This window comes from Bradyrhizobium liaoningense, assembly GCF_018130785.1.
Lineage (GTDB): Bacteria > Pseudomonadota > Alphaproteobacteria > Rhizobiales > Xanthobacteraceae > Bradyrhizobium > Bradyrhizobium liaoningense_A.
Genome location: NZ_JAFCJT010000008.1, coordinates 112,446 through 167,322 on the forward strand (window position 1 = coordinate 112,446; position 54,877 = coordinate 167,322).

Annotated in this window: 56 protein-coding genes and 1 tRNA gene (2 of these 57 only partly in view); 28 read left to right on the forward strand and 29 right to left on the reverse strand. The window is 64.9% G+C overall.

What is annotated here, in order from left to right; translation table 11 throughout:
- The 3 genes from JQ627_RS19110 to JQ627_RS19120 form a co-directional block, all read right to left on the reverse strand.
- A protein-coding gene (locus JQ627_RS19110; RefSeq protein WP_212485806.1) for an FMN-binding glutamate synthase family protein crosses the window boundary here: on the reverse strand, window positions 1–971 show its 5' portion. The gene continues 655 nt to the left of window position 1, outside the view; 971 of the gene's 1,626 nt are visible here — the first part of the coding sequence; the start codon lies at window positions 969–971; its stop codon lies off the left edge, out of view.
- A 202-nt stretch (window positions 972–1,173) separates the two neighbouring features.
- Window positions 1,174–2,043 (reverse strand): patatin-like phospholipase family protein, encoded by an 870-nt coding sequence (locus JQ627_RS19115; protein WP_312015783.1) that lies wholly within the window; start codon window positions 2,041–2,043, stop codon window positions 1,174–1,176.
- Between the two features lie 366 nt (window positions 2,044–2,409).
- Window positions 2,410–3,183, reverse strand: a complete 774-nt coding sequence (locus JQ627_RS19120) for a ferredoxin--NADP reductase (RefSeq protein WP_212485700.1) — start codon at window positions 3,181–3,183, stop codon at window positions 2,410–2,412.
- A 387-nt stretch (window positions 3,184–3,570) separates the two neighbouring features.
- Between JQ627_RS19120 and JQ627_RS19125 the strand changes: the two genes are divergently transcribed.
- Window positions 3,571–4,503, forward strand: coding sequence for a RimK family alpha-L-glutamate ligase (locus tag JQ627_RS19125; RefSeq protein ID WP_212485701.1), 933 nt, complete (start codon window positions 3,571–3,573; stop codon window positions 4,501–4,503).
- 182 nt (window positions 4,504–4,685) lie between these two features.
- Here JQ627_RS19125 and JQ627_RS19130 read toward each other — a convergent pair whose 3' ends face one another.
- Together JQ627_RS19130 and JQ627_RS19135 are read right to left on the reverse strand one after the other, a co-directional pair.
- Window positions 4,686–5,606, reverse strand: coding sequence for an amino acid ABC transporter substrate-binding protein (locus JQ627_RS19130; RefSeq protein ID WP_212485702.1), 921 nt, complete (start codon window positions 5,604–5,606; stop codon window positions 4,686–4,688).
- Between the two features lie 12 nt (window positions 5,607–5,618).
- Window positions 5,619–6,914, reverse strand: a complete 1,296-nt coding sequence (locus tag JQ627_RS19135) for a dicarboxylate/amino acid:cation symporter (protein ID WP_028148319.1) — start codon at window positions 6,912–6,914, stop codon at window positions 5,619–5,621.
- 210 nt (window positions 6,915–7,124) lie between these two features.
- Between JQ627_RS19135 and JQ627_RS19140 the strand changes: the two genes are divergently transcribed.
- The 5 genes from JQ627_RS19140 (at window position 7,125) to JQ627_RS19160 (ending at window position 12,476) form a co-directional block, all read left to right on the forward strand.
- Window positions 7,125–8,126, forward strand: a complete 1,002-nt coding sequence (locus tag JQ627_RS19140; protein WP_212485703.1) for an NADP-dependent oxidoreductase — start codon at window positions 7,125–7,127, stop codon at window positions 8,124–8,126.
- A 260-nt stretch (window positions 8,127–8,386) separates the two neighbouring features.
- Window positions 8,387–9,196 carry a cysteine rich repeat-containing protein gene (locus JQ627_RS19145; RefSeq protein ID WP_212485704.1) on the forward strand — a complete coding sequence of 270 codons (810 nt, stop codon included), beginning with the start codon at window positions 8,387–8,389 and terminating at the stop codon, window positions 9,194–9,196.
- A 126-nt stretch (window positions 9,197–9,322) separates the two neighbouring features.
- Entirely contained in the window at window positions 9,323–9,538 is a 216-nt protein-coding gene (locus tag JQ627_RS19150) for a hypothetical protein (protein ID WP_212485705.1), read from the forward strand.
- A gap of 188 nt (window positions 9,539–9,726) precedes the next feature.
- Window positions 9,727–10,866 carry an FAD-dependent monooxygenase gene (locus JQ627_RS19155; protein WP_212485706.1) on the forward strand — a complete coding sequence of 380 codons (1,140 nt, stop codon included), beginning with the start codon at window positions 9,727–9,729 and terminating at the stop codon, window positions 10,864–10,866.
- Window positions 10,863–12,476 (forward strand): benzoate-CoA ligase family protein, encoded by a 1,614-nt coding sequence (locus JQ627_RS19160; RefSeq protein WP_212485707.1) that lies wholly within the window; start codon window positions 10,863–10,865, stop codon window positions 12,474–12,476. The genes JQ627_RS19155 and JQ627_RS19160 overlap by 4 nt, the downstream gene beginning before the upstream one ends.
- Before the next feature lie 138 nt (window positions 12,477–12,614).
- Here JQ627_RS19160 and JQ627_RS19165 read toward each other — a convergent pair whose 3' ends face one another.
- Together JQ627_RS19165 and maiA are read right to left on the reverse strand one after the other, a co-directional pair.
- Window positions 12,615–13,127, reverse strand: a complete 513-nt coding sequence (locus JQ627_RS19165) for a MarR family winged helix-turn-helix transcriptional regulator (RefSeq protein ID WP_212485708.1) — start codon at window positions 13,125–13,127, stop codon at window positions 12,615–12,617.
- Entirely contained in the window at window positions 13,117–13,749 is a 633-nt protein-coding gene (gene maiA / locus JQ627_RS19170) for a maleylacetoacetate isomerase (protein WP_212485709.1), read from the reverse strand. Before maiA ends, JQ627_RS19165 begins: the two co-directional genes overlap by 11 nt.
- A gap of 92 nt (window positions 13,750–13,841) precedes the next feature.
- Between maiA and gtdA the strand changes: the two genes are divergently transcribed.
- A complete protein-coding gene (gene gtdA, locus JQ627_RS19175) occupies window positions 13,842–14,882 on the forward strand; it encodes a gentisate 1,2-dioxygenase (RefSeq protein WP_212485710.1) in 1,041 nt (346 codons plus the stop codon).
- Between the two features lie 121 nt (window positions 14,883–15,003).
- Here the strand turns inward: gtdA and JQ627_RS19180 are convergent, their stop codons facing one another.
- The 4 genes from JQ627_RS19180 to JQ627_RS19195 form a co-directional block, all read right to left on the reverse strand.
- A complete protein-coding gene (locus JQ627_RS19180; protein ID WP_212485711.1) occupies window positions 15,004–15,828 on the reverse strand; it encodes an ABC transporter permease in 825 nt (274 codons plus the stop codon).
- Window positions 15,821–16,594, reverse strand: coding sequence for an ABC transporter ATP-binding protein (locus JQ627_RS19185; RefSeq protein WP_212485807.1), 774 nt, complete (start codon window positions 16,592–16,594; stop codon window positions 15,821–15,823). Before JQ627_RS19185 ends, JQ627_RS19180 begins: the two co-directional genes overlap by 8 nt.
- A gap of 172 nt (window positions 16,595–16,766) precedes the next feature.
- Window positions 16,767–17,771, reverse strand: coding sequence for an ABC transporter substrate-binding protein (locus tag JQ627_RS19190; protein WP_212485712.1), 1,005 nt, complete (start codon window positions 17,769–17,771; stop codon window positions 16,767–16,769).
- 45 nt (window positions 17,772–17,816) lie between these two features.
- The gene (locus JQ627_RS19195) at window positions 17,817–19,184 is read right to left on the reverse strand and encodes an FAD-dependent oxidoreductase (protein WP_212485713.1); all 1,368 of its coding nucleotides are present in this window, start codon (window positions 19,182–19,184) and stop codon (window positions 17,817–17,819) included.
- Between the two features lie 113 nt (window positions 19,185–19,297).
- On the opposite strand from JQ627_RS19195, the gene JQ627_RS19200 reads away from it, so the two are divergent.
- Both JQ627_RS19200 and JQ627_RS19205 read left to right on the forward strand, forming a co-directional pair.
- The gene (locus JQ627_RS19200) at window positions 19,298–20,182 is read left to right on the forward strand and encodes a LysR family transcriptional regulator (protein ID WP_212485714.1); all 885 of its coding nucleotides are present in this window, start codon (window positions 19,298–19,300) and stop codon (window positions 20,180–20,182) included.
- A 67-nt stretch (window positions 20,183–20,249) separates the two neighbouring features.
- Window positions 20,250–20,522, forward strand: coding sequence for a hypothetical protein (locus JQ627_RS19205; protein ID WP_212485715.1), 273 nt, complete (start codon window positions 20,250–20,252; stop codon window positions 20,520–20,522).
- 3 nt (window positions 20,523–20,525) lie between these two features.
- Here JQ627_RS19205 and JQ627_RS19210 read toward each other — a convergent pair whose 3' ends face one another.
- A complete protein-coding gene (locus JQ627_RS19210) occupies window positions 20,526–21,329 on the reverse strand; it encodes an enoyl-CoA hydratase-related protein (protein ID WP_212485716.1) in 804 nt (267 codons plus the stop codon).
- A 168-nt stretch (window positions 21,330–21,497) separates the two neighbouring features.
- Between JQ627_RS19210 and JQ627_RS19215 the strand changes: the two genes are divergently transcribed.
- Window positions 21,498–22,472 (forward strand): ketopantoate reductase family protein, encoded by a 975-nt coding sequence (locus tag JQ627_RS19215; protein ID WP_212485717.1) that lies wholly within the window; start codon window positions 21,498–21,500, stop codon window positions 22,470–22,472.
- Between the two features lie 3 nt (window positions 22,473–22,475).
- Here the strand turns inward: JQ627_RS19215 and JQ627_RS19220 are convergent, their stop codons facing one another.
- On the reverse strand, window positions 22,476–23,153 hold the full coding sequence (locus tag JQ627_RS19220) for an alpha/beta family hydrolase (protein ID WP_212485718.1): 678 nt from the start codon (window positions 23,151–23,153) through the stop codon (window positions 22,476–22,478).
- A gap of 126 nt (window positions 23,154–23,279) precedes the next feature.
- On the opposite strand from JQ627_RS19220, the gene JQ627_RS19225 reads away from it, so the two are divergent.
- Entirely contained in the window at window positions 23,280–24,425 is a 1,146-nt protein-coding gene (locus JQ627_RS19225) for an acyl-CoA dehydrogenase family protein (protein ID WP_212485808.1), read from the forward strand.
- A gap of 5 nt (window positions 24,426–24,430) precedes the next feature.
- Here JQ627_RS19225 and JQ627_RS19230 read toward each other — a convergent pair whose 3' ends face one another.
- The 3 genes from JQ627_RS19230 to JQ627_RS19240 form a co-directional block, all read right to left on the reverse strand.
- Window positions 24,431–24,751, reverse strand: a complete 321-nt coding sequence (locus tag JQ627_RS19230; protein ID WP_249143187.1) for a LysR substrate-binding domain-containing protein — start codon at window positions 24,749–24,751, stop codon at window positions 24,431–24,433.
- 132 nt (window positions 24,752–24,883) lie between these two features.
- Entirely contained in the window at window positions 24,884–26,023 is a 1,140-nt protein-coding gene (locus JQ627_RS19235) for an amidohydrolase/deacetylase family metallohydrolase (protein ID WP_212485719.1), read from the reverse strand.
- 126 nt (window positions 26,024–26,149) lie between these two features.
- Window positions 26,150–26,226: transfer RNA gene (locus JQ627_RS19240), tRNA-Arg, on the reverse strand.
- A 142-nt stretch (window positions 26,227–26,368) separates the two neighbouring features.
- Here JQ627_RS19240 and JQ627_RS19245 point away from each other — a divergent pair.
- Together JQ627_RS19245 and JQ627_RS19250 are read left to right on the forward strand one after the other, a co-directional pair.
- Window positions 26,369–26,722, forward strand: coding sequence for a glyoxalase/bleomycin resistance/extradiol dioxygenase family protein (locus JQ627_RS19245; protein WP_212485720.1), 354 nt, complete (start codon window positions 26,369–26,371; stop codon window positions 26,720–26,722).
- A 106-nt stretch (window positions 26,723–26,828) separates the two neighbouring features.
- Complete coding sequence (locus JQ627_RS19250; RefSeq protein ID WP_014490344.1) at window positions 26,829–27,122, forward strand: GYD domain-containing protein; 294 nt, start codon at window positions 26,829–26,831, stop codon at window positions 27,120–27,122.
- Window positions 27,123–27,191: 69 nt separating this feature from the next.
- On the opposite strand, the gene JQ627_RS19255 is transcribed toward JQ627_RS19250, so the two are convergent.
- The 5 genes from JQ627_RS19255 to JQ627_RS19275 form a co-directional block, all read right to left on the reverse strand.
- Window positions 27,192–28,148, reverse strand: a complete 957-nt coding sequence (locus JQ627_RS19255) for a tripartite tricarboxylate transporter substrate-binding protein (RefSeq protein ID WP_212485721.1) — start codon at window positions 28,146–28,148, stop codon at window positions 27,192–27,194.
- A 48-nt stretch (window positions 28,149–28,196) separates the two neighbouring features.
- Window positions 28,197–28,568: a cupin domain-containing protein gene (locus JQ627_RS19260; protein ID WP_212485722.1), complete on the reverse strand. Its 372-nt coding sequence runs from the start codon at window positions 28,566–28,568 to the stop codon at window positions 28,197–28,199.
- Between the two features lie 27 nt (window positions 28,569–28,595).
- Window positions 28,596–29,234 (reverse strand): RraA family protein, encoded by a 639-nt coding sequence (locus tag JQ627_RS19265; RefSeq protein WP_085399166.1) that lies wholly within the window; start codon window positions 29,232–29,234, stop codon window positions 28,596–28,598.
- Window positions 29,235–29,257: 23 nt separating this feature from the next.
- A complete protein-coding gene (locus JQ627_RS19270; protein ID WP_212485723.1) occupies window positions 29,258–30,775 on the reverse strand; it encodes an AMP-binding protein in 1,518 nt (505 codons plus the stop codon).
- Between the two features lie 122 nt (window positions 30,776–30,897).
- Window positions 30,898–31,926 carry an alpha/beta hydrolase gene (locus JQ627_RS19275; protein ID WP_212485724.1) on the reverse strand — a complete coding sequence of 343 codons (1,029 nt, stop codon included), beginning with the start codon at window positions 31,924–31,926 and terminating at the stop codon, window positions 30,898–30,900.
- Between the two features lie 209 nt (window positions 31,927–32,135).
- On the opposite strand from JQ627_RS19275, the gene JQ627_RS19280 reads away from it, so the two are divergent.
- On the forward strand, window positions 32,136–32,801 hold the full coding sequence (locus tag JQ627_RS19280) for a hypothetical protein (protein WP_212485725.1): 666 nt from the start codon (window positions 32,136–32,138) through the stop codon (window positions 32,799–32,801).
- Between the two features lie 64 nt (window positions 32,802–32,865).
- On the opposite strand, the gene JQ627_RS19285 is transcribed toward JQ627_RS19280, so the two are convergent.
- Both JQ627_RS19285 and JQ627_RS19290 read right to left on the reverse strand, forming a co-directional pair.
- Window positions 32,866–33,081 carry a hypothetical protein gene (locus JQ627_RS19285; RefSeq protein ID WP_212485726.1) on the reverse strand — a complete coding sequence of 72 codons (216 nt, stop codon included), beginning with the start codon at window positions 33,079–33,081 and terminating at the stop codon, window positions 32,866–32,868.
- A 29-nt stretch (window positions 33,082–33,110) separates the two neighbouring features.
- The gene (locus JQ627_RS19290; RefSeq protein WP_212485727.1) at window positions 33,111–34,118 is read right to left on the reverse strand and encodes a 2-dehydropantoate 2-reductase; all 1,008 of its coding nucleotides are present in this window, start codon (window positions 34,116–34,118) and stop codon (window positions 33,111–33,113) included.
- 164 nt (window positions 34,119–34,282) lie between these two features.
- Here JQ627_RS19290 and JQ627_RS19295 point away from each other — a divergent pair, with 164 nt between their 5' ends.
- Window positions 34,283–34,885, forward strand: coding sequence for a YidB family protein (locus JQ627_RS19295; RefSeq protein ID WP_212485728.1), 603 nt, complete (start codon window positions 34,283–34,285; stop codon window positions 34,883–34,885).
- A 28-nt stretch (window positions 34,886–34,913) separates the two neighbouring features.
- Entirely contained in the window at window positions 34,914–35,186 is a 273-nt protein-coding gene (locus JQ627_RS19300; RefSeq protein ID WP_083636342.1) for a GlsB/YeaQ/YmgE family stress response membrane protein, read from the forward strand.
- Window positions 35,187–35,312: 126 nt separating this feature from the next.
- Here the strand turns inward: JQ627_RS19300 and JQ627_RS19305 are convergent, their stop codons facing one another.
- On the reverse strand, window positions 35,313–36,098 hold the full coding sequence (locus tag JQ627_RS19305; RefSeq protein WP_212485729.1) for an SDR family NAD(P)-dependent oxidoreductase: 786 nt from the start codon (window positions 36,096–36,098) through the stop codon (window positions 35,313–35,315).
- A 237-nt stretch (window positions 36,099–36,335) separates the two neighbouring features.
- Here JQ627_RS19305 and JQ627_RS19310 point away from each other — a divergent pair, with 237 nt between their 5' ends.
- From JQ627_RS19310 to JQ627_RS19320, 3 genes are read left to right on the forward strand one after another with little or no spacing between them, the layout of a single operon-like run.
- On the forward strand, window positions 36,336–37,397 hold the full coding sequence (locus JQ627_RS19310; RefSeq protein WP_212485730.1) for an acyl-CoA dehydrogenase family protein: 1,062 nt from the start codon (window positions 36,336–36,338) through the stop codon (window positions 37,395–37,397).
- 18 nt (window positions 37,398–37,415) lie between these two features.
- A complete protein-coding gene (locus JQ627_RS19315) occupies window positions 37,416–38,576 on the forward strand; it encodes an acyl-CoA dehydrogenase family protein (protein ID WP_008133127.1) in 1,161 nt (386 codons plus the stop codon).
- Between the two features lie 17 nt (window positions 38,577–38,593).
- Complete coding sequence (locus tag JQ627_RS19320; protein ID WP_212485731.1) at window positions 38,594–39,406, forward strand: enoyl-CoA hydratase/isomerase family protein; 813 nt, start codon at window positions 38,594–38,596, stop codon at window positions 39,404–39,406.
- A 231-nt stretch (window positions 39,407–39,637) separates the two neighbouring features.
- Here the strand turns inward: JQ627_RS19320 and JQ627_RS19325 are convergent, their stop codons facing one another.
- The 3 genes from JQ627_RS19325 to JQ627_RS19335 all read right to left on the reverse strand — a co-directional run bounded on the left by JQ627_RS19325 (window position 39,638) and on the right by JQ627_RS19335 (window position 42,523).
- On the reverse strand, window positions 39,638–40,387 hold the full coding sequence (locus tag JQ627_RS19325; RefSeq protein WP_212485732.1) for a hypothetical protein: 750 nt from the start codon (window positions 40,385–40,387) through the stop codon (window positions 39,638–39,640).
- Window positions 40,388–40,389: 2 nt separating this feature from the next.
- Window positions 40,390–41,178: an enoyl-CoA hydratase gene (locus JQ627_RS19330; protein ID WP_212485733.1), complete on the reverse strand. Its 789-nt coding sequence runs from the start codon at window positions 41,176–41,178 to the stop codon at window positions 40,390–40,392.
- A gap of 136 nt (window positions 41,179–41,314) precedes the next feature.
- Window positions 41,315–42,523, reverse strand: coding sequence for an ABC transporter substrate-binding protein (locus JQ627_RS19335; RefSeq protein WP_212485734.1), 1,209 nt, complete (start codon window positions 42,521–42,523; stop codon window positions 41,315–41,317).
- A gap of 250 nt (window positions 42,524–42,773) precedes the next feature.
- On the opposite strand from JQ627_RS19335, the gene JQ627_RS19340 reads away from it, so the two are divergent.
- Window positions 42,774–43,625 (forward strand): thermonuclease family protein, encoded by an 852-nt coding sequence (locus tag JQ627_RS19340; RefSeq protein ID WP_212485735.1) that lies wholly within the window; start codon window positions 42,774–42,776, stop codon window positions 43,623–43,625.
- Between the two features lie 134 nt (window positions 43,626–43,759).
- On the forward strand, window positions 43,760–45,151 hold the full coding sequence (locus tag JQ627_RS19345; RefSeq protein ID WP_249143199.1) for a M48 family metalloprotease: 1,392 nt from the start codon (window positions 43,760–43,762) through the stop codon (window positions 45,149–45,151).
- 213 nt (window positions 45,152–45,364) lie between these two features.
- On the opposite strand, the gene JQ627_RS19350 is transcribed toward JQ627_RS19345, so the two are convergent.
- Complete coding sequence (locus tag JQ627_RS19350) at window positions 45,365–46,693, reverse strand: MFS transporter (protein WP_212485737.1); 1,329 nt, start codon at window positions 46,691–46,693, stop codon at window positions 45,365–45,367.
- Between the two features lie 182 nt (window positions 46,694–46,875).
- Here JQ627_RS19350 and cyoA point away from each other — a divergent pair, with 182 nt between their 5' ends.
- From cyoA to JQ627_RS19385, 7 genes are read left to right on the forward strand one after another with little or no spacing between them, the layout of a single operon-like run.
- Window positions 46,876–48,036 carry a ubiquinol oxidase subunit II gene (gene cyoA / locus JQ627_RS19355; protein WP_212485738.1) on the forward strand — a complete coding sequence of 387 codons (1,161 nt, stop codon included), beginning with the start codon at window positions 46,876–46,878 and terminating at the stop codon, window positions 48,034–48,036.
- 11 nt (window positions 48,037–48,047) lie between these two features.
- Window positions 48,048–50,045: a cytochrome o ubiquinol oxidase subunit I gene (cyoB, locus tag JQ627_RS19360; RefSeq protein WP_212485739.1), complete on the forward strand. Its 1,998-nt coding sequence runs from the start codon at window positions 48,048–48,050 to the stop codon at window positions 50,043–50,045.
- Window positions 50,046–50,675, forward strand: a complete 630-nt coding sequence (gene cyoC / locus JQ627_RS19365) for a cytochrome o ubiquinol oxidase subunit III (RefSeq protein ID WP_212485740.1) — start codon at window positions 50,046–50,048, stop codon at window positions 50,673–50,675.
- On the forward strand, window positions 50,672–51,052 hold the full coding sequence (gene cyoD / locus JQ627_RS19370) for a cytochrome o ubiquinol oxidase subunit IV (protein ID WP_212485741.1): 381 nt from the start codon (window positions 50,672–50,674) through the stop codon (window positions 51,050–51,052). Before cyoC ends, cyoD begins: the two co-directional genes overlap by 4 nt.
- Window positions 51,049–51,900: an SURF1 family protein gene (locus JQ627_RS19375; protein WP_212485742.1), complete on the forward strand. Its 852-nt coding sequence runs from the start codon at window positions 51,049–51,051 to the stop codon at window positions 51,898–51,900. The genes cyoD and JQ627_RS19375 overlap by 4 nt, the downstream gene beginning before the upstream one ends.
- Window positions 51,872–53,251 carry an ATP-binding protein gene (locus tag JQ627_RS19380; RefSeq protein ID WP_212485743.1) on the forward strand — a complete coding sequence of 460 codons (1,380 nt, stop codon included), beginning with the start codon at window positions 51,872–51,874 and terminating at the stop codon, window positions 53,249–53,251. Before JQ627_RS19375 ends, JQ627_RS19380 begins: the two co-directional genes overlap by 29 nt.
- Window positions 53,241–53,774, forward strand: a complete 534-nt coding sequence (locus JQ627_RS19385; RefSeq protein ID WP_212485744.1) for a response regulator transcription factor — start codon at window positions 53,241–53,243, stop codon at window positions 53,772–53,774. Before JQ627_RS19380 ends, JQ627_RS19385 begins: the two co-directional genes overlap by 11 nt.
- A gap of 65 nt (window positions 53,775–53,839) precedes the next feature.
- Here JQ627_RS19385 and JQ627_RS19390 read toward each other — a convergent pair whose 3' ends face one another.
- Window positions 53,840–54,877: the 3' portion of a 5-methyltetrahydropteroyltriglutamate--homocysteine S-methyltransferase gene (locus JQ627_RS19390; protein WP_212485745.1), read on the reverse strand. It continues 81 nt past the right edge of the window; 1,038 of the gene's 1,119 nt are visible here — the last part of the coding sequence; its start codon lies beyond the right edge, outside the window; it ends in the stop codon at window positions 53,840–53,842.

The window sequence follows — 54,877 nt, forward strand, 5'->3', positions numbered from 1 at the left end:
TGGCCGATGCATAGCTTGAAGCCGGCCGGCTTGCCGCCGGAGAGCTTTCGCATCTCGGCGATGAACTGCATCATGCCGACGGGCGTCGAGAAGGCGCGGTGCGAGGCCGGCGAGATGCAGTCCTCGCCCATCGAGACGCCGCGGATCTTTGAAATCTCTTCCGACACTTTCGCCGCCGGCAGCACGCCGCCATGGCCGGGCTTGGCGCCCTGGCTGATCTTGAGCTCGACCATCTTGATCTGGTCCTGGCTCGCGACGCGCGCGAACGCTTCAGGGTCGAAGGTGCCGTCGAGGTGACGGCAGCCGAAATAGCCGGAGCCGATCTCCCAGATGATGTCGCCGCCCATCTCCTTGTGATAGGGACTGAAGCCGCCCTCGCCGGTGTCATGCGCAAAGCCGCCCTTCTTGGCGCCGGCATTCAGCGCGCGCACTGCGTTCGGGCTGAGCGCGCCAAAACTCATCGCGGAGATGTTGAACACCGACGCCGAATAGGGCTTCGCGCAATCGGGGCCGCCGATGGTGATGCGGAATTTCTCCTCGGCATGCGTCTTCGGCGAGACCGAGTGGTGCATCCACTCGTAGCCCTCGCGATAGACGTCCTCCTGGGTGCCGAACGGCCGCTTGTCGAGCTCCATCTTGGCGCGCTGGTAGACCAGCGAACGGGTGTCGCGCGAGAACGGCATGCCGTCCTTCTCGCTCTCGAAGAAATACTGCCGCATCTCGGGGCGGATCTCCTCGAGCAGAAAACGGATATGCGCCGAGATCGGATAGTTGCGCAGCACCGCATGGCTCTTCTGCATGATGTCGCGGACACCGAGCAGCGTCAGCGCGCCAAAGATCAGGATCGGGATCAGCAGGATGTCGAAGATCTTGCGGTCGGCGATGCCGATGCCGATCAGCAGCGCGGTGACGACCGCGCAGATGGTCAGCACGATGAAGCGCGGCGAGAACGGCAGCAGCAGGATTTCCATCAGCCCTTCGGACGAAGCTTGCGTCTTGTTATCGTTGGCCACCACTACATCCCTCTCGTCAGTCTGACGGGGCATGATACGCCCGCGCCACGTCCATGGATATGACGCGGCCCCGCCTTGAGGCTAGCGAATCCCGATGCTGCAAATCAATCCATCCGGCGGCGTGCTTTTGCAGTGCAATAGATTCAAATGGAATGACAAATCAATGACCATGAGGCTGCGCCTCGTGCGGAATGACGCCGTGCTGCTCGAGGCCGCCTCGCGCCAACCACGCATCGGTGCTCGCGATCGCGCGCTCGATATGGTCGTCGGTACGCGAGAAATCGTACGGCGATCCCACCAGCGGACAGAGCGGCGGCACCACGACATATTCGATGTCGGACGCGAGCCCCTCGAGCTCCGCCACCAATTGCCGCGCGATCAGCAGCGTCAGCGCATGCAGGGCATTGGCAACCGCGCCCACCGGCGGATCCTTCACCGCGCAGGCGTGCCCGGTCGGCAGCACGATCAGCCGTTTTGCGCCTTTCCGGATCGCGACCCGGACCGGGGTGTTCGAGGAGATCGCACCGTCGGCGAGGAACCGATTGCGGTAGTAGACCGGCGAGAACGCGCCGGGGATCGCAGTGGACGCCAGGATCGCGTCCACCGTCGCGCCCTCCGACAACACCACGCTCTCCCCGGAGACGAAATCGGTGGTGACGATGTGCACCGGAAGCGCAGCATCCTCGAGGTTGCGATAGGGGATGTGGTCCTCGACCAGCTTGCGGATGCCGTCATGGGGAATCAGGAAATCGCGCCGCCACATGAATCCGGCGAGGCTCTTCCAGGTGACCGGGAAGACATCATGACGCTTCAGGCCGCGCCAGACCGCTTCAAGCCCGAGCACGCCCTTGAGCGAGGGGTCGCCGGCATAATAGGCGCCGTTGATCGCGCCGACGCTGGAGCCGACCACGAGATCGGCGACGACGCCGTGCCTCGCCAGTGAATGCATCATCCCGACCTGGATCGCCCCGAAGCTGCCGCCGCCCGCAAGCACGAAGGCGGTCGGTTTCGGTGGACCATGGTCGATCACGGACAAGATTCGCGCAGCTCCCCCAGCTCTCGCATCGCAACATCGCGGCGAGGTTTTGGCGCGAGCTTATAACAAGGGGCGCGCGCGACGCGCCAATAACAAAGTCGGGGGAGGATGGTGAGGGGGTGGTGTTAGCGAGTGTGAGGCGAGATGGCAGCCACACTCACCGCCGTCATCCCCGCCTAGTGCGCAATTGCGCACGGGGGGCGGGGATCCATAGCCACAGGGAGGAATTATTGCGCGAGCTGATAGCCACGAGTCTTCGCCAAACCACGTCCTGTGGTTATGGGTCCCGGGCTCGCGCTTCGCGCGCCCCGGGACGACACCGATGTTGCGGCTAAAGGCGTCGCTCGGAAAACGAGCGGCTTACCGCTCGACGAACGCCTTCTCGATCACGAAATGGCCGGGCTTGTTGCCGGAGCCCTCGATGAAATCGCGGCCTTCGAACATCACCTTCAGCTCTTCCAGCATCGCCGGGCTGCCGCACATCATGATGCGGTCGGTTGCGATGTCGAGCGGGCCCTGTCCGATATCGTTGAAGATCTGCTCGGAGTTGATGAGATCGGTGATGCGGCCGCGGTTCTTGAACGGCTCGCGGGTCACGGTCGGATAGTAGATGAGCTTGTCTGCCAGCAGCTCGCCGAACAGCTCGTCCTCGCGCAAATTCGCGACGAGCCTCTCGCCATAGGCGAGCTCGGAGACCTGGCGGCAGCCGTGCACCAGCACGATGCTCTCGAACTGGTCGTAGACCTCGGGGTCCTTGATCAGGCTGGCGAAGGGCGCAAGGCCGGTGCCGGTCGAGAGCAGCATCAGCCGCTTGCCGGGGATGAGGTTGTCGGTGATCAGCGTGCCGGTGGCCTTGCGGCCGACCAGGATGGTGTCGCCTTCCTTGATCTTCTGGAGGCGCGAGGTGAGCGGGCCGTCCTGGACCTTGATCGAGAAGAACTCGAGCTCTTCCTCGTGGTTGGCGCTCGCCATGCTGTAGGCGCGCAGCAGCGGTCGGCCCTCGACCTCGAGGCCGATCATCGCGAACTGGCCGTTCTGGAACCGGAAGCCGGTATCGCGCGTGGCGCGGAAGCTGAACAGCGTGTCGGTCCAGTGCTGGACGGAAAGAACCTTCTCTCGGTAAAACGCGCTCATGATTTTCGATATTCCGAATAATTGCGGTTTTAGGGCAAAAGCATTGCCCGGCCCCTGAAAGCGGGGCGGACACCATTGCCATGGCGGAGGATTTCGCGTGTGAGATCTACGCCATTGAGACCAATAATCAACCTCGTTCCAGGTGCAATTGGTGCCGGTCAAACCGGCATTTGCGGCGGAAATGGTCACATCATTAATGAATCTGCTGCCGCGCACGCGCGACGGGCAATTTCTTTTCCCTCCAGGGCCTGATTGCAGCACTTAATTTCCGTCGCGCTCGCGAGAATTTCATTAAGAATAGCTCTGATTTCCACCCCGGCTTGGCGCCGTTCCCCGCATTTTTGCGGCTTTTGGCGACAGAAACGGTTGAAACACACGATTGAACACATGGCGGCAAGCGGCGAGCGGATCTTCGTCCAGGCGATCAGGCGCTATTGCGCGAACCATGGCATCGCGCTCGATGTCCGCGCGGGCGGCTGGCTGCTCGCGATGCGCGGGCGCGCGAAGCGCCACTTCGCGTTCGGCTACGACATCGGCCTCAACAGCGCCATCGCGCACCGCCTCGCCAACGACAAATCGGCCACTGCCGAGGTGCTGGCGCTTGAGGGCGTGCCATGCGTTCCCCATCACCTCTTCCTCAACCCGAGCATGGGCGCGCACGTCGCCGGCGCCAATTGGCGCGAGACAATGCTGGGCTCGCTCGCGCAGAATCCGCAAGGCGTGGTGGTGAAGCCGAACGAAGGAACATCGGGCCGCGCGGTGTTCAGGGTAACGAACAGCGCCGAGCTCGATCGCGCCGTGACCGAGGTGTTTGCGGCGAGCCTCGGTCTCGTGATCGCGCCCTATGTCGAGATCGAGGACGAGGTCCGCGTCATCCTGCTCGATGGTCAGCCGATGCTCGTCTACCGCAAGGAGCGCCCGCAGGTCGTCGGCGACGGTGTGCACACATTGCGCGAGTTGGCGACCGCGGCGGGACATGACGGGCGGCTCTCCGAGCTAGGTGCGCGCGAGGTGAACGCCATTGTCCCGAAGGGCGCGCAGCGCATCCTGAACTGGCGGCACAATCTCGACGCAGGAGCGCGGCCGGTGCTCATGGAGGACGGCGAGGTCCGAGCGGCCTGCGCAAAACTCGCCATCGACGCCGCCGACGCCATCGGCATCACCTTCGCATCGATCGACGTCATCAGGGTCGCGGGCGAGTGGCGGGTGCTCGAAATCAATTCCGGCGTGATGATGGAAGCGCTGGCGAGGCTGCATCCGGAGCTGGTGCAGGCGACATATGACGCGGCGCTGGATCGGGTGTTTGGGGCATATCGTTGATCGAACTCTTGCGACAAAGTGCGCTGCGTCCCCTCTCCCCTTGTGGGAGAGGGTGGCTCGCCGCGTAGCGGCGAGACGGGTGAGGGGTCTCTCTCCTCAACGTAGATTTAACGTGAGGATAGAGACCCCTCATCCGGCGCTTCGCGCCACCTTCTCCCACAAGGGGAGAAGGAAGTAAGCGCTCAATTATTCGCGCTGGCGGAATCGTCCATCGACTTGAAGGCTTCCTCCAGTTGCAGGGAGATCGGCACGTTCAGGCGTTCGCCGGTGGGCAGCCGTGCGATGAACCATTTGTTGTAGAGCGGGATGAGGTCCTGATTGGAGCCGAGCTTGCGGAAGGTGCGGTCGACCACCGCTGTCAACTGAGGCTCACCCTTCCTGAACATGATGCCGTAGGGGTCATAGGACAGGTAATCGCCGGTGACGCGGAACTTGTCCTGCGCCTTGTGGCGCGCGATCAGGCCGGAGAGCAGGATGTCGTCGGTCGCGAACGCATCGGCCTTGCCGTCGACGAGCGTCTGATACGACTGCTCGTGATCCGGCGAGGTGACGATGTTCAGCCCGAGCGAGGACTTCTTGTCGGCCGCCTGGATCGCCTGCTCGTTGGTGGTGCCCTTCGTCACCACCACGGTCTTGCCCTTCAGATCGGTCAACGACTGGACCTTTGACGCCTTCGGCACCATCAGCTTGGTGCCGGCGACGAACATCAGCGGGGAGAAGGCGACGCGCTTGCCGCGCTCGGCATTGGCGGTGGTCGAGCCGCATTCCAGGTCGATCTTGTTCTGCAGCACGGCGTCGATGCGGTCGTCCGAGGTAACCTTGACGTAGTCGATCCTCAGATCGGGATCGTCGACCTCGACGCCGATCTCCTCGACGATGGCCTCGCAGAGCTCGAGGCTGTAGCCGATCGGGCGGCCCGACTGGTCGAGGAAGGAGAATGGCGGCGAGCTCTCGCGATAGCCGAGCCGCACGGTATGCCTGTTCTTGATGGCCGACAGCGTCGGGCTAAGCCCTTCGCTGCCGCCGGTCTGAGCGGAGGCGCCGGTTGCCAGCAGGCACGCCGCCAGCAACAGGCCGCCCGATATCGCCGTTGAAAGGCGCATGACGCACTCCCGTCAATGGCCGGCCATCGCGGGCAGTTCGCCCGGAACCATGTCCGGCGTCGCCGCTTCGCCGGGTCCGAGCTCGTGCTCGGGCCCGAGCTCACCTTCCCACTTCGCGACCACGGCAGTCGCGAGCGAATTGCCGATGACATTGGTGGCGCTGCGTCCCATGTCGAGGAACGTGTCGATGCCCATGATCATCAGCAGGCCTGCCTCGGGGATGCCGAACTGCGACAGCGTCGAGGCGATTACCACGAGGGACGCACGCGGCACGCCGGCCACGCCCTTGGAGGTGATCATCAACGTCGCGAGCATCGCCAGCTGCGTCGCGAGCGACATCTCGATGTGGTATGTCTGCGCGATGAAGATGCTCGCGAATGTGCAGTACATCATCGTGCCGTCGAGATTGAAGGAGTAACCGAGCGGCAGCACGAAGCTCGAGATCCGCGACGACGCGCCGAACTTGGTCAGCCCCTCCAGCGTTTTCGGATAGGCCGCCTCCGAGCTCGCGGTGGAGAACGCAATCATCAGGGGCTCGCGGATCAATCTCAAGAGATGGCTGTAGCGCGGCCCGATCACGATGAAGCCGACGACCATCAGGATGCCCCACAGGATCGCAAGCGCGAGATAGAAGCCGCCCATGAAGACGACGAGCTTCCACAGCACGCCGAGGCCGTTCTTGGCGACGGTGGCCGTGATGGCCGCCCACACCGCCAACGGCGCGAACAGCATCACGTAGCTCGTCACCTTGAGCATGATGTGAGCGACGTCGTCGATCATCGCCAGGATCGGCTTCGACCGCTCCGGCATCGAGCCCATCGCCACCGAGAAGAACACGGCGAAGATCACGATCTGCAGGATCTCGTTCTGCGCCATGGCGTCGGCGATCGAGGTCGGGATCAGATGGGTCAGGAATTTTTCGATCGAGAAGGCCGAGACCGGCAAGCCGGTCGATTGCCCCGCCTGCGGCAGCGTGCCGGGGAAGTTCGCGCCGGGCTGGAGCAGATTGACCATGACGAGGCCGAGCAGCAGCGACACGAAGGACGCGCTGACGAACCAGCCCATGGTCTTGGCGAAGATGCGCCCGAGTCGCGAGCCGCTGCCCATATGCGCGATACCGCCGACCAGGGTCGCGAACACCAGCGGCGCGATGATCATCTTGATCAGGCGCAGGAACATCATGGCGATCAGGTTGATGGAGGAAGCCCATTCGGCTCTGGTGTCGGGCAGGAAGTTGAAGATCGCTGCCCCCATGACGATGCCCAGCACCATCGCGGCCAGAATGTATTGCGTAAACCTGTTCGACATCGCTTACCCCCAACTACACCGGCGCTTCATGATGTCGCAGATATGACGACGACGCAACACGCTTGGCGTGCGCGTGCGGTGGCCGGATGTTCCCGTTGCGAAACGGGTCGGCGCGATCTAGCCTTCATGCAGCGCACAACGAATGCGGCCTGCACGTTTTCTTTGCGGCGACTGCATCAATAATCGACAAGCAAACAAAGAGGAATCGCCATGAGCAGCAGCATCAATCGCCAGATTCTTCTGGTCGAAAAGCCCAGCGGCAAGCTCGGTGCCGAGCACTTCAAGATGGTCGAGGGTGCGATGCCGGAGCCGAAGGACGGCGAGGCCTTGCTGCGGGTGCGTTACATCTCGCTCGACGCGGCCAATCGCGCCTGGATGCACGGCGCGACTTATCGTTCGGCCGTCGAAGCCAACAGCGTGATGGCCGGCGGCGGCATCGCCGAGGTCGTCAGCTCGAAGGCGCCGGGGCTTGCGCCGGGCGACATCGTGTTCGGCGACACCGGCTGGCAGGAGTTTGCCGCCGTGCCGGCAAAGCATCTCACCAAGATGCCGAAGCTCGAACCGCTCACGCATCTGCTCAGCGTGTTCGGCATCGCCGGCCTCACCGCCTATTTCGGCCTGCTCGAGGTCGGCAAGCCCAAGGGGGGCGAGACGGTCGTCGTCTCGGCCGCCGCAGGCTCGGTCGGCTCGATCGTCGGGCAGATCGCCAAGATCAAAGGATGTCACGTGATCGGCATTGCCGGCGGCGCAGACAAGTGCACCTGGCTGACCTCCGAGCTCGGCTTCGACGCGGCCGTCGACTACAAGGACGGCGCGGTGTTCAAGGCCCTGCGCGCGGCCGCACCAAAAGGCATCGACGTCTATTTCGACAATGTCGGCGGCGACATTCTGGAAGCCTGCCTGCCGCAGATGAACAATTACGGCCGCATCGCCTGCTGCGGTGCGATCTCGCAATATGACGGCGCGCCTGCCGCGCACGGCCCGCGCGGCGTGCCCGGCCTGATCGTGGTGAAGCGGCTCGTCATGCAGGGCTTCATCGTGATGGACTACATGAAGGAGAGCCAGCGCGCGCTCGCCGACCTCCAGGGCTGGGTCACATCCGGCAAGCTGAAGGTGCAGGAAGACATCATCGACGGACTGGAGAACACGCCGAAGGCGCTGATCGGATTGCTTGCGGGAGAGAATCGCGGCAAGCGCATGGTCAAGCTCTGACGAGATATTGCTCAAGCATGATCTCCGCGCGAACGCATTCCGCGTTTGTCGCGAGGGAAAATCGCTGCGCACTTTGCGCCAACGCGGCCCTTCGGGTTCGGATCATGCTCTAGTTGCGTCGCAATTGCGCCCGCATAATTGACTTGCGGTAGAGGTCAAAGCAGCCAAAGATACCCCTCGCGAGGCATCACTCGCGACGATTGCGATTGCATTACATTTAAGAATCGTCGGCGTTACCGACAGGGCAGGAAATCACTCAGATGTTCAACACGTTGAAACATGCATCAACGCGCGCGGCATTGTTGGCGGCAGCGCTCTTCGCAACTGCAACAGGCGCATTCGCCCAAGCTCCGACCGAGGCTCAGAAGAGCGCCATCCGCTCCGCATGCCGCTCGGACTTCATGGCGCACTGCTCGAGCGTCACGCCCGGCGGCGTGGAAGCGTATCAATGTCTCCAGAAGAACATGTCCAGCCTGTCATCGGGATGCCAGACCGCGGTTCGCGCGGTCGAGCCCGCTGCGGCACCGAAGACTGAAGCTGCGCCAACCAAGTCTGAACCGGCAAAGACCGAAGCAACTCCCGCTGCCGGGCCGAAGCCGGCCGCCGCCGCGGCTCCGAAAGCCGCAGCGGCAAAGCAGCCGAGCGGCGCGCAGATTGCTGCGGTCAAGAGCGCGTGCCGCGCCGATTATCCCAAGGTGTGCGCCAGCGTGCCGCCGGGCGGCGCCCCCGCCCTCGAATGCCTGGAGAAGAACAAGGCCAAGGTTTCGCCGGCCTGCGAGAAGGCCGTGACTGCCGCGGCCGATGGCGGCAGCGCAGCAGCAACGGCGGCGCCCGCGGGCGCAGCGACAGCGGCAGCGGCACCGGCGGCCGCGCCAGCCGTGATCGTTCTGCGCCCGCTGCGGCCGCGCGAAGAGCTGTTCATCGTCCGCTCCGCCTGCGGCGCCGACGTCCGCACGCTGTGCGCCGGCGTTGCGCCCGGTGGCGGCCGCATCGTGCAATGCATCTCCAGCAATGCCGCATCGCTGTCGCCCGCGTGCAAGGACGTGCTGGCGCCATTCGCGGCGCGATAGGCGGCACGATCGCGCGCCAAAAGGCGCGACCCGACCGGCAGCGCGCGCAATGAATTCTCGCGCACCTGCCGCGACAAATCCTTTGCAAGCATCCGATTTCGATCACGACAAGTCCGGGAGGAAGACATGCGTTCGCTTCTGCTCATCGCTTCCGCGCTCCTCGCCTTCGGCGCGAGCATGACCTTTGAGGCCACCGATGCCAACGCGGTGGTGTGCGCCCGCGGCGTCTACCGTGCCGGCTGTGCCGGGCCAAATGCGGCCGTCGTGGTCCGCAAGCCGGTTCCAGTGGTCCGCTGTACCAGGGTGCTGGTGAACGGCGTCTACGTGAAGCGCTGCGTTTGACCCCGGATGGCCAAGCCCGCACGGTTTGGCTATGCTTCGCAACGTCACTGCTCCGGATGCGTGCCAGACGCCTGTCCGGAAGTCACCTTCGATGCGCCTCGCCTTCGATAATTCCGCTGGCGTGGACGGCCGGAGCACATTAGTCTACCCCTAGATAGTAAGTATACTGTCAATCAGGGAGGCAGACGTTGCGGATCGCCGTGATTGGCGGGGGGCCCGGTGGGCTCTACTTCGCCTATCTCTGGAAGAAGCGTCACCCCGAGGATCAAGTCGACCTGTTCGAACAGAACCCGGCCGACGCGACCTGGGGCTTTGGTGTCGTATTCTCCGATCAGGCCCTGGAATTCCTGCGCGCCGACGACCCCGAAACGGTCGATGCGATCGCTCCGCATATGGAGAACTGGGAGAACATCACGCTCAACCTTCACGGCGACAGCGTCGCCATCGACGGCGTCGGCTTCTCCTCGATCGGCAGGCTGGAGCTGTTGCAGTTTCTGCAGCAGCGCGCGCTCGACGCCGGCGTCACGCCGCGCTTCGATACGCAGATTCTCGCCATCGACCAGCTCAACGGCCACGACCTGATCGTCGCCGCCGACGGGCTGAATTCGCTGGTGCGGCGCGCCTATGAGGGCGATTTCGGGACGTCGCTGTCCTACTCTTCCAACAAGTTCGTCTGGTACGGCACCTCGAAGCGCTTCGACACGCTGTCGCAGACCTTCGTGAGGACCGACCGCGGCGCCTTCAATGCCCATCACTACCGCTACTCCCCGACCATGAGCACCTTCCTGGTCGAGTGCGACCACGCGACATGGCAGGCCTATGGCTTCGCCTACAAGGATGCCGAGCAGTCCAAGGGCGTCTGCGAGGAGGTCTTTGCCGACACGCTGGGCGGCCACTGTCTGGTCTCCAACAAGTCGGTCTGGCGCAACTTTCCCTGGGTCTGGAACGAGCACTGGTCGTTCAAGAACATGGTGCTCATCGGCGACGCCCTGCACTCGGCGCATTTCTCCATCGGCTCGGGGACGCGGCTCGCGATCGAGGACGCCATTGCGCTGGTCAAGGCGCTGGAATCGGATGCGCATCTTTCGACCGCGCTGCACCGTTACCAGGCCGCGCGAAAACCGGTGGTGCAGAAGCTCGTCGATGCCGCGCGCACCTCGGCCTCCTGGTACGAGAACTTTGCCCACCACATGCAGCTCGGCCTGATGGACTTCGCCTACAGCTACATCACCCGCTCCGGCCGCATCGACGACCCCCGGCTGCGCGCGATGTCGCCCGCCTTCATGATGCGCTACGAGGCCGAGAAGAACGGCGGAGATGCCGCATGAGCAGCGGGATCCGCGACCAGGTGCCCGCCGACGGCCCGGGCGCACGCGAAATCGGCTTTGCCATTCCGCAAACATACAATGCCAGCCGCGTGCTGTTCGACCAGCTTGCCAAGGGCCGCGGCGACAAGCCCGCCCTGATCGGGCCCGCAGGGACGCGCAGCTATGCCGAGCTTTGCGCGGACGCTTGCCGCTGGGGCAACGGGTTCGCGTCGCTCGGCCTGAAGCGCGGCGACCGCGTGCTGCTGTTCCTCGACGATACTCCGGCCTATCCGGCCGCATTCTTCGGCGCGGTGCGCGCCGGCTTCGTTCCGCTCCTGATCAACACGCTGACACCGCCGGACCTTCTGCAATTCTATCTCGCCGATTCCGGAGCGGCGGTTGCGGTGGCGGATGCCGAATTCGCGACGCGCTTCGATGCGGAGGCCTGCAAGGCGACCGGCCTGCGCACGCTGATCGTCGTCAACGGGCAAGCGCGCGACCACGCCGCGCCTGCGGCGATCGCGGCGCCGGGCTGGCTCGCGCAGTTCCCGGCCGAGCTCGCGGAAACGGATACCCATCGCGACGAGATGGCGTTCTGGATGTACTCCTCCGGCTCGACCGGCCGGCCCAAGGGCATCGTGCATCTCCAGCACGACATGGCCTACAGCGATGCCGCCTTTGCGCAGAATGTGTTGAAGCTGACGCCCGGCGACATCTGCTTCTCGGTGCCGAAGATATTCTTCGCCTACGGTTTCGGCAACTCCGTCACCTTCCCGTTCTCCGCGGGTGCCGCAACGCTGCTCCTGCCGGGCCAGCCCAGGCCCGCGGCGATCTTCGCCGCGATCGGACAATACAAGCCGACGGTCTTCTTCGGCCTGCCGACGCTGTACACCTCACTGACAAAGGCCGAAGGCGCCGACACGGCGGATTTCGCGTCGCTGCGGATGTCGCTCTCGGCGGCCGAGGTGCTCTCGGCCGAAGTCTTCAACGGCTGGAAGACGCTCACCGGCCTCGAGATCGTCGAAGGCCTCGGCTCGACCGAGGTGCTGCACATCTATCTCTCCAACCGCCCCGAGCAGAAGAAGCTGGGCGCCGCCGGCCTGCGCGTGCCCGGCTACGAGGTCGCGCTGCGCGACAAGGACGGCCGCGACGTCGCCGACGACGAGGAAGGCATCCTGTGGGTGCGCGGCGATTCCAACACGCCGCTGTACTGGAACCGGCCGGACAAATCCGCCGAGACTATCCGCGAGGGCGGTTGGATCTACACCGGCGACCGTTTCGTCCGCGATGCCGACGGCTTCCACTTCTTCCGCGGCCGTGCCGACGACCTCATCAAGATCTCCGGCCAATGGGTCTACCCGCTCGAGGTCGAGCTGTGCCTCGCCGACCACCCCGACATCCGCGAATGCGCCGTGTTCGCCGCCGAGCTGCCGGACCGGCGCATGACGCTGAAGGCGGTGGTGGTGATGAACAACCGGGCGACCGATCAGAATGAGGCGACGCGGCGGCTGCAGGATTACGTCAAGGGCAAGCTGCTGCCGTACAAATATCCGCGCGAGGTGATTTTCATCGACGAGCTGCCGAAGACGGGAACGGGGAAGATTGACCGGCAGGCGTTGTTGCGGATGTGACCACCGCTGTCATCGCCCGGCCTGACCGGGCGATCCAGTATTCCAGAGGTGGTTGTGATTGAACCGAGGAGCCGCGGCGTACTGGATTCCCCGCTTTCGCGGGGAATGACGCCGTTGGTGCTGCAAGAGCAGGCCCCCTCACCCACCCTTCCCCAGATGCTCCAGCGCGTCCTCGGCGCGCAGCGGCACCCGCGACGCCTCGTTGTTGAGATCGACGAGCTGCACCAGGAGCCCCATCAGCGCCTTGCGGTCGGCGGGTTTCAGCGGCTCCAGCATCCGCGCCTGGGCGCGCTCGACAGCCGGGATGATCTCGCGCAGGATCGCGGCGCCTGATTTCGTCAGATAGAGCAGCTTGATGCGCTTGTCTTCGGGCGCCGGCTTGCGCTCGATAAAATCCTTGGCCTGCAGCCGCTCGATCACGCTGCCGAGCGTGGAGCGGTCGAAGGCGATCACCGCCGACAGCCGTGTCGCGTCGATGCCGGGATGGGTGTGGATCGCGATCAGCGCCGCATATTGCACCGGCGTGAGATCGAACGCCTTGCACTCCTCCATGAAGATCGAGACTGCGATCTGCTGCATGCGCCGGAACAGATAGCCCGGCGCGGCATAGACCGCGTCGATCGTGATCGGAGGGGCGGGTTTACTCGGCATCGGGCTGCTTCTCCGGGGCCGCATTGGCGAAGGCCGGTAGCGCCTTGGCGGCGGCTTCCGCCTTGAGCAGGCGCGGATAGGCGGCGACGTCGACGCCGAAGCGGCGGGCGTTGGCGAGCTGCGGCACGAGACAGAGATCGGCGAGCGTCGGCGCATCGCCGAAGCAGAACGGCCCCGCCTCGTCCTTGATCAGCGTCTCGCACGCCGACAGTCCTTCACGATTAACCCAGGCCGCCCAGTCCTGGACCTTCTCCTCGGCGAGCCCAAGCTCGCGCAGCCGCGCCAGCACCTTCAGGTTCTGCACCGGGTGGGTGTCGCAGGCGATCGCCAGCGCGAACGCCCTCACCTTCGCGCGCCGCAGCGAATCCTTCGGCAGCAGTGGCGGATTGGGATGCGTCTCGTCGAGCCATTCGATGATGGCGACCGATTGGGTCAGTACCGCTCCCGCATCGTTCTCCAGCGTCGGCACCAGCCCTTGCGGATTGATGGCGAGATAGGCGGGTGCACATTGCTCGCCCTTGCGAAGATGATGCGGCAGGTGCGCGGCACTGATGCCCTTGAGGTTCAGCGCGATCCGCACGCGGTAGGCGGCGCTGGAGCGGAAATAGCCGTGCAGCTTCATCGGAACCCTCCCGTTTCGTTCTTGTTCGTCACGTTGACGCTACCTAGATCATCAGTATACTGTCAATCAACAAAACGAACGGGAGCCGCACCATGGAAGCCGTGACCAAGACGCCGGAACGCGAGGCGTTCTACCGGAAGATCGACGGCGAAAACCTCACCGCGCTGTGGACGGTGATGAGCGATTTGATCACGCCGGAGCCGAAGAGCGCCTGCCGCCCGCATCTCTGGAAGTTCGACGTTATCCGCGACTACATGACCGAGGCCGGCAAGCTCATCACCGCCAAGGAGGCTGAACGGCGCGTGCTGGTGCTTGAGAACCCCGGCCTGCGCGGCCAGTCGAAAATCACGACCTCGCTCTATGCCGGCGTGCAGATGGTGGTGCCCGGCGACGTCGCGCCCGCACACCGGCACAGCCAGTCGGCGCTGCGCTTCGTGCTCGAAGGCAAGGGCGCCCACACCGCGGTCGACGGCGAGCGTACCGCGATGGAGCCCGGCGACTTCATCATCACGCCGTCGATGACCTGGCACGATCATTCCAACGAGACCAGCGAGCCGATGTTCTGGCTCGACGGCCTCGACATTCCCCTGGTGCAGTTCTTCGACTGCTCATTTGCGGAAGGATCGAAGGAGGACCAGCAGACGATCACAAAGCCTGCCGGCGACAGCTTTGCCCGCTACGGCCACAATTTGCTGCCGGTCGACGGGAAGCGATCGTCCAAGACCTCGCCGATCTTCAGCTATCCCTATGCCTACACCCGCGAGGCGCTGGAGAAAGCCCGCGCGAGCCAGGAGTGGGACGCCTGCCACGGATTGAAGCTGAAATTCAGCAACCCCGAGACCGGCGAGTTCGCCATGCCGACCATCGGCACCTTCATCCAGTTGCTGCCGAAGGGTTTCAAGACCGCACGCTACCGTTCGACGGACGCGACCGTGTTCTGTCCGATCGAGGGCAAGGGACGCAGCCGCATTGGCGACGCCGTTTTCGAATGGGGCCCACGCGATCTGTTCGTGGTGCCAAGCTGGCAGTGGGTGACGCACGAGGCCGACGACGACGCCGTGCTGTTCAGCTTCTCGGATCGCCCGGTGCAGCAGAAGCTGGATCTGTTCCGGGAAGATCGCGGGAACGCGTGAGCTGCCGGTCTCGTAGGGTGGGCAAAGGCGCCCTTGCGCCGTGCCCACCACATTTCAGCGACTGATGAAAGAGATGGTGGGCACTTTCGCTTTGCCCACCCTACGGCCGCGGCGATCGTGGCTACCGCCAGTGCAGCAACCTTGTCTCTAGCCAGCCGATCACCTTCCCCACTGCCAGCCCGAACACCGACAGGATCACCACGCCGGCAAGCAGCTGATCCGTCTGCATCAGATTGCCGGCCTGGAGCACGAACGCGCCGATGCCGTATTGCGCGCCGATCATCTCGGCGCTGACGACGAGCAGCAGCGCGACCGACGCCGTGATGCGGAAGCCGGCGAGGATCGCGGGCAGCGCGCCGGGCCAGATCACCTTGCGCACGATGGTGGCAAAGGGAACGTTGAAGCTTTGCGCCATGCGGATGAGGTTGCGCGGCACCGCATCGACGCCGCTATAGACCGAGATCGCGGTCGAGAAGAACACACCTAACGCAATGGTCGCGATCTTCGGCTCTTCGCCGATGCCGAGCCAGAGAATGAGCAATGGCAGCAGCGCGATCTTCGGGATCGGGAACAGCGCCGAAATGAAGGTGATGCCGACGCTGCGCGCCAGCCGCGACAGGCCGATGGCAAAGCCGACGGCGACGCCGGCCGCGGTGCCGAGCAGCCAGCCGACGCCGATGCGCAGCAACGAGGCCGAGAGATGATGCCAGAGCGCGCCCGAGACCGCGAGTTCGTAGATCGCCCGCGCGATCGCGGCCGGCGCCGGCAGGAACAGCGGATTGACGAGCCCGGCGCTGCCGGCGGCCTGCCAGATCGCGATGACGAGGGCGAGCGCGATCCAGCCGCCGAAGCGGCTGCTGGCGGGCACGAAGCCCGCGCCACGGAAGCGGACGCGCCGGGCCGGCTCATTCTTCGCAGACCCTTCCGCCGGCGCGCGATCAAGCATGCTGGACCTCGCGCTCGGCATCGATCGCCTCGTTACGGATCAGCGACCAGATCTGGTTCTGGAGCGCCAACAGCTTTTCACGCGCGGCCGTCTCGCCGCGCGCCGCCCGCGTCATCGGCACGGTGACGACCTCGCGAATGCGGCCCGGCCGCCGCGACAGCACCACGATGCGATCGGCGAGCCGTGCGGCCTCCTCGAGATTGTGGGTGACATAGACCGCGCCCATGCCGCCATCGGCGAGCAGGTGGACGAAGTCCTCCATCAACAGCTCGCGCGTCTGCGAATCCAGCGCCGACAGCGGCTCGTCCATCAGGAGAATGGCGGGCTTGACCGCGAGCGCGCGCGAAATGCCGACTCGTTGACGCATGCCTCCGGAGAGCTGCTTTGGATATGTTGTGCGGAAGTCGGTCAGCCCGGTGCGGCGCAGGGCGTCGTCGACCAGCGCGCGGCGCTGCGCGGCCGAGAGCTGGGTATGCAGCAGCGGGAATTCGACATTCTCCTCGACCGTCGCCCAGGGCAGCAACGCGAAATCCTGGAACACGAAGGTCAGCGGATTGAGGCTGTCCGCCGGCGGCGCGCCGCGCAGCTCGGGCGCGCCCGAGGTCGGCTGCAACAGCCCGCCGAGGATCGACAGCAGCGTGCTCTTGCCGCAGCCCGACGGCCCGACGATCGCCACCACCTCGCCGGCGCTGACGGTGAACGAGACATCGTCGAGCACGGCGAGATCGCCGAAGCGATGGCTGATGTGGTTGGCGATCAGGTCCATGAGATACCTTTCACTCTCCATCCGTCATCCTGAGGTGCGAGCATTGCGATGCAAATGCATCGCGATGGGAGCCTCGAAGGATGAGCGGCCCCGCTGCATCCGGGCCGTGCATCCTTCGAGGCTCGCTGCGCGAGCACCTCAGGATGACGGGGTGAGAGAGGGACTCGCAGCATCAATCCGCCTTCACATGGTCCTTGGCGATGATCGTGTTCACATCAAAGCCCTTGTCCGCGAAGCCCTGCTCCTGGAGCCATTTGATCTGGTTGTCGACGTTCTTGACGTCGAGCTTGCCGTCGGGATCGATATAGGCGCAATTGCCGACCACCTGCTCGACCGGCAAATTGGTGTATTTTGCGATGATCTCCAGCAGCGGCCTGGTCTGCTCGTTGATCGGCGCGACGCCGTCCTTCATCGCGGCAAGGATGACGTCGTGATACTCGCGATCGGCTTTCGCGAGCACGCCGAGAAACTTTGTCACCAGCACCTTGTTGGTCAGCGTCTTCGGCGAGGCGAAAACTGCGCCGAGCTGCCACGGCGTCTCGTCGCCGACCCAACCCAAGAACTTCGCGCCGCCCTCGTCCATCAGCTTTCGCGCGGTGGAGATCGGCAGCAGCGCCGCATCCACGGTTTCGCCCTTCAGCGCGGCGGCGGCGTTCGACAGCGATTGCAGCGGCACGATCTTCACGTCCGCGAGCTTGAAGCCGTATTTGTCGGCGAGCAGCCCCAGCGAATAGTGAAAGCTCGATCCGACCTGCGTCACCGCCACACGCTTGCCCGCGAGGTCCTTCGGCGTCTTCAGCCCGGCAGCATAGGCGTTGTTGCTGGCGAAATAACCTATCAGGGGATAACCGGCCTTCTCGCGGCTCATGCCGCCGATCACTTTCAGCGTGCCTTTGCCGGCGAGATTGTAGAGACCCGCCGTGAAGGCGGTGACACCGAAATCGACGTCGCCTGAGGTCGTCGCGACCGCGATCGGCTGCGCCGCATCGAAGAACTTCAGCTCGACGTCGAGGCCGGCCTCGCGGAAATAGCCCTTGTCCTGCGCAATGAAGACGGGCGCGGACGACGACAGGCGGAGCACGCCGACCCTGGCCTTCAGCGCGTCTTCGGCCCGGGCCGTGCCCATCGCAGTGATCGCCATCAGGCCAGCTACTGCGAGCCGCGCAATCCCGATCATCCCGTTTCCTCCGTCGTCGTTCTCTCGGTCGTTCTGTTACAACCGTCACAAACCTTCAGGCACGGGCTGGTCCCGCCCGATGAAGGCGCCCTGTTGTTTCAACGTTTCCTGCAATTTTTCAACCGGGATGTCACGCGGGATCCGGTTTCCGGACAGCGCGAGCGCTGCGGCGGAACCGGCCGCCTCGCCCATCACGAAACAGGCACCGGAGACCCGCGCCGCCGACTGGCCCTCATGGGTCATTGAGGCGCAGCGGCCGGCGACCAGCAGATTGTCCACGCCCTCGGGCACCAGCATCCGGTAAGGCAGCTCGTTATAGCCGCGCGATTCCGGGATTGGCGGGAAGGTGAAGACGACGTCGCCGGGAACATGGGCCTCGATCGGCCAGCCATTGACGCCGATGGAATCCGCGAACGAGGCGCAACCAAGCACGTCCTCGCCGCTGAGCTGGTATCCGCCCCTGATGCGGCGGGTCTCGCGGATGCCGAGCTGCGGCGGCAGGTCGACGATGTAGGACTTTTCAAAGCCCGGCACGGTGCTGCGCAGGAACTCGAATGCGGCCAGCGCCTGCTTGCGGCCCTCGATCTCGCCGCGGGTGAGGTCGTCGGGCTCGACGCCGTTGATGGCATGGCCGTCCTCACGCGCCACTTGCGTGAAATTCACCCGCCATTCGATGCCTGATTTCTGCGGACGCACGATCGCGCTCTTGCGCGGGAAGGTGTGGGTGCCGGCAGCGAGCGCCTTCTCCATCAATTGCGGGATGGTCCGCCAGGCATCGCCGGCCTTCTCGGGATCGATGCCGTTGAGACGAAGCATCATCGAGGGGTACATCGGATGGCCGTGCTCGTCGCCGACCTCGAAGGGCGCTCCGGCCCAGACCGCGAGGTCGCCGTCGCCGGAGCAATCGATGAAGATCTCGGCGCGGACCGCCTGCCGTCCGGCCTTGGTCTCGACCAGCAGCGCGTCGATGCGGCTGTTATCGCCCATTACGACGCCGGCGCCGAGCGCATGGAACAGGATGTGCACTTTGTGGCTTGCGAGCAGCTCGTCAGCGGCGATCTTGTAGGCCGCGGTGTCATAGGCCTGGGCAAAGACCTTGCCGAGGATCAGATGCGGCGCATTGAGGCCGTTCAAATGATCGATCCGCGCCAGCAGCTCGGACGCCATGCCCTGCACCAGACGGTGGGCCTGACCGTAGACATTGCCATGCAGGCCGCAGAAATTGGTGACGCCCGCAGCCGTGCCCATGCCGCCGAGGAAGCCGTAGCGCTCGATCAGCAGCGTCCGCCGCCCGGCGCGCGCCGCGGAAGCCGCCGCCACGATGCCGGCGGGGCCGCCGCCGAGCACGACGACTTCATATTCGCCATAGAGCGGCACCTGTCGTGCCGGTTCTTCGATCATCATGGCCCGCATGGCGCGTCCTGCTCCCAATAATCCTTTGCTTGGAGGCGACTATGAATTAACGCGCATAAAGCTACAATCCACCAAAATACGCGATCAGCTTTCGCGAATCGAGAAAGGTCGACATGGACATCCTGGTGAACCTTCAGGCCTTCCTCGCCACCGCGGATGCGGCCGGGTTCTCCGCCGCCGCGCGAAAGCTCAATGTCTCGACCTCGGTCGTGGCCAAGCGCGTCACACAATTGGAGACGCGGATCGGCACGCCGCTGTTTCATCGCTCGACCCGGCAATTGCGCCTGACGGAAGCCGGCCAGCGCTACGTGCATCGCGCCCGCAGTGTCGTCACCGACGCCACCGACCTGCTCTCGCGCATGGGCGAGAAGGGCCACGATCTCGTCGATCACCTCCGCATCAAGGCACCGACCTCGCTCACGGTGGCGCGGCTCGCGGACGTGTTCAGCGCATTCCAGACCAAGAACCCGCGATTGAAACTCGAGATCGTGCTGATCGACCGCCCGGTCGATCCCGTCACCGAAGGCTTCGACATCGCCATCGGCGCCTTCCCGCATTCGTTCGGCGGCGTGGTCGACGAGCCGCTGTGCCCGCTGAAACGGCTGCTCTGCGCCTCACCTGCCTATTTGAGGAAGCACGGCGCGCCAAAGCATCCGCGCGACCTCGTCGAGCATCGCTGCCTCAGCTTTCTGCCGACCGGCCCCGAATGGATCTTCGATGGGCCGCGCGGGCGCATCAGCATCCAGGTCAGCCCGCTGCTCTCCTCCAACGAGGGCCATGTGCTGGCGCGCAGCGCGATCACCGGCAACGGCATCGCGCTGATCTCTCACTATCTCGTCGCGGATGCCTTGCGCGACGGTACGCTCAAGCCGGTGCTGCGCGCCTTTCCAATTCCCGAGCTGTGGGTGAAGGCCGCGATCCCCGAGCGGCGGCGCAACGCCGCCGCGGTGCAAGCGCTGCTCACTTTGCTCAAGACGTCGCTCGCGCCGTCGCTGTAGGCCGTGTCGCGCGCTTGTCACAACATGGCAGTTGCTCTCGCAACGAGGACCTGAGAGAAGGGCTCGGATGGATTCGATTATTTTGAAATTCGCTTTCGCCGCCCTGACCGCTTTCGCGATCTCAGCCACCCCCGTCTCGGCCGTGGAGCAAAGTTGCCGCTTCATCCAGGCCAAGCCCGATCGCGAAGCCTGCTACAAGCGACAGGAAGAAGAACTCGCGGCCAAGCGCAAGCCCGCCGCGCCGGCCGACGAGAGCAATACGTTGCAATCGCTCCGCCAGATGCGGCAGGACGACGACGCCGTCTATCGCAGCATCAATAACATCTGCCGCGGCTGCTGACGTTCAGCTCTTGCCGCCCCCCCAATTCGCCGCCCGCTTCTCGGCGAATGATGCCAGCCCTTCCGCCGCCTCCGCGCTCTGGCGCTTGAGCGAATGCAGGTGCACGAGCCGCGTGTAAGCGGCATCGTCCACCGCCATCCCGCCGAACGAGCTTTCCAGCGCGAGCCGCTTGGTCTCGGCCATCGCCTCCGGCCCGTTGGCGAGCAATTGCTCGACGACCTTGGCGCCGGCGGCTTCGAGATCGGCGAGCGGCACCACCTCATGCACGAGACCAATGCGCCGGGCGTCCTCGGCGCCGAAACGTTCACCTGTCAGCGCGTAGCGGCGGACCTGCCGTACACTAATGGCATCGCAAAGCTGCGGGATGATGATGGCCGCCGTCAGGCCCCAGCGCACCTCCGTGATGGAGAACAGCGCATTGTCCGCCGCGATCACGACGTCGCAGGCCGCGATCACGCCGGTGCCGCCGCCAAAGCAGCCGCCCTGCACCAGCGCGATCGTCGGGATCGGCAGCGTGTTGAGCCGCTGCACGGCCTCGAAGGTCGCACGCGACGCCGCCTCGTTGGCCTCGGCCGATTGCGGCCTTACGCCGTTGATCCATTTGAGGTCGGCGCCGGCCTGAAAATGCTTGCCATTGCCCCGGAGCACGACGACGCGAAGGTTGGACTTCCTGCCGAGATCGTCCATGGCCGCAAGCACGCCTGCGATCAATGCACCGTCATAGGCATTGTTCACTTCGGGCCGGTTCAACGTGACGGTCGCAACCCCACGCGCATCCAGGGTCCACAGGACGGGGCTGTCAGTCATCGGCGATCCTCCGGTCGTTTGTTTGCCATTTGTTTGCCCTGCACTATGACCGAGGCCGCTCGTTCCGATCCATATCTTTCCGGCGTAGGGCGGCCGCGTCCATCGCATGGCGGCTTGTGTCATGCTGCAGGCGGGCACATCCAAGGATCAGGGACGGGACATCACACCATGCGCATCTGCATTTTCGGCGCGGGCGCCGTCGGCAGCCATATTGCGGTTCGGCTGGCGCGTGCCGGCCACGAGGTCTCGTGCGTGATGCGGGGGGCGCATCTCGAGGCGGTCCGCGCCAATGGCCTCAAGCTGCGCGTCGGCGATTCCGAGGTCACCGCCAAGGTGAACGCCTCCGGCGATCCGGCCCAGCTCGGCCCGCAGGACGTTGTGATCAGCACGCTCAAAGCGACCGCACTTACGGGACTGGTCGCCAGCATAAAACCGCTGCTCCAGGACGACACCGCGATCGTCTTTGCGCAGAACGGTATTCCCTGGTGGTACGGCATCGGCCTGCCGCCGCGGCATCCGACGCCGCCTGACATTTCCTTCCTCGATCCCGGCGGGCGCTTGCGCGCATGCATCCCGAAAGAGCGGATCGTCGGCGGCGTCGTCTTCTCCTCCAACGAGGTGACCGCGCCCGGCGTGGTGCAGAACCTGACGCCGGATCGCAACCGCCTGCTGATCGGCGAATGCGACGATCGCAATTGCGAACGTATCACCAGGCTTCGCGGCGTGCTCAACGATGCGCGGCTGGAATCGCCGCCGGTGGCGGAGATCCGCGAGGCGATCTGGTCAAAGCTTCTGACCAACATGTCATTGTCGGTGCTGTGCCTGCTCACCGGCCAGACCGCGCGCGGCGTGCGCGACGACCCGGCCTTTGCCGAGGTCATTCCGCGCATGCTGAACGAGGCCAACGACATCGCGCAGCACTTCATCCCCGAGGTCAAGCGCGTGACACGCAGCGGCCCCGCCCCCAATCACAAGCCATCGCTGCTCCAGGATTACGAGCTCGGCCGCGCCATGGAGATCGACGTGCTGGTGAAGGCGCCCGCCGCCTTCGCCCGCACCGCCGGCCTGTCGACGCCGACGCTCGACCTGATCGCCGCGCTCGCGATCCAGAAGGCGCGCGACAAGGGGCTTTATTCGGCCTGAGCTTCAGGCAAGTTGGTCGATCCAGGCCGCGAGCGTGTCCAGCACCTCTGTCAGCGCCTCTTCATTCGTTCGGCCAGACTTTTTCAGCACTGCGAAGGAGTGATCGCCGCCTTCGACCTTATGCAGCGTCGCCCTCGCCCCGAGCGCATCGATCACGGGCCTGAGGAGGCCGAGATCGGCGAGCCCGTCGCGCGTGCCTTGCAGGAACAGCATGGGAATCTCGACATGGGCAAGGTGCTGGGCGCGCTCCGCCGATGGCTTCTTGTCCGCATGCAGGGGAAAGCCGAGGAAGGCGAGCCCTTTGACATCAGGTAGCGGAGTCTTCGACTGCGCCTGCGAGGTCATGCGCCCGCCGAACGATTTTCCGCCTGCGACCAGTTTCAACCCGGGACACAGCCGCGCCGCCTCCGCGACCGCCGCGCGGGTCGCTGCGTGCGCGACCGCTGGCTGGTCGGGACGGCCCTGCTTTTTCTCCATGTAAGGAAAATTGAAGCGAAACGTCGCGATGCCGCGATCGGCAAGACCCGCCGCAATCCTGTCCATGGATGCATGCCGCATGCCTGCGCCCGCACCATGCGCGAGCACGTAGCAGGCGCGGGCATTATCCGGCTGCGTCAGGATCGCCGAGACCGTGCCGATGCGCTCGATGTCGAGCTTGAGCTCTTGAGTTTTGGTCGCCACAATCAGCCATCCCGACAGATGCGTTTCCGGCCGCCTTGGTAGCGTCACCGGCGCAGCCTGAAAACACAATAATTGCCGCCACCGACCAGCCTACCAAGCTGGAAAGCCGCATTGACCGAGGTGACCATGTCCTACCGCTCCTCCTGGATGACCGAAGAGCTCGAAATCTTCCGCGACCAGTTCCGGAAATATCTCGCCAAGGATCTGGCGCCGCATGCCGAGAAGTGGCGCGAGCAGAAGATGGTCGACCGCTTCGCCTGGCGCGGGCTCGGCGAGATGGGCGCGCTGCTGGCGAGCGTGCCGGAGGAATATGGCGGCCTCGGCGCCACCTTCGCCTATGACGCCGCCGTGCTCGACGACCTCGAAAGCACGGTGCCGGAGCTGACGACCGGCGTCTCGGTGCACAGCGCCATCGTCGCGCACTACATCCTCAACTACGGCTCGGAGGAGCAGAAGAAGCGCTGGCTGCCGAAGATGGCCTCGGGCGAGATGGTTGGCGCCATCGCCATGACCGAGCCCGGCACCGGCTCGGATTTGCAAGCCGTGAAGACCACCGCGAAGAAGCAGGGCAATTCCTACGTCATCAACGGCCAGAAGACTTTCATCACCAACGGCCAGGCCGCCGATCTCGTCATCGTGGTCGCGCGCACCGGCGACGCCGGCGCCAAGGGCATTTCGCTGATCGTGGTCGAGACATCAGGCGCGGAGGGCTACAAGCGCGGGCGCAACCTCGACAAGATCGGCCTGCATGCCTCCGATACCTCCGAGCTGTTCTTCGACAACGTCACGGTGCCGCCGGAAAACCTGCTCGGCAACGAGGAAGGCCAGGGCTTCGTGCAGCTCATGCAGCAGCTACCGCAAGAGCGGCTGTCGCTCGCCGTCGGCGCCGTCGCGTCGATGGAACGCGCCGTAAAACTCACCACCGATTACACCAAGGAACGGAAGGCGTTCGGCAAACCGCTGATGGATTTCCAGAACACCGCCTTCACGCTCGCCGAGCGCAAGACCGAAGCGATGATCGCGCGCGTCTTCGTCGACTGGTGCATCGAGCGGCTGATCGCAAAAGACCTCGACACCGTCACGGCGTCGATGGCGAAATACTGGTGCTCGGACAAGCAGGTCCAGACCGCCGACGAATGCCTCCAGCTGTTCGGCGGCTATGGCTACATGCAGGAATATCCGATCTCGCGCATCTTCATCGATTCCCGCATCCAGAAGATCTATGGCGGCACCAACGAGATCATGAAGCTGTTGATCGCAAGGTCGCTGTAGCGCAGCTACTTCATCCGCCTGTCGGCCGCGACGAAGTCGATGAAGGTCCGCACCTTCGCGGAGAGGTATTTGCGGCTCGGATAGACCGCGAACAGCTTTCCCTCGAAGATGACGTGCCCGGGCATGACGTGCTCGAGCCGTCCGGCGGCGATGTCCTCGGTGACAAGCCATTTCGGCAGGAAGGCGAGACCCATGCCTTCAAGCGCAGCCATGTGCAGCAGCGTTTCGTTGCCGCTGCGCAGCACCGGATTGAGCTTGACGGTTTCGGTGCCGTGCTCGCCCGTGAAGGAGAAGCTCTCGCCCGGATAAAGCGCGTAATGCAGCAATGCCTGGCCGGCGAGGTCGGCCAGTTTGGTCGCGCGTCCCGCCGGTCGAGATAGGCGCGTGTTGCGACCATGTGGAAGGGACCCTCGGGCGCGCGCCTGCTGCAATTCTATCGCGAGCAGAGCTAGCGCTGCTTAATTCGGATGCCACCACCGGCCGCCGATGACGACGCCTTCCGAGGCGATCTTGCGATCGCCGATCAGGTGCTCGCCGACGACGTCTTCATAGTCGAACTGGCCTTGCCTGACCGAGATCAGCGTGGCGTCGCCGACGCTGCCCGGCTTGAGGCTGCCGAGTTCGGGGCGCCGCAGCGCCATCGCCGCGTTCACGGTCGAGGCCGCGACGACGTCGGACAGCGACATGCCCATGCACAGGAATTTCGACATGGTCGTGACCTGGTCGAAGGCCGGCCCGTCGATGCAGAGCTGGTGGATGTCGGAGGAAATCGTGTCCGGATAGAAGCCGTTGGCGAGCATCGCGCGCGCCGTCTTGAACGCGAACGAGCCCTTGCCGTGGCCGATGTCGAACAGCACGCCGCGCTCGCGCGCGTCCAGCACCGCACGCTTCACGGTGCCTTGCGCGGTCGCGGGCGTGTTGGGGAAGGGCCGGAACGCATGGGTCAGCACGTCGCCGGGGCGCAGGCGCGCCAGCACGTCCTCATAGCTCGGCGGCGGATGGTCGATATGCGCCATCAGGGGCATGCCGACCTCGTTCGCGACCTCGAGCGCGATGTCGAGCGGCACGATCCCCGACGTGCCCGAGGAGTGCAGCCCCACGCGCACCTTGATGCCGACGATGAGGTCGCGGTTGGCATCGGCCACCTTGGCCGCCTCGATCGGATTCATCAGCCGCAACTCCTCGCTCTCGCCGACCATGATCCGGTGTGAGAAGCCGAAGATGCCGGCATGCGAGACGTGCAGATAGGCGAGGATGCGCACCTGGCTCGGCTCGATCACATGCTTGCGGAAGCCGGCGAAATTGCCGGGGCCGGCGCTGCCGGTATCGACCGCCGTCGTGACGCCCGAAAGGCGGCAGAATTCCTCGGCGTCGATGCCGAGCGAGGTACCGCCCCAATAGACATGGGTATGCAGATCGATCAGCCCCGGCGTCACGATGAGCTGCGAGACGTCGCGCACATCGGTGCCCGGATCGGCCTTGAGCCCGGTCCCGACCGCCGCCACCTTGCCGCCGGAAAAGGCGACATCGGTCACGGCATCGAGCTTCTGGGAAGGGTCGATCACCCGCCCGCCGCGCAGGATCAAGTCGAAAGGCATCATCATCTCCGGATAGGGCAGCGAGGCGAGGCCGGCATCTAGGCCAGGCCAGGAAGGAAGCCCGTTGCTTCTAGCAATTTTTGCGCCGAGGGGCTTGGCCAACAACGACGATGGCCCATGACAAATTGGCGATCCCGGGATGACTCGAACATCCGACCTACGGTTTAGGAAACCGCCGCTCTATCCGGCTGAGCTACGGGACCGCGGAACCCGTGGGTACGGGTTCGGCCCCCTCATAGCAGAGCAGGATACGGTTCGCCAGCCGCAAGGCGGGCCGGATCATCGTCAACCTGAACAAGGCGGCTGTACAATCGCGACCAGGTCAATCTCGGCGGAGCAGCTCACATGATCGAAAGCATCAGCGCCATCACGCTCGGCACGCATGACATGGGGCGCGCCGTGCACTTCTACCGGTCGCTGGGGTTCGAGCTCCTGTATGGCGGCGAAACCGCCGCATTCACGAGCTTTCGCGCCGGCACCGGCTATCTCAACCTGACTGCGCAGCCGGAAGACAAGCGCTGGTCCTGGTGGGGCCGCGTCATCTTCTACGTGGCCGATGTCGACGAGACCTACGCGCAGGCGCGCGTTGCCGGGTGGCAGCCATCGACTACGCCGCGCGATGCCGAATGGGGTGAGCGCTACTTCCATCTCACCGACTCCGACGGCCATGAGCTCAGTTTCGCACGGCCGTTGTCATGACCGAATAAGTCGCATCTGCTGACGCTCCAACGCGCGAGTAGCGCTGTCTCAGCCGCCGTGGCAAACTCGGCACGCGTTCCTCAAGTTCTAACCAGGGAGGACGACCATGGTAACCTATGTCGTGCTGGGGAACTTCACGGATCAGGGAGTCCGCAACGTCAAGGACTCGCCGAAGCGGGCCGAAGCCTTCAAGGAGATGGCCAAAACGTTCGGCGTGACTGTGAAAGAGATCGTCTGGACGCAGGGACGATATGACGTTGTGACCGTTCTCGAGGCTCCAGATGAGGCTGCCGCGATGTCGCTCAGCCTTAGTCTCAGCGCACTCGGCAATGTCCGCACCGAAACGCTGCGCGCGTTTTCGGCGGCAGATATGACAAAGATCGTCGGCAAGATGCTCTGACGCTCAAGCCCGCGCGAGCGCACCGGACCTGCCACCGGACCCGGGATGGCAATCCCGGGCAGAGGCCTCTCATGCCTTGATATTGTTGTCCCTCACCACCTTGCCCCAATAGGCGACCTGCTTGTCGAAGAAGGTCTTGAAGGCGGCCCCGTCCTGGAGCAGCAGCGTCATCTGCTGGGTCTCCTTGAGCTGGGCGGCGGTCGCGGGCTCGCTCAGGATCTCCCTGGACGCCGTCGCCATGGCCGCGACGACATCAGGCGGCGTGCCCGCGGGCGCAAAGATGCCCCACCAGGCAAGTGTCTCGAAATCCGGAAAGCCCGCCTCGATCGCGGTTGGCGTATCCGGCAAGGCCGGCAGCCGCTCGCGGCCGAGTTGCAGGATCGGCCGCAGCATGTTGGTGCCGAGCTGGGCCGAGACCAGCGCCGCCGATCCCGCGATCAGATCGACATGGCCGCCGAGCACGTCGTTCATCGCCGGGCCGCCGCCGCGATAGGGCACGTGCATGATCTCGACGCCGGCCTTGGTGCCGAGCACCGTCATGGCGAGATGGCCGAGCGTGCCGATGCCGACGGAGGCATATTTCACCGCGCCGGGCGTCGCCTTGCAGGCAGCGACTACGTCGGCAAAGCTCTTGTAGGGACGGCCGGCGCCCGCCGCGATCACATAAGGCGCTGTGCCCACCAGCAGCACCGGCATCAGCTCGCGCTCGACATCGACCGGCGGCTTGTCGAGGATGGACGGGATCACCGCGTGGGAATCGAAAGTGACCAGGAACGTCGCGCCGTCCGGCGGGCTCTTGGCAACCTGCGCCGCGCCGAGCGCGCCGGCGGCGCCCGACTTGTTCTCGACCACGACGATGCGGTTGAGCTTTGTCTGCAGATTGGCCTGCAACAGCCGCGCCATCGCATCGGTCGAGCCGCCCGGCGGAAACGGCACCACCAGCGTGATCTTGCCGGCCTGCGCCACCGCTGGCGCGATTGCGAGAATAGCGGGCGCTGCCAGCAGCGTGCGTCGTGTGATCGTCATGGTCCCCCTCCCCTTTGGTTTTGCGCCTGGCTTTTTGCTCTTTGGCGCCTACGTCGTGCCGAAGCCCGACCCCGCTTTCTTGTATTCTGGCCGTGGTGGACTGAAGATGTCCAGCACGCGGGCCCCATCGGGGCCCGCGCGCATGGTGTGCGGCACATTGCCGGGCGTGCGCCAGAAATCGCCCTTCTTCACCGAAATTTCCTCATCACCCTGGACGCGGATGGCGGAGCCGTCGAGCAGCACGCCCCATTGCTCCTCGGGATGATGATGCAGCGTGCCTTGCGCATGCGGGGCCAGCGTCACCACCGACAGCATCGCCTGCTCGCCCGAGAAGATGCGCGTGGTGACCCCCGCCGCGAGCTCGCGAAACAGCCCGTCGCTGGTGTCGTTGATGTTGTGAAATTCGTCCTTCTGGCTCACGCCGCCCTCCCCTTCATTCTGATCTGATCAGGATTTGCCGTAGGAGCCCTGGTAGCGGCCCTCGCGGATCGCCTTCATGGTCTCCTCCTCGCGCGCGACCTGGGCGCGGACGGCTTCCAGCAGCGCCGCGGCGCCGGCGGCGGGGAACGAAACCACGCCGTCCTCGTCGCCGACGACGATGTCGCCGGGCGAGATCACGCTGCCGCCGATCGTCACGGGCACGTTGATCTCGCCGGGACCGTTCTTGTAGGGGCCGCGGTGGATCACCGCGCGAGCGTAGCAGGGAAAGTCGTCGGCCGCGAAGGCCGCGACATCGCGGATCGCGCCGTCGATGACATAGCCTTCGGCTTTGCGCCACTGCGCGATGTTCTTCATGATCTCGCCGACCAGTGCCCGCGTCTCGTCGCCACCGCCGTCGACCACGATGACGTCGCCGGGACCGACCAGTTCAAGTGCGCGGTGGATGGCGAGATTGTCGCCGGGACGCGTGCGCACGGTGAAGGCCGTCCCCACCAGCTTGCCGCCGCGATGATAGGGCTTCAGCCCCACTGCGCCCGGCAGCCGGGCGAGATTGTCTGAAATGACCGAGGTCGGCGCGCCGCGAAAACCCTCGATGATCTCGGCCGGCGGCTTCGGCACGCTGTTCGCTGCGATGGTGATCGTCATGTCTCAATCCTTCTGTATTCTTCTTATTCGGCGTGCGCCCGCGCCTTCGCCGGCCGAATCCGGAAGGCGCGCCCTTCCTTCATCCACGCCGCGCGCTCGTCGCGCAACAGTGTGCGGCGAACTTTTCCGGAATCATCGCGCGGCGGGGCGCTGACGATCTCGAAGCTCTCGGGGTGCTTGTAGCGGCTGAGCCGGTCCTTCAAGAAGTCCGCCATGCCGTCGGCGATGACCTGGCCGTCCGCGTCCGGCTCCGGCTCGACGATGGCGTGTACGCGCTGGCCCAGTTCCGGATCGGGCAATCCCACCACCACGCAGGACCGCACACCGGGAGACTCTGAGACGGCCGCCTCGACCTCGGCCGGATAGATGTTGGCGCCGCCGCGCAGCACCATGTCGGCGAGACGGTCGCCGAGATAGAGATAGCCTTCCGCGTCCAGCCGGCCGATATCGCCGAGCGACTCCCAGCCGTCCGCGCGGCGCTTCGGCTCGGCGCCGAGATAGTGATAGGTGGCGTCCTTGCCGTCATTGTTGAGGAAATAGATCTCGCCAGTCTCGCCGGGCGCGACGTCGTTGCCGTCCTCGCCGACGATGCGCAAGCGCGCCATCTCGCCGATCTTGCCGACCGAGCCCTTGTGCGTCAGCCATTCCGTGCCGGATATGATGCACGAGCCCTGCCGCTCAGTGCCGCCATAGAGCTCCCAGACCCGCTCCGGCCCGAGCCAGGCGATCCAGTTTTCCTTCAGCCAGGGCGGCATGGGAGCGGCCATGTGAAACACGGTCTGGAGGCTCGACACGTCATAAGAGTTGCGCACGCTCTCCGGCAACGCCCAGATCCGGTGCATCATGGTCGGCACGAAATTGACCCATTGCACGCGCTCGCGCGCGATCTGGCGCAGCGTCTCCTCGGCGTCGAACTTGACGAGGCCGGTGAGCTGGCCGCCGGTGAACAGCGCGTAATGCGACACGATGAACGGCGCATTGTGGTAGAGCGGACCGGGATTGAGCAGCGAGACGCCGAACGGGATGTTGAGCGGTGGCGCGGCGACCGTGTCGGTCACGGCCGGCTGATGATCGAGGATCACCTTTGGCCGGCCGGTCGAGCCGCCGCTGGTCATGGCTTTCCAGTAGCGTGCCACCGGCGGATCGAGCGGCTCGTCCGAAAAACCTTCCGGCACGAAATCCGCCGGCAGGCGGTTCGGCGCGTTCCAGTCGGCCTCGCCGCCGACCACCAGCGCCGGCTTCAGGATGTCGAGCACCGCGGCGGCTTCCCCGCGCGGCAGCCGCCACGACAGCGACGTCGGCGTCGCTCCGCACTTCCATACCGCAAACGAGGTCTCGAAGAACGCGTTGCCGTTGGGCAAGCCGATTGCGACAAAGTCGCCGGGCTTGACGCCCTTGGCCATAAACGCCCGTGCGCGCCGATTGGCGCCGCGTTCGAGCTCGTCCCAAGTCAGCGTATCCTGCCCGTGGCGGACGGCGATCGTGCCTTGCGGTTTGCGTTGAGCGTACCAGCGAGGCACGTCGGACAGGGGCAGCAGCATCAGGCGTTTCCACTTCTTCTTGGCGTCGTCTCAGGATGAGGCGTCGCGAGACGAAGTGTAACAGCCGGAGCCAACGCTTCAAGGCATCTACCTTCAAGGCATCCGCCTTCAAGACGTCCGCATCAGCGCTCCGCCCCGCAGCCCGGAATATCGAACAGCGCCGCGAGGCCGCATTTCGAGTTCAGCATCTTGTCGCCGTCATGGCCGACGCCGGCGACGTCCCAGACCCGGTGATTGGGCGTGCCGCGGTCGCGCCTGGCCATCGCATCCGCATAGGCGTGGCCGCGGGCGTAGCGAGTGGGACCTTGCGCCTCGGCCATGCAGCTCTTGTCCAGCGCGGAGTGCTTCGGATTGGTGTCGAGCGTGCCGAGCAGATAGATCACCTCGCGCTCGACATAGCGCTGCTCCAGCGCGGCCGGCGTTGCGTTCGCAAGATAGGGCGGACGCCCGTCCATGCCGTATTTCCAGTTGTTGTAGCCCGGGCAGGATGCGGCGATCGCCGGCACGGGCCGCGTGCCGCTGAAATAGGCGTAGGAGGAAGGATTGGCGACGACGTAACGAATGTCGATGTGCTGGCGTGACAGCGCCGCCTCGCCTTTGCCGGCGATGGCATAGCGTTGCGCGACCTGGCCACCGCCGGAATGGCCGGCGATGACGACCTGCTTCAGGTTCGGGAACATGCGCCGGTCCGAGAGTTTTGCGAGGATCGCATCGAGCGCCTCGAAGGAAGACACCGGATTCGGCGCCAGCGCAGCGTCTCCGCCCTCCCATCCCTCCAGCGACCAGCGCAGCATGTCCGCGGGCAGCTTGTGCGCTTCGATGTCGATCTCCGCCAGAAACTGCGGCACGATCATGAGTGCGGCCTTGCCGTCGTCCCCCGCTGCAACCTGCGCAGTATGGGCCGCCATATAATATTCGTCGGCATTGCGCAGGCGTCCGTGCAGCACGATGATGGCGCGCGAGATCGCCGGCAGCGGCAGCGACCAGTCGCTGGAGAGATAGAGCGGCAGCATCCCCTGGCCGCCGACCGAGAGCCGCGCGTCGGCAATCGCCCTCACCGGCTTGCGGTTGGGCGCTTCTTCGTCCGCTGCGAACGCATGGCAGGAAATGAACGCCAACGTGATTGCGGCGAGACGGGCCAACGCTCTCATGACCGACATTCCCCTTCGAATTCAAACCGGTAAAAGTCTAAGCGGATCATGTGCCGCGTGGCTGTGCCTCCCGCGCCACGTCAAGCAAAAAATGTCAGCATTCCAGCCATGAAATTCCCGAGTTCCACGGGTGACAAGCCGGCGATAAAGGGGCAAAAATCGGACCCGACTCGGTTCGGGTTGAGTTTTGCAAGGAATGCTCTCGTAGAATGTCGGACGTAGTTGCATCGCGTCGTGCGGCGCTTGTCGCTGCCGCAGCAGGATGTTTTCTGCTGACGCCGTTGCATGCCCATGCGCAATGGTGGAAGCGCGCGCCTGTCGATTTCGAGGAATGCGCCGACGCCGCCGAGAGGGCCGCGAACAAGACCGAGAAGACGGCTGCGCTTGCCGATTGCAATGCCAAGTTCGCCGGGCGCCGCAAGGCAGGCGGCGGCTATTCCTATTACGATTTCCTCCAGGACCGCACCTTCGACATCGCAGGGCCCAATCCGACGCCGGAGGAGCAGAAGAAGATCGACGAATCCTACACCGCCTATCTCGCCAATCAGCGCCGCAGCAATGAGGCGGCCCAGGCCGCCGCGCGCCAGCAGCGCGAGCAGCAGGAACAGCAAGCGCGGCAGCAGCAGGAACAGCAAGCGCGGCAGCAGCAGGAACAACAAGCGCGGCAGCAGCAGGTCGCACTGCGAACCGAGGTCGAGCGCGTGCCCGTCCCGGTCGAGCGGCCGAAGGTGCAGCAGTCCGCCAGCCCGCGACCGAAGAGCGCACCCTGCACCAAGGGCTCGTTCTCCTGCGAATGGCCGCGGCTATCGGAAAGCCTGAGCGATCTGAAGAAGCTGTTCACCCCGGCGCCAAGCAAGCCGGCGAAGAAGGGGTAAGCCGCGACTTCAGCCGTCGCTGCGCTCGCAATGACGAGTTGGAGGGATATTCGTGCCCCCATCCTCAGTTCGGATGCTTCTTCTTGACGCGCTTGGGTGCGGGTACCGATTGACTCCCCGGCGCCGTTGTCGTCGGCGAATTGCCCAACTGCGACCTGCTCTCCTGCAACCGCCTGTCATAGCCGGGCGAGTTCACGACCGTTGGCGGCCTTGCGTCGGCGAGCGTCGACGCGGCGCAGAGCGCGGCCAGCGCGAGCCCGATCATCAGACAACGCCTCATCGTTGCTCCTCCCGCCGCCCGGCTCGCACTCAGGCGGCTCCGCGGATCTGCTGCGGCGTCAGCCGCGGCGGACCATTGCCTGCCGCCTCGGCCTGCTTGATCAGCGCAACAATGCGGCGCATCAGCGGCACGTCGACGTTGTTCTGCTCGGCGAGTGCGATGACTGCGCCCTGGAGATAGTCGATCTCGGTCTTGCGGCCCTGCTTCAGGTCCTGCCACATCGAGGAACGCGCCTCGGGATCGATCCTCATCGTTCGCCCCAGGATCGCATTGAAGATCACATCGGGCAGCCGCAGCAGGGTCGGCGTCCACCTCAGCGGGATCGGCGTCGCCGAGACCGGCGTGATGCCGGCGGCCTTCATCGCGGTCACGCCTTCGGCCATCTGGTCGGCGAACAGTTTCCGCCAGTCGCGGTTCGCCAGTTGCGCGGCGAGCGGCATGTCGGACAGGGCGCTGAGCGCATTGTTCAAATTGATGATCAGCTTGCCCCATTGCACGCCGGTGATGTCACGGCTTGCCCGCACGGTGAGGCCGGGCACCGACAGTGCGGCGGCCGTATTCGCCTCATCCTCGCCGACGTGGATGTCGCCGGACGTCGAGCGGTGAAAACGCCCCTCGCCCATCGCGATCACGTTGAACGGCACCATGCCGGCGAGCACGCGCCGGCCGCCGAGCCGCTCGCGCAGAACCGCGACATTGCCGACGCCGTTTTGCAGGGAGACGATGACGGCGTCCTGCGGCGCGTGCTGCGCGATCTGGTCCGCGACACCGGCGGTGTCGGCGCTCTTCACCGTGACCAGCACGATGCCGGCGTTGTGGAAGATCGCGGGATCCTCCGACAGCGCGAGTTGGCCCGCGCCGAGCTTTTTCTCGGAGCCGTCGAAATCGGTCAGCCGCAGGCCGAACCGCTCGATCTCGGTCTTCACCCGCGGCCGCAACAGCAGCGCGACGCGGCGGCCTGAGGCCGCCAGCCGGCCTCCGACGAAACAGCCGATGGCGCCTGCGCCGGCCACCACGATCGGTCGATCCGCAACCACCTGACCTAGCTCCCTTGAATGACCCGCCCTCGATAGCAGAGGCAACGCCGGCTGCCCATTGGTTGCAGTGCATTCGCCTTGTAACCGTCATGAGAGCCTCATATGTTTTTGCCCCGGGGGCTGTCACCGGCGAGAACTCGCCGACGAGAACGAAGGAGAGCACCATGGGTCTACTCGACGTCCTCAACGGCATGCAGAATGGCCCCCGCGGCCCGAGCACGCCCAGCTCTGAGCAATCCTCCGGCGGCATGTCGCCAATGACCATGGCGCTGCTCGGCCTGATCGCCTGGAAGGCCTTCAAGCATCTGACGGCAGGCCAGCCCGACGCGGCGCCGGCACCACAGCAGCGCTCGCCGCTGCCGCCTCCGACGCCTGTCAATACGGGCAGCAGCGCTGTTCCCGGCGGCCCCGGTGGTAGCGGCGGCCTCAGCGACCTGCTCAAGGGCGGCCTCGGCGGCCTGCTCGCGGGCGGCGCTGCCGGCACCGTGTTGAGCGGCGGTCTCGGCGATCTCCTCAACCAGCTTCAGCAGGGCGGCCACGGCGAGGCCGCGAATTCCTGGGTCGGCAAAGGCGAGAACAAGGCGATCGCACCCGGCGATCTCGCCAGCGCCCTCGGCGCCGACCAGATCCAAAGCCTGTCCGCCCAGAGCGGCCTGTCGCGCGACGAGCTGCTCTCCGGCCTCAGTCAATATCTGCCGCAGGTGATTGATCACCTGACGCCGGATGGACGGCTGCCGACCGAGAACGAGCTTTCGGGTCGGATCTGATTTTAGTCAAAGCGAGGGGAGCACGGACATGAGCATGGGCGGACTATTGTGGATTATCGTGGTCGGCTTCATCGCCGGCCTCATCGCGCGCTGGCTCGCGCCGGGGCCGAACAACCCGAGCGGCTTCATCCTCACCACCATCCTCGGCATCGCCGGCGCGTTTCTGGCCACCTTCGTCGGCCAGGCCATCGGCCACTATAGTCCCGACCAGGGCGCCGGCTTCATCATGGCCACGATCGGCGCGGTGGTGGTGCTGTTCATCTGGCACCGCCTGGTCGCGAGCGGCGTGATAAAAGGGTAGCGGTGCGGGACGTCGGGCACGACGCTGCCCTCGCACTCCGTCATTGCGAGGAGCCCTTGCGACGAAGCAATCCAGACTGTCCGCGCGGACGCTCTCTGGATTGCTTCGCTTCGCTCGCAATGAGGATTAAGTAATCAAATGCATCCCCGCATCCATCCGCACGACCTCGCCGGTCATGTTGCTGGAGGCCGGCAGCGCCAGGAAGCAGACGAGCTGCGCGATGTCGTCAGCGGTTGATGCGACCTTGAGCGGCACCTTCGCCACCACGCTGTCGCGCACCTGCTTGGCGCCCGCCTCGCCGCGCCCCTTGGTGAACCAGGGCGTGTCGATATAGCCGGGGCACACCGTGTTGACGCGGATCAGCGGCGCCAGCGCGCGCGACAGCGACAACGTCATGGTGTTGAGCGCGCCCTTGCTCGCCGCGTATGCGATCGACGAGCCGACGCCGCTGATGCCGGCAACCGAAGACACGTTGACCACGGCGGACGGCCGCCCCGACGCCTTCGCGCCGGCCTCGAGCAGGCTGCGCGCCGCGCGCACCATCTGGAACGGGCCGATGGTGTTGACGCCGTACAAGCGCTGGAAATCTTCAGCCGACAATCCATCGAGATCGGCATGGGCAACATGCTTGGTGGTGCCGGCATTGTTGAAGAGCACGTCGAGCCGGCCCCAGCCGGCTGCCGCGGCAACGATCTTACGGCAATCCTCGTCGCGCGAGACGTCGCCCTGTGCGACCAGAACTTCCGGAGAGCCCGCCTTGCGGCACAGCTCTGCCGTGGCCTCGGCTTCCTTCTGGCTCGAGGAATAGTTGATGACGAGCCGCGCCCCGCTCCGTGCGAGAATTTCCGCGGTCGCTGCACCAAGTCCGGATGCGGACCCCGTCACGATTGCGCACAAGCCGTCTTTTGCCATCCGGATTTCCTTCCCCGTTATTGAGTTGCTGGCGCCTTGTTTAGCGAGTTTGCCGCGCCCTGCAAATCAAGCAAACTCCGCTAAGCGGAATTAGCTTATCGCCCATGCCTGCGCCGCAGGTTGACCTGCGATCAACGCTTGTCAGGGCCATGGCTTTTTCCGATCATCGGGCGCAAGAAGAGACCGCGCGCCGGCCCATCGGGCGGGACGCGCCAATGGCAAAACACGGGGAACGCTGTGGCGGAGAGTGACAATATCGTCGTCGAGACCGCGGAGAAGATCTTCGCCGATCTCGCCGATCCGCAGACCATCAACAATGACAAGAAGGATTCGTGGCAGGCGCCGCTGTGGCACGCGCTGAGCGAAGCTGGCCTGCCTTTGTCCTGGGTGCCCGACGATCTCGGCGGCTCCGGCGCCAGCCTCGCCGACGGTTTTGCGCTTCTCAATGCTGCCGGCCGCTTCGCAGTCGCGGTTCCCCTGGCCGAGACCATGCTGGCGGGCTGGCTGCTGGCGCAGGCCGGGATTTCTTCGCCGGAAGGTGAGATGACAGTGCTGCCGGCGTCTCCGAAGGATCGCATCACGCTCGATGCCGACGGCGCGCTCTCCGGTCGCGCCCGCGGCGTGCCATTTGCGAAAGCGGCAAAGCATTTTGCGGTGCTGGCGCACGGCAAGGACGGCGTCTCCATCGCGCTGGTCGATGCAAGCAAGGGCCGGATCGAATCCGGGCTCAACGTCGGCTACGATCACAGCGATACCGTGACGCTCGACAAGGTCCAGCCCGTCACCGTCAAGCCCGCGAAGGGTTTTGACCAGACCACGCTCATGCTGATGGGCGGCGTCGCGCGCAGCCTTCAGATCGCGGGCGCGCTGGAAGCGATGCTCGACATCTCCGTGCGCTATTCCAACGAGCGCGTCGCGTTCGAGAAGAAGATCTCGAAGTTCCAGGCGGTGCAGCACAATCTCGCGCGTCTCGCCGGCGAATCCGCCGCCGCACTTGCGGCCGCAACCTCCGCGGCCGACGCCATCGCGAACGCAAAGTCATTCGATGACGAGGTCTACCTCGAAGCCGCCTCGGCAAAGATCCGCTGCGCGGAGGCCGCGGAAAAAGGTGGCGCCATCGCGCATCAGGTGCACGGCGCCATCGGCTTCACCAGCGAGCACATCCTGCACCGCTTTTCGCTGCGGGCGCTGGCCTGGCGCGACGATTTCGGTTCGGAGAGCCACTGGGCCGTCGAGCTCGGCAAGCTGGTCGCAAACCGCGGCGCCGACGAATTGTGGCCGCTCGTGGCTTCGCGCTGATCAGAGGACGAGACAACAATGACCGCTGCCCTCCGTTTCGATCCGATCCGCCTGCCCGAGAAGTGCGAGCAATTGCGCAAGGAAGTGCGCGCCTTCCTCGCCGAGGAAATCGCGGCCGGCACCTTTGATCCGCACAAACCCAACCGCGAGGACACCGACGCGCCGGAATTTTCCCGCCGGGTCGGCGCCAAGGGCTGGCTGGGCATGACCTGGCCGAAGAAATATGGCGGCCAGGAGCGCTCCTTCCTCGAGCGCTACGTGGTGACCGAGGAAATGCGCGTCGCCAACGCGCCGACGCGGCGTTTCTTCGTCGCCGACCGCCAGAGCGGGCCGGTGCTGATCAAATACGCGCCCGAGCATATCAAGATGGATATCCTGCCGCGGATCTGCCGCGGCGAGATCTGCTTTGCGATCGGCATGAGCGAGCCGAACTCCGGCTCCGACCTGTTCGCGGCCAAGACGCGCGCGACCAAGACCGACGGCGGCTATCTCATCAACGGCACCAAGATCTGGACCTCGTCGGCACACATCGCCGACTACATGATCGCGATCTTCCGGACCTCGCAGCCGACCAAGGAAAACCGCCGTCACGGCCTGACCCAGTTTCTGGTCAAGATGAAGCAGCCGGGCATCCAGGTGAACCCCATCGGCCAGATCACCGGCCAGTACGAGTTCAACGAGGTCGTCTTCACCGACTTCTTCGTCCCCGACGATCACGTGCTCGGCGAAGTCGACGGCGCCTGGAAGCAGGCGACGAGCGAGCTCGCCTATGAGCGTTCCGGCCCCGAGCGTTTTCTGGAGACCTATTACGTGCTGACCGAGCTGGTGCGCGCGGTCGGCCCCAATCCGGACACCCGCAGCGCCGAGGGCATCGGCCGTCTCGTGGCGCAGCTCCACACCATGCGGCGCATGTCGGTCTCGGTTGCGGGCATGCTGCAGGCCGGCAAGGAGCCGGTGGTGGAGGCGTCCATCGTCAAGGACATCGGCACGGTCTGGGAACAGCAGCTTCCGCACCGCGTGCGCGATCTCGCCGCCTTCGTCGAGGAGACCGCGACCAACCGCGAGACGCTGGAGCGGCAGCTCGACTTCGCCATCAAGACCGCACCGAAACTCACCATCCAGGGCGGCACCACCGAGGTGCTGCGCGGCATCATCGCGCGCGGACTTGGTTTGCGCTAATTCAATCGAGGATCGTCATGAGCACCTACAAAGACATCGGCGTCGAAAAAGTTGGCCACGTCGGCACCATCGAGATCCGCCGTCCGCCGCTGAACTTCTTCGACATCTCGCTGATCAACCAGATCGCGGATGCACTCGACGAGTTCGATCGCGACATCGAGATCCGCGCATCCGTGCTGTCGGCACAAGGCAAGGCATTCTGCGCCGGCGCCAATTTTGGCGATCCGGCGCGGCAGGCGCAGGAAGCGCGCGAGGCCGAGAAGAAGGGCGACCCGGCCGACAACCTCGGCCCGATCAACCATCTCTACATCCAGGCCGTGCGCATCTTCCGCGCCAAGAAGCCGATCGTCGCGGCCGTGCAGGGCGCGGCCATCGGCGGCGGGCTCGGTCTCGCAGTGTCGGCCGACTTCCGTGTCACCTGCCCGGAAGCGCGCTTCTCCGCCAACTTCACGAAACTCGGCTTCCATCCCGGCTTCGGCCTGACGGTGACGCTGCCCGAGCTGATCGGCAAGAACAACGCCGAGCTGATGTTCTACACCAGTCGCCGCGTCACCGGCGAAGAAGCCGTCAAGTGGGGCCTCGCCAACGAGCTGGTGCCGCAGGACCAGGTGAAGGCGGGCGCGATGAAGCTCGCCGGCGAGATCGCCGAATGCTCCCCGCTCGGCCTCCTCTCCACCCGCGCCACGATGCGCGCCAACCTCGCCGACCGCGTGATGGCCGCGACCAACCACGAACTCGCCGAGCAGACGCGGTTGCGCGCGACGGAAGACTTCAAGGAAGGCGTCAAGGCCACCGAAGAGCGGCGCACGGCGAATTTTAGGGGACGGTGATCGCTGCGGCGTCTCGCCGTATTACTTTGGCGTTGCCACAGCCTTCCTGTCGTCCCTGCCAAAGCAGGGGACCCATAACCATAGGGAGGAGTTGTGGCGCGAAGCTGGTCAACACGAGCCTTCGCCAAAACCACTCCCTGTGGTTTATGGCGACGAGCGCAAGCGTTCGCGCGGAGGTCCCGGATCTGCGCTTCGCTTGTCCGGGACGACAGCGGTGTGTGAGGCAACCGCTCAAGCCACAAGCCGAAACGTCACCCCACCGAGCAAGAACTCGTTGCCCGCAACCGCAAGCCCCTTCGCCTTTGCGGAGTGCAACACGCTCGCCGGATCAGCCACCTGAAACTCCAGCGCGCTCATGATCTCGCTGGCGCCCTTCACGAAGCGGAAGGGGGCATTGGGCAGCTTCAATTCGGCATCACCGGCTGCGACGCCGATGATCTTGCCCCAATGCTCCGCCAGCCCCTGCGGATCCGGGCTCTGCATCTCAACGCCCGTCAGCGCCTGCGTCACATCCTTGCGGATGAACTTTTGCCAGTCCGGCCCCGCGGGCGGGTACGGTCCCAGAATATCGTCGCTGCCTTTGGTATGGTTGAACTCGATGAAGGCGGCGCGGCAGTCGCGGGGGTGGAGCTGCACGCCGTGATAGGGCGCGTGGTCGATCACGTTGGCGGTGCGCACGCCCATCGCATTGGCGTTGCGGCCGCGTTCGTCCGGATCGTTGCAGCAGAAGATCGCCATATAGCCGCCGCGGCCGCCGGTCTTCTCGATGAAGCGGCCGGCGGTGGTGCCGCCCTTGAACGGCGCGACCACCTCCAGCAGGATCGTGTCGACCGGGAGCAGCGCGTTCTCCAGGCCGTATTTGGCGACATTGCCATCGCGGTAGCAGACGTCGAGGCCCATGATCCCGGCGATGTCGGAGACCACAGGCGCGAGCTGCGGCGCGACGAGGCAGATCTGCCGGAGTCGCATATAGGGCGCCATCGTCATGCGCCCTTGAAGGCCGGCTTGCGCTTTTCGACAAAGGCCTTCGCGGCTTCCTTGTGATCCTCGGTGTCGCTGCAACGGGTGTGATGGATCGCCTCGCCGTCGAAGCAATCTTCCAGCGCCAGATGCTCGGCGTTGTTGATGTTGCGCTTGATGAAGCCGAGCGCGATCGATGGGCCCTGCGCCAGCGACAGCGCGAGCTCGCGCGCGGCGGCATCGATCTCGGCGTCGGGCACCACCTTCGTCACCATCCCGATCGCATGCGCCTCCTTCGCGGTCAGCACTGGCGACATCAGATAGAGTTCGCGCGCCCGCGCGCTGCCGAGCAGCTGCGTCAGGAAATAGGTTCCGCCATAATCGCCGGAGAAGCCGACCTTGGCGAAGGCGGTCGTGATCTTGCAGGATTCGCTCGCGATGCGCAGGTCGCAGGACAGCGCCATGGAAAGGCCGGCGCCGGCTGCCGCGCCGTCGAGCTGCGCCACCACGGGCTTCGGCATCTGGTGCAGGATGCGCGAGACCTCCATGCCGCGGCGCAGGTTCGCCATTTTCACTTCGAACGGCAGCGGCGCACGGCCTGCCGCCATCGACTTGACGTCACCGCCGACGCAGAACGAGCCGCCTGCGCCCTTGAACAGCACCGCGCGCACCTCGGGATCGTCGGCCGCGCGCCGCGCGGCCTCGACCAGCCCTGCGACCATGTCGGGGTTGAGCGCGTTCTTCCGCTCCGGGCGATTCATCGTGATGGTGAGCAGCCCGCCTTCGAGCTTCTGCAGGACCATGTCGTTCATGGGACGTCTCCCTTGTTGTTGTTTTGCTCGGGCCTCAGCCACACCCGTCATCGCGGGGAGCGAAGCGACGAAGCAATCCAGACCACCTCTGCGGAAACATCTCTGGATTGCTTCGCTTCGCTCGCAATGACGATCTCTATTTCTTCACCAGCGGGCAGCGCGACTGCTCCAGCGACTGGAACGCCTCGCTGCCGGGCACGGTGGCGAGCAGCTTGTAGTCGTCCCAGCGGCCCTTGGACTCCGACGGCTTCTTGACCTCGAACAGGTACATGTCGTGGATCATGCGACCGTCCTCGCGGATCTTGCCGTTCTTGGCGAAGAAGTCGTTGATCGGCGTCTCCTTCATCACCTTGATGACCGCAGCCGAGTCGGTCGTGCCCGCAGCCTTCACGGCCTTCAAATAGTGCGTGACGGACGAATAGACGCCGGCCTGCGCCGAGGTCGGCACGCGCTTGGTGCGCTCCATGAAACGCTTCGAGAACGCGCGCGTGTCGTCGTTGAGGTCCCAGTAGAAGGCTTCGGCCAGCAGCAGGCCCTGCGCGGTCTCCAGCCCGATCGAATCGATGTCGGAGACGAAGGCGAGCAGCGGCGAGACCTTCTGGCCGCCCTTGGTGATGCCGAACTCGGCCGCCTGCTTGATGGCGTTGACGGTATCGCCGCCGGCGTTGGCAAGGCCAATCACCTTGGCTTTGGACGCTTGAGCCTGGAGCAGGAACGACGAGAAATCCGAGGTGTTGAGCGGATGGCGCACGGCGCCGAGCACCTTGCCGCCGGTCTTGGTGACGACGGCGCTGGTGTCCTTCTCCAGGTCCTGGCCGAAGGCGTAGTCGGCGGTGAGGAAGAACCAGCTGTCGAGGCCGGACTTCACGGCGGCAAGACCGGTCACGTTGGCCTGGCCGTAGGTGTCGAACACGTAGTGGATGGTGTAGGGACCGCAGGCCTCGTTGGTGAGACGGATCGAGCCCGGACCGTTGAACATGATGATCTTGTTGCGCGCCTTCGCGATCTCGCCGGCGGCAAGCGCAGTGGCCGAGGCCGCGACGTCGTAGATCATCTCGACGCCCTGGTTGTCGAGCATGTCGCGGGCGATGTTGGCGGACAGGTCAGCCTTGTTGAGATGGTCGGCCGCCAGCACCTGGATCTTGCGTCCCAGCACCTCGCCGCCAAAATCTTCAACGGCCATCTTGGCCGCCATCTCGCTGCCGGGGCCGGTGATATCGGCATAGAGGCTCGACATGTCGAGGATGCCCCCGATCTTCAGCGGCGGCTTGTCCTGGGCCTGCGCGGCGGCGCTCGCACTCAGGGCAAACGCTGCGGCAAAAATGCCCGACAAAATATGCTTCATCGAAAAAGACCTCCCTTATCGCGCCGTACTCTGATGGCGGCTTGGTTATTGCTCTTGGCAATCGCTATTGCCGCAATCATGCCGCATGCGCGAGAGCGCAGCAAGCGCAGGTGCGTTACGAAGCGGCGATTGGCGCGCGCGTTTTCCGCAAAGCGGAATGGTCGGTTACGGATAATTGTTTCTCCGTCATTGCGAGCAGAGCGAAGCAATCCGGAATCTTCCGCGGCGGGACTGCTTCGCAGCGCTCGCAATGACGGAGTGTGGCGAAGCCTCTTCGCGAGACGCCACGCTTGAGTTAAGACTGGCGCTCAACGCAACCTCTCCGGGCAACGTGACGCGACTGCTTCACTTCATCGTCGCATTTCTTCTCCCCGCGGGTCACACCGCGTTCGCCACGCCGTGCCAGTTCGAGACGCAGGGCGAAGGCCGCGTCGCGACGATGGTCGACGCCCGCAGCGTGCGTCTCGATGACGGCCGCGAAGTCCGCCTCACCGGAATCGAACCGACAGCGACGACGAAACAGGCGCTGACCTCGCTGCTCGTCGGCCAGGACGTGATCCTGCGGAGCGCTGACGACACGCCGGACCGCTACGGCCGACAGGGCGCGCTGGTCTTCGTCGGCGAAAGCGATAGGTCGGTGCAAGCCATGCTCGTCGCCCAAGGTGACGCCCTCGTCTCCGCCGAGGTCGAGGACAAGGACTGCGCGGCCGCCCTGATGGCGGCGGAAGCCGAGGCGCGGCGTCAAAAAAAGGGCAATTGGGCTGACCCGTCGGCCATAAAAAACGCGGAAAGTCCGGACGATATTTTGGCGGGGATCGGGCGCTTTATGGTGGTCGAGGGCAAAGTCCTGTCGGTCCGGCAAGCTGGGGCAATGACTTACCTCAACTTCGGACGAAACTGGACACGCGGCTTTGCCGTGACTATTTCAAAGCGCACGCAACCCGCGTTCGAAAACGCCGGGATTACTCTTAAGTCCCTGGAAAATCGACGCATTCGCGTCCGGGGCTGGGTCGAGGGGAATACAGGGCCGCGCATCGATGTGCGCCTTGCGGGACAGGTCGAGTTGCTGGGCGCAAACGAGCCGACAGGGGTAAGGCCCTAAAAGGGGCCAGGCACGGGTTAAGCGACGTGGATGGGGTGCTAGAACGGCACGTATCGAGTGAACGCCGCCGCCTGCGGGCGGCGCCGGCCGCGCTATGCCTCGTGCTGGGCTCAGCCCTTGCCGGTTGCGGCGATATGGGCCGGTTCCAGACGGCAGCGGCCCCGCCCACTGTCGCGATGCCGAAGCCGAAGCCGGCGGTCGCGCAGACTCCCGCCACCGAGAAGGAGCACGAGCGCATCCTGGCGAGCTATGGCGGGACCTATGACGACCCCAGGCTCGAATCACTCGTCAGCAAGACCGTCGACCGGCTCGTCGCGGCGTCCGACCGCCCCGACCAGGGCTATAAGGTCACCATCCTCAATTCCGGCGCGGTGAACGCGTTCGCGCTGCCGAACGGCCAGCTCTATGTCACCCGCGGCCTTCTTGCGCTCGCGAGCGATACGTCGGAATTGTCCTCCGTGCTCAGCCACGAGATGGCGCATGTGCTGTCCAAGCACGCCGCGATGCGCGAGGACCAGGCGCGCCAGGCCGCGATCGTTACCCGCGTCGTCACCGACATGAGCAACGATCCCGATCTCACCGCGCTTGCGCTCGCCAAGACCAAGCTCACCATGGCGAGCTTTTCGCGCAACCAGGAGTTCGAGGCCGACGGCATTGGTGTCGGCATTTCCGCCAAGGCGCATTTCGACCCCTACGGCGCCGCGCGCTTCCTCTCGGCGATGGAGCGCAATGCGGAACTGAAGGTCGGCAAGACCTCGCTCGATCCGCGCGCGCAGGATTTCACCTCTTCGCACCCGGCCACCCCTGAGCGCGTGCAGAATGCGCAGACCATCGCACGGCAATATGCTGCGCCCGAGGGCGCCGAGCGCGACCGCGAGACCTACCTCGCCGCAATCGACAACCTCGTCTATGGCGAAGATCCCAGCGAAGGTTTTGTGCGCGGCCGGCGTTTCCTGCATCCGAAACTCGGCTTCACCTTCCAGGCGCCGGACAATTTCACGCTCGACAACACCGCGCAGGCGGTGATCGGCGTGCGCGACGGCGGCTCGCAGGCGATGCGCTTCGACGTCGTGCGGGTGCCGGCCGAACAGTCGCTCGGCGATTACCTGAATTCCGGCTGGATGGAGGGCGTCGAGAAGGCCTCCACCGAAGACATCACCATCAACGGCTTTCCGGCTGCGTCCGCCACCGCCAAGGGCGATCAGTGGCAGTTCAAGGTCTATGCGTTGCGCTTCGGCAGCGACGTCTATCGCTTCATTTTCGCGGCACGGCAAAAATCGACCGAGAGCGAGCGCAACGCGCGCGAGACCGTCAATTCATTCCGCCGCCTGACCCTCGACGAGATCCAGGCCGCGCGCCCGCTGCGCATCAAGGTCATCACCGTGCAGCCCGGCGACACCGTGGAATCGCTCTCCCACCGCATGGCCGGCGTCGATCATCCCGCCGAACGCTTCCGTGTGCTCAACGGGCTCGATCGCACCGCGCAGGTGAAGGTGCGGGATCGCGTGAAGGTCGTGGCGGATTGACGCGCGCTCAGCGCACGTCATCCCGGGGGCGCGCTTAGCGCGAAGCCGGGATCTGGAGCCACGAATTCCGCTGCAGTAGGATGGGCAAAGCGACTTGTCCGCCGCAGCTCGAAGAGCGAACGCGGAAGCGTGCCCACCATCCCGATCGCAATCATCGAAAGATGGTGGGCACGGCGCTGCGCGCCTTTGCCCACCCTACAAGCTCCGCGCCGCTCAACCGCCCGCGTCCATGTCCCCCGCCTCGCGCTGGCCGCTGAGCCAGAGTGCGAGCAGGGTCCAGAACGCGCCTGACAGCAGATACGCGCCCGAGGCGATGACGCCGAGATTGGTGGCGAGCAGCAGTGCCACCAGCGGCGCAAATCCGGCGCCGAACAGCCAGGCCATGTCCGAGGTCAGCGCCGACGCCGTGTAGCGATAGGCCTGCCTGAAGTTCGAGGCGATCGCGCCCGAGGACTGGCCGAAGGACAGGCCGAGCAGGATGAAGCCGATCACCATGTAGATGGTCTCACCGAACGCGCCGGCATCGAGCAGCTGCGGAGCGAAACCGCTGTAGATCGCGATCGCGATCGCCGATCCCATCAGCAGCGACTTGCGGCCGACGCGGTCGGCGATGACGCCGGACAGCACAATCGCGACGACGCCGAACACGGCGGCGACCATCTCGATGATCAGGAAGCGCACCGGGCTTTCGCGGGTGAACAGGAAGACCCAGGACAGCGGAAACACCGTGACCATGTGAAACAGCGCGAAGCTTGCCAGCGGCGCGAACGCACCGAGCATGATGTTGTGGCCCTCGCGGGCGACGGTCTCGGAGATGCGCGAGGGCTGCAATTCGCGGGTTTCGAACAGCGAGGCGTATTCTTCCGTCGTCACCATACGCAGGCGCGCAAACAGCGCCACGACGTTGATGGCGAAGGCGACGAAGAACGGATAGCGCCAGCCCCAGTCGAAGAAATCGTCAGCCGAGAGGTTGCCGGCGAAATAGGCGAACAGAGCGCTCGCCACGATCAACCCGAGCGGGGCGCCGAGCTGCGGCACCATCGCGTACCAGCCGCGCTTGGAAGCCGGCGCGTTCAGCGCCAGCAGCGAAGCCATGCCGTCCCAGGCGCCGCCCCAGGCCAGACCCTGCGCGATACGCGCCAGCGCCAGCAGCCAGATCGCGGCGACGCCGATGTCGTGATAGCCGGGCAGGAACGCCAGCGCCACGGTGGCGGTACCGAGCAGGAACAGAGCCGACACCAGCTTGGCCGTCTTGCCGTACTCCCGGTCCACCGTCATGAAGATGACGGTTCCGATCGGCCTGGCCACGAAGGCCAGTGCGAAGATCATGAAGGAATAGAGGGTGCCGGTCAGTTCGCTCGTGAACGGGAACACCAGGCGCGGGAACACGATCACCGAGGCGATCGCGTAAACGAAGAAGTCGAAGAATTCCGAGGTGCGGCCGATGATGACGCCGATGGCAATCTCGCCGGGACTGGCCTGGTCGTGGCCGTGCTCGCCCGAGTGGAGGTCTGCCATTGCGGGGGTCTGTGCCGTCGCCATTCGTGCGCCCTTAACGTCCTGAAAACCAAAGCCGACCGCCCGGCGGGAAGCCGGGCAATCTGGCCCTGTCTGACCCAACATTCCGCACTGCAACATTGGACAAATTGTCCAATGTCCGGATTGCTGCGCCGCAGCTACCCGTTGGCCCCGCAAAGGAAACTCATTCTCATAAGGCTCGGCCCGTGTCCCGTCTCAAGATCCTGGCGCTGCTACCCCTGGCAGTTGCGCTCAGTGGCTGCAACTACGTCGTGCTGGCGCCAGCCGGCGACATCGCTGCCCAGCAGCGCGACCTCGTCATCATCTCCACCGTCCTGATGCTCCTGATCGTCGTCCCCGTGATGGCGCTGACGGTGCTGTTCGCCTGGCGCTACCGCCAGTCCAACACCTCGGCCCGGTACGAGCCGGAATGGGATCACTCGACCAAGCTCGAGCTGGTGATCTGGTCGGCGCCGCTGCTGATCATCATCTGCCTGGGCGCACTGACCTGGATGGGCACCCATCTGCTCGACCCTTATCGCAACATCGGCCGCATCCATGCCGACCGCGCCCTGGACCAGTCCAGGGCTCCGCTCGACGTCGATGTCGTCGCGCTCGACTGGAAGTGGCTCTTCATCTACCCCGATTACGGCATCGCCACCGTCAACGAACTCGCCGCGCCGGTCGACCGCCCCATCAACTTCCACATCACCGCGTCCTCGGTGATGAACTCCTTCTACATCCCCGCACTCGCCGGACAGATCTACGCGATGCCGGGTATGGAGACGTCGCTCCACGCCGTCATCAACCACGCCGGCACCTACAAGGGCTTTTCGGCGAACTACAGCGGCGCCGGCTTCTCCGGCATGCACTTCAACTTCCTGGGCCTCGACGACAAGGGCTTTGACGCCTGGATTGCCAGCGCCAAGTCCGTCGGCGGCTCGCTCGGCCGCGCCGAATATCTCCAGCTCGAAAAACCCAGCCAGAACGAGCCGGTTCGCCGCTGGGGCACGGTTGACTCCGAGCTCTATCGCCTGATCCTCAACATGTGCGTCGAGACCGGCAAGATGTGCCAGAGCGAGATGATGGCGATCGACGCCAAGGGCGGCGCCGGCCATCAGGGCCTGAACAACACCCTGCCGCTGGCCTACGACAAATACGCCCGCCGCGGCACCGCGCTTGGGCCGGAACCGACCTTCGTCGCCGGCACCTGCACGCCCGATGCGCCGCAAGGCAGGACCACCGCCTCCATCACGGCACCCGCCGACACCGCGCCGCTGCTCGGCGCCGGCCTGAAGCGGCCGACCTTCACGCCGCTGAAGTCCTCGTCCTTCTTCCTCGGACAACGTCCGAAGTCAGACTCCTAAAGAGAACGCGCATGTCTCCTGATCTTCTCAAGCTTATCTTCGGCCGGCTCGGCCTCGAGTCGCTGCCACTGCACGAGCCGATCGTCGTCGGCACCTTCGTGGTGGTCGCGCTCGGCGGCGCCACGCTTCTCGCCGGCCTCACCTATTTCCGTCTCTGGGGCTACCTCTGGCGCGAATGGTTCACCACGGTCGACCACAAGCGCATCGGCATCATGTACATGATCCTCGGCATCGTGATGCTGCTGCGGGGCTTCGCCGACGCGCTGATGATGCGCGGCCAGCAGATGCTCGCCTTCAACGGCTCCGAAGGCTATCTCAACGCCCATCACTACGATCAGGTCTTCACCGCCCACGGCGTGATCATGATCTTCTTCGTGGCGATGCCGCTGGTCACCGGCCTGATGAACTATGTCGTGCCGCTGCAGATCGGCGCGCGTGACGTGTCGTTCCCGTTCCTGAACAATTTCAGCTTCTGGATGACGGTCGGCGGCGCGGTGCTGGTGATGGCCTCGCTGTTCATCGGCGAATTCGCCCGCACCGGCTGGCTGGCTTATCCGCCGCTCTCCAACATCGGCTACAGTCCTGACGTCGGCGTCGACTATTACATCTGGGCGCTGCAGGTCGCCGGCGTCGGTACGACCTTATCCGGCATCAACCTGATCTGTACCATCGTCAAGCTGCGGTGCCCCGGCATGACCATGATGAAGATGCCGGTGTTCACCTGGACCTCGCTCTGCACCAACATCCTGATCGTTGCCTCCTTCCCGGTTCTGACCGTCGTGCTCGCGCTGCTCTCGCTCGACCGCTACGTCGGCACCAACTTCTTCACGAACGATTTCGGCGGCAGCCCGATGATGTACGTGAACCTGATCTGGATCTGGGGCCATCCCGAGGTCTACATCCTGGTTCTCCCCGCCTTCGGCATCTTCTCGGAAGTCACCTCGACCTTCTCCGGCAAGCGGCTGTTCGGCTACACCTCGATGGTCTACGCCACCGTCGTCATCACCATCCTGTCGTACCTGGTGTGGCTGCACCACTTCTTCACGATGGGTTCGGGCGCCAGCGTCAACTCGTTCTTCGGCATCACCACGATGATCATCTCGATCCCGACGGGCGCGAAGATGTTCAACTGGCTGTTCACGATGTATCGCGGCCGCATCCGCTACGAGCTGCCGATGATGTGGACGATCGCCTTCATGCTGACCTTCGTGCTCGGCGGCATGACCGGCGTGCTGCTCGCGGTGCCGCCGGCCGACTTCGTGCTGCACAACAGCCTGTTCCTGATCGCGCACTTCCACAACGTCATCATCGGCGGCGTGGTGTTCGGCGCGTTCGCCGGCATCAATTACTGGTTCCCGAAGGCGTTCGGCTTCAAGCTCGATGTGTTCTGGGGCAAGCTGTCGTTCTGGTTCTGGGTCGTCGGCTTCTACCTCGCCTTCATGCCGCTCTATGTGCTCGGCCTGATGGGCGTGACCCGCCGCCTGCGCGTGTTCGATGATCCGTCCCTGCAGATCTGGTTCGTCATTGCCGCGATCGGCGCCGGCCTGGTCTTCCTCGGCATCCTCTGCATGCTGATGCAGTTCGCGGTCAGCTTCCTCAAGCGCGAGCAGCTCAAGGACGTCACCGGCGATCCCTGGGATGCACGCACGCTGGAATGGGCGACCTCATCGCCCCCGCCGGACTACAACTTCGCCTTCACCCCCGTCGTTCACGACAATGACGCGTGGTGGGACATGAAGAAGCGCGGCTACCAGCGTCCGCTCACCGGGTTCAAGCCGATCCACATGCCCAGCAGCACCGGCACCGGCGTCATCCTCGCCGGCCTCGCCACCGCGATGGGGTTCGGCCTGATCTGGTACATCTGGTGGCTAGCCGCCGTGAGCTTCATCGCGATGCTCGTCGTCGGGATCGGTCACACCTTCAACTATCACCGCGATTTCGACATTCCGGCCGACGACGTCATCCGGACCGAGGACGCGCGCACCAAACTGCTCGCCGGAGCCAAGTAAATGACTGTCGCTGTCAATCCCTCGCAAACCGGCGAACCGGTCTTCTATCTCGCCGACGAACACCCGCATCCGGAAGGCTACAGCACCTCGCTCGGCTTCTGGATCTACCTGATGAGCGATTGCCTCATCTTCGCGATGCTGTTCGCCGCCTTCGGCGTGCTCGGCGCCAACTACGCCGCCGGGCCCGCGCCGAAGGACCTGTTCGACCTCGACCTGGTCGCGGTGAACACCTCGATGCTGCTGCTGTCGTCGATCACCTATGGCTTTGCCATGCTGACGATGCAGCAGAACAAGATTGCCCAGACCCAGATGTGGCTGGCGATCACCGGCCTGTTCGGTCTCGCCTTCATCGGCATCGAGCTCACCGAGTTCGCCCACATGATCCATGAGGGTGCGACGCCCCAGCGTAGCGCCTTCCTGTCCGCCTTCTTCACCCTGGTCGGCACCCACGGCCTGCACGTCAGCTGCGGTCTGATCTGGCTGGTCACGTTGATGGTGCAGGTTTGGAAGTTCGGCCTGATCGAAGCCAACCGCCGCCGCCTGATGTGCCTGTCGATGTTCTGGCACTTCCTGGACGTGGTCTGGATCGGCGTCTTCACCTTCGTCTATCTCCTGGGAGTTCTGCGATGAACACCGATACCCACGCCGCCCACGCGGGCGACCATCACCACGGCGACGGCCATTCCCACGGCACGTTCTCGAGCTACATGCTCGGCTTCGTGCTCTCGGTCGTGCTGACTGCGATCCCGTTCTGGCTGGTGATGAGCGGCACGCTGCCGAGCAAGCAGATCACCGCGCTGGTCATCATGGCCTTCGCGGTCGTGCAGATCGTCGTGCACATGATCTACTTCCTGCACATGAACACCAAGTCCGAGAACGGCTGGAGCATGATGGCGCTGATCTTCACCATCGTCATGGTGGTGATCGCACTGTCCGGTTCGCTGTGGGTGATGAACCACCTCAACAGCAACATGATGCCGATGCACCAGATGAGCGGAATGAAGTGAGCGAAGCCCGGTCCGTGACGAGCAAGGCTAAGGGAGCACGTGGCAAGGCCGTGCGCTCCCCGTCCCTGTGGCTCACGGTCCTCTCGCTCATCGTCTTCGTCGCTCTGATTGCGCTCGGCGTCTGGCAGATCGAACGGCGCGCCTGGAAGCTGGCGCTGATCGACCGTGTCGAGCAGCGCGTCCATGCCGCGGCCCAGCCGATCCCCTCGCCCGCGGCCTGGCCGACCGTTTCCACCGCAAACGACGAATACAGGCACGTCAGCGTCACCGGCCGCTTCCTGCATGACCGAGAGACACTGGTTCAGGCCGTCACCGAGGAAGGCCCCGGCTATTGGGTGCTGACGCCGCTTCAGCGCGACGACGGCACACAGGTCCTGGTCAACCGCGGCTTCGTGCCATCCGAGCGGCGCGACGCATCGACGCGTCAGGGCGGCAATCCGGACGGCCAGGTCGAGATCACGGGCCTGCTCCGCATGACCGAGCCGAAAGGCGGATTCCTCAGGAACAACGTGCCCCAGCACAACCGCTGGTATTCGCGGGATGTCGCCGCGATTGCGGCTGCGCGCGGCCTCCACGAGGTCGCGCCCTTCTTCGTCGACGCCGACGCCGGATCACAATCCGGCAGCGGTCCAATCGGCGGATTGACCGTGATCCGCTTTCCCAATAACCACCTGATCTATGCCCTGACGTGGTTTGCCCTGGCTTTCATGCTGGCGGGTAAACTTTTCGTCACATTCGGCGGCGGGCTGTTCCGCCGCAGGCGCTTCGTCCACGAACCGGCCGGCGGCTCGGATGCCTCCGCCCGCAGGACGGGATCAGATGCTGGAACGATCGTCGAACCCACCTGACGACGGAATGACGCATGACGCCGTCACGCTGCAATCGCAGGCGGACGCGCGCAGCGAGCTGATCGGCGTTGCGCCGAGCGACGACGAGACCAACCGCAAGAACATGGCGCTGCTGATCCAGTTGCGCTGGACCGCGGTGGTCGGCCAGATCGTGACCATCGGCGGCGTGCATTTTGGCCTGGGTATTCCCCTGCCATTGGAACGGATGGGCGCGGTGATCGGCGCGTTGGTGCTGCTCAACGTCTCCAGCCTCGTCTGGGTGCGCCATCGCGCCGCGATCACCAACAACGAGCTGCTGGTCGCCTTGATGCTCGACGTCGCCGCGCTGACCGCGCAGCTTTACCTCAGCGGCGGCGCCACCAATCCCTTCACCTCGCTGTTCCTGCTCCAGGTCACGCTGGGCGCGGTGCTGCTCGATGGGCGCTCGACCTGGTCACTGGTCGCACTGACCTGCGCGAGCTTCGTCTGGCTGACCATGGCCTACCGGCCGCTCGACCTGCCGCCGAACCCGATCAGCGAGATCTACAGCCTCACCGTGACCGGCATGCTGCTGGGCTTCGTCCTCAACGCCGTGCTGCTGGTCGTGTTCGTCACCCGCATCAACAGGAATTTGCGCGAACGCGATGCGCATCTGGCGGCACTGCGCCAGCATGCGGCCGAGCAGGACCACATCGTCCGCATGGGCCTGCTCGCCTCCGGCGCGGCGCATGAGCTCGGCACGCCGCTCGCCTCGCTCTCGGTCATCCTCAGCGACTGGCGCCGCATGCCAGATCTCGCCGCCGACCAGGAACTTGCCGAGGATCTCGCGGAGATGGAAACCTCGCTGCAACGCTGCAAGACCATCGTGACGGGCATCCTGGTGTCGGCGGGCGAGGCGCGCGGCGAAGGCTCCTCGCCGACGACGGTGACGGCCTTCGTCACCGCGCTGGTGGACGAGTGGCGCGACGCGCGCTCGGCCCGCACGCTCTATTTCGTCAACACGTTCGGCGAGGACGTCGCGATCGTCTCCGACGTCGCGCTGAAGCAGGTGATCTTCAACGTGCTCGACAATGCCTATGAGGTCTCGCGCGAATGGGTGGAGCTGCTGGCCGAGCGCGAGGGCGACAATCTCGTGCTGTCGATCAGCGACCGCGGCCCGGGCTTCGCGCCGGAGATGCTGGCGCAGCTTGGAAAGCCGTATCACTCGAGCAAGGGCCGCGCCGGCGGCGGGCTCGGCCTGTTCCTGGTGGTGAACGTCGTGCGCAAGCTCGGCGGCACCGTGACCGCCGAGAACCACAGGAAGCGCGGCGCCACCGTCCGCCTGACGCTGCCGCTCGCAACGCTCGCGATCGGAGGGAATTTTGACGCCTGACCGTTCGCTCATCGTCGTCGAGGACGATGCCGGCTTCGCGCGCACGCTGAAACGCTCGTTCGAGCGCCGCGGCTATGACGTCGTCCTCGCAGCTTCGATCGAAGAGGTGCGGACGGTGCTGGAGGAGCGATCCTTTGGACACGCGGTGGTCGACCTCAAGCTCGGCGGTGCCTCAGGCCTCGCCTGCGTCGAGCTGCTGCACACGCACGATCCGGAGATGCTGATCGTGGTGCTGACCGGCTTCGCCAGCATCTCCACCGCCGTCGAGGCGATCAAGCTCGGCGCCTGCCACTACCTGGCGAAGCCGTCGAACACCGACGATATCGAAGCCGCCTTCAACAGGGCCGAAGGCAACGCCGAAGTCGCACTCGATGCGCGGCCGACCTCGATCAAGACGCTGGAATGGGAACGCATCCATCAGACGCTGATCGAGACCGATTTCAATATTTCGGAAGCGGCACGGCGATTGGGGATGCATCGCAGGACGCTCGCGCGAAAGCTCGAGAAGCGGCCGGTGAAATGAGTTGTCGTCTCGCAGCGCGCGTAGCGCGAGCCAGGACGACACCGGGTTGGCTGCGCTAGCCCGCCCTACGCCGCGCCCCAATATTCCCTTGCCGTCTGCACCACCAGCGCCAGCTTGGCGCGCTGATCGGCTTCCGTGATCAGATTGCCTTCGACCACGCTGGCGAAGCCACATTGCGGGCTGAGCGCGAGCAACGACGGATCGATTAGCTTGGCGGCCTCGTCGAGGCGGCGCTTGAGGACTTCCTTGTCCTCAAGCTGGGGATGCTTGGTCGTGACCAGCCCGAGCACGACCTGCTTACCTTTCGGCATGAAACGCAACGGCGCGAACGAGCCGCTGCGCTCGTCATCATATTCGAGCAGGAAGCGGTCGACGTTGAGCAACGCGAAGCAGGTATCTGCGAGGCCCTCGTACGTTCCCTCCGCCAGCCAGGTGCTGCGCGCATTGCCGCGGCAGATATGGATGCCGATCCTCGTCGCCGGAGACCGCTCCGAAATGCAGTCGTTGATCAGGCGGATGTAGCGCCGCAGCCGCGTGTCGGGATCGTCGCCGTCGGCGACGACCTCGGCGCGCAGGTTAGGATCGAGGAAGTAGCTGAGCAGGGGATCGTCGATCTGGATGTAGCGGCAGCCGGCCGCTTCCAGCGCGGCAATCTCGCGGCGGTATACCGCCGCAACGTCGGCGAAGAAGGCCTCGATATCGGGATAGACTTCCTTCGAGACCGACTTTCGGCCGCCATGGAAATGCAACCGCGTCGGCGACGGCACGGCGATCTTCGCGACGGCCTTGGCGTGGTTCTGCACGAAGCGGAAGTCGTCGACCAGGATCGGCCCGGCTGCGCCCACCCGCCCCGAGACTCGTACCGATTTCGGGACGTATCTCGGCGCCTCGTTGGTTGCGAACGCCGTCCCACCGCCTGCGACGATCTCCACGCCTTCGAGCTTGCGGACGAAATCGATCCACCAGTTCTCGCGCCGGAACTCGCCGTCGGTGACGACGGGGAGCCCGAGCCCTTCCTGGTAGGCGATGACCTCGGCAATCGCGCGGTCCTCGATCTCGTGCAGCGCATCCGCATCGATCTCGCCAAGCTCGAGGCGGCGGCG

Bases quoted from the DNA above. Each gene is read 5' to 3' on its own strand.
- JQ627_RS19330 (WP_212485733.1), bottom strand. From the start codon at position 41,178: ATGAACGACATGGTCCTGCAGAAGCTCGAAGGCGGGCTGCTCACCATC.
- JQ627_RS19280 (WP_212485725.1), top strand. From the start codon at position 32,136: ATGTCGGACGTAGTTGCATCGCGTCGTGCGGCGCTTGTCGCTGCCGCA.
- JQ627_RS19275 (WP_212485724.1), bottom strand. From the start codon at position 31,926: ATGAGAGCGTTGGCCCGTCTCGCCGCAATCACGTTGGCGTTCATTTCC.
- JQ627_RS19235 (WP_212485719.1), bottom strand. From the start codon at position 26,023: ATGCCTTTCGACTTGATCCTGCGCGGCGGGCGGGTGATCGACCCTTCC.
- JQ627_RS19120 (WP_212485700.1), bottom strand. From the start codon at position 3,183: ATGAGCGCGTTTTACCGAGAGAAGGTTCTTTCCGTCCAGCACTGGACC.
- JQ627_RS19270 (WP_212485723.1), bottom strand. From the start codon at position 30,775: ATGCTGCTGCCCCTGTCCGACGTGCCTCGCTGGTACGCTCAACGCAAA.
- JQ627_RS19315 (WP_008133127.1), top strand. From the start codon at position 37,416: ATGACCGCTGCCCTCCGTTTCGATCCGATCCGCCTGCCCGAGAAGTGC.
- JQ627_RS19305 (WP_212485729.1), bottom strand. From the start codon at position 36,098: ATGGCAAAAGACGGCTTGTGCGCAATCGTGACGGGGTCCGCATCCGGA.
- JQ627_RS19350 (WP_212485737.1), bottom strand. From the start codon at position 46,693: ATGGCGACGGCACAGACCCCCGCAATGGCAGACCTCCACTCGGGCGAG.
- JQ627_RS19145 (WP_212485704.1), top strand. From the start codon at position 8,387: ATGTTCAACACGTTGAAACATGCATCAACGCGCGCGGCATTGTTGGCG.
- JQ627_RS19165 (WP_212485708.1), bottom strand. From the start codon at position 13,127: ATGCCGAGTAAACCCGCCCCTCCGATCACGATCGACGCGGTCTATGCC.
- cyoD (WP_212485741.1), top strand. From the start codon at position 50,672: ATGAACACCGATACCCACGCCGCCCACGCGGGCGACCATCACCACGGC.
- JQ627_RS19215 (WP_212485717.1), top strand. From the start codon at position 21,498: ATGCGCATCTGCATTTTCGGCGCGGGCGCCGTCGGCAGCCATATTGCG.
- JQ627_RS19250 (WP_014490344.1), top strand. From the start codon at position 26,829: ATGGTAACCTATGTCGTGCTGGGGAACTTCACGGATCAGGGAGTCCGC.
- JQ627_RS19150 (WP_212485705.1), top strand. From the start codon at position 9,323: ATGCGTTCGCTTCTGCTCATCGCTTCCGCGCTCCTCGCCTTCGGCGCG.
- JQ627_RS19295 (WP_212485728.1), top strand. From the start codon at position 34,283: ATGGGTCTACTCGACGTCCTCAACGGCATGCAGAATGGCCCCCGCGGC.
- JQ627_RS19160 (WP_212485707.1), top strand. From the start codon at position 10,863: ATGAGCAGCGGGATCCGCGACCAGGTGCCCGCCGACGGCCCGGGCGCA.
- cyoC (WP_212485740.1), top strand. From the start codon at position 50,046: ATGACTGTCGCTGTCAATCCCTCGCAAACCGGCGAACCGGTCTTCTAT.
- JQ627_RS19300 (WP_083636342.1), top strand. From the start codon at position 34,914: ATGAGCATGGGCGGACTATTGTGGATTATCGTGGTCGGCTTCATCGCC.
- JQ627_RS19135 (WP_028148319.1), bottom strand. From the start codon at position 6,914: ATGTCGAACAGGTTTACGCAATACATTCTGGCCGCGATGGTGCTGGGC.
- JQ627_RS19335 (WP_212485734.1), bottom strand. From the start codon at position 42,523: ATGAAGCATATTTTGTCGGGCATTTTTGCCGCAGCGTTTGCCCTGAGT.
- JQ627_RS19180 (WP_212485711.1), bottom strand. From the start codon at position 15,828: ATGCTTGATCGCGCGCCGGCGGAAGGGTCTGCGAAGAATGAGCCGGCC.
- JQ627_RS19265 (WP_085399166.1), bottom strand. From the start codon at position 29,234: ATGACGATCACCATCGCAGCGAACAGCGTGCCGAAGCCGCCGGCCGAG.
- JQ627_RS19380 (WP_212485743.1), top strand. From the start codon at position 51,872: ATGCTGGAACGATCGTCGAACCCACCTGACGACGGAATGACGCATGAC.
- cyoB (WP_212485739.1), top strand. From the start codon at position 48,048: ATGTCTCCTGATCTTCTCAAGCTTATCTTCGGCCGGCTCGGCCTCGAG.
- gtdA (WP_212485710.1), top strand. From the start codon at position 13,842: ATGGAAGCCGTGACCAAGACGCCGGAACGCGAGGCGTTCTACCGGAAG.
- JQ627_RS19245 (WP_212485720.1), top strand. From the start codon at position 26,369: ATGATCGAAAGCATCAGCGCCATCACGCTCGGCACGCATGACATGGGG.
- JQ627_RS19255 (WP_212485721.1), bottom strand. From the start codon at position 28,148: ATGACGATCACACGACGCACGCTGCTGGCAGCGCCCGCTATTCTCGCA.
- JQ627_RS19340 (WP_212485735.1), top strand. From the start codon at position 42,774: ATGACGGAGTGTGGCGAAGCCTCTTCGCGAGACGCCACGCTTGAGTTA.
- JQ627_RS19320 (WP_212485731.1), top strand. From the start codon at position 38,594: ATGAGCACCTACAAAGACATCGGCGTCGAAAAAGTTGGCCACGTCGGC.
- JQ627_RS19325 (WP_212485732.1), bottom strand. From the start codon at position 40,387: ATGGCGCCCTATATGCGACTCCGGCAGATCTGCCTCGTCGCGCCGCAG.
- JQ627_RS19140 (WP_212485703.1), top strand. From the start codon at position 7,125: ATGAGCAGCAGCATCAATCGCCAGATTCTTCTGGTCGAAAAGCCCAGC.
- JQ627_RS19210 (WP_212485716.1), bottom strand. From the start codon at position 21,329: ATGACTGACAGCCCCGTCCTGTGGACCCTGGATGCGCGTGGGGTTGCG.
- JQ627_RS19125 (WP_212485701.1), top strand. From the start codon at position 3,571: ATGGCGGCAAGCGGCGAGCGGATCTTCGTCCAGGCGATCAGGCGCTAT.
- JQ627_RS19225 (WP_212485808.1), top strand. From the start codon at position 23,280: ATGTCCTACCGCTCCTCCTGGATGACCGAAGAGCTCGAAATCTTCCGC.
- JQ627_RS19130 (WP_212485702.1), bottom strand. From the start codon at position 5,606: ATGCGCCTTTCAACGGCGATATCGGGCGGCCTGTTGCTGGCGGCGTGC.
- JQ627_RS19195 (WP_212485713.1), bottom strand. From the start codon at position 19,184: ATGCGGGCCATGATGATCGAAGAACCGGCACGACAGGTGCCGCTCTAT.
- JQ627_RS19190 (WP_212485712.1), bottom strand. From the start codon at position 17,771: ATGATCGGGATTGCGCGGCTCGCAGTAGCTGGCCTGATGGCGATCACT.
- JQ627_RS19185 (WP_212485807.1), bottom strand. From the start codon at position 16,594: ATGGACCTGATCGCCAACCACATCAGCCATCGCTTCGGCGATCTCGCC.
- maiA (WP_212485709.1), bottom strand. From the start codon at position 13,749: ATGAAGCTGCACGGCTATTTCCGCTCCAGCGCCGCCTACCGCGTGCGG.
- JQ627_RS19345 (WP_249143199.1), top strand. From the start codon at position 43,760: ATGGGCCGGTTCCAGACGGCAGCGGCCCCGCCCACTGTCGCGATGCCG.
- JQ627_RS19200 (WP_212485714.1), top strand. From the start codon at position 19,298: ATGGACATCCTGGTGAACCTTCAGGCCTTCCTCGCCACCGCGGATGCG.
- JQ627_RS19205 (WP_212485715.1), top strand. From the start codon at position 20,250: ATGGATTCGATTATTTTGAAATTCGCTTTCGCCGCCCTGACCGCTTTC.
- JQ627_RS19285 (WP_212485726.1), bottom strand. From the start codon at position 33,081: ATGAGGCGTTGTCTGATGATCGGGCTCGCGCTGGCCGCGCTCTGCGCC.